Annotated in this window: 32 protein-coding genes (1 of these 32 only partly in view); 22 read left to right on the forward strand and 10 right to left on the reverse strand. The window is 68.0% G+C overall.

Annotated elements, in window-relative coordinates:
* Positions 1 to 73, forward strand: partial view of a hypothetical protein gene (locus AC1DXI_RS10770; RefSeq protein ID WP_476938590.1) — the end only. Its footprint begins 812 nt before the window's first position; only the last 73 of its 885 coding nucleotides appear in the window; its start codon lies off the left edge, out of view; the stop codon is at positions 71 to 73.
* On the opposite strand, the gene AC1DXI_RS10775 is transcribed toward AC1DXI_RS10770, so the two are convergent.
* Positions 74 to 1,411: a GAF domain-containing protein gene (locus tag AC1DXI_RS10775; RefSeq protein WP_476938621.1), complete on the reverse strand. Its 1,338-nt coding sequence runs from the start codon at positions 1,409 to 1,411 to the stop codon at positions 74 to 76.
* A 205-nt stretch (positions 1,412 to 1,616) separates the two neighbouring features.
* Between AC1DXI_RS10775 and AC1DXI_RS10780 the strand changes: the two genes are divergently transcribed.
* From AC1DXI_RS10780 to AC1DXI_RS10835, 12 genes are all read left to right on the forward strand, one after another.
* On the forward strand, positions 1,617 to 3,407 hold the full coding sequence (locus AC1DXI_RS10780) for an NAD(P)-binding domain-containing protein (protein ID WP_476938591.1): 1,791 nt from the start codon (positions 1,617 to 1,619) through the stop codon (positions 3,405 to 3,407).
* 147 nt (positions 3,408 to 3,554) lie between these two features.
* Entirely contained in the window at positions 3,555 to 4,610 is a 1,056-nt protein-coding gene (locus AC1DXI_RS10785; RefSeq protein WP_476938592.1) for a 2,3-butanediol dehydrogenase, read from the forward strand.
* An 81-nt stretch (positions 4,611 to 4,691) separates the two neighbouring features.
* On the forward strand, positions 4,692 to 5,762 hold the full coding sequence (locus tag AC1DXI_RS10790; protein ID WP_476938593.1) for an alkene reductase: 1,071 nt from the start codon (positions 4,692 to 4,694) through the stop codon (positions 5,760 to 5,762).
* Between the two features lie 576 nt (positions 5,763 to 6,338).
* On the forward strand, positions 6,339 to 7,049 hold the full coding sequence (locus AC1DXI_RS10795) for a GntR family transcriptional regulator (RefSeq protein ID WP_476938594.1): 711 nt from the start codon (positions 6,339 to 6,341) through the stop codon (positions 7,047 to 7,049).
* A 149-nt stretch (positions 7,050 to 7,198) separates the two neighbouring features.
* Positions 7,199 to 8,203 (forward strand): sugar phosphate isomerase/epimerase family protein, encoded by a 1,005-nt coding sequence (locus AC1DXI_RS10800; protein ID WP_476938595.1) that lies wholly within the window; start codon positions 7,199 to 7,201, stop codon positions 8,201 to 8,203.
* Between the two features lie 163 nt (positions 8,204 to 8,366).
* Positions 8,367 to 10,139, forward strand: a complete 1,773-nt coding sequence (gene dhaL, locus AC1DXI_RS10805; protein WP_476938596.1) for a dihydroxyacetone kinase subunit DhaL — start codon at positions 8,367 to 8,369, stop codon at positions 10,137 to 10,139.
* Positions 10,136 to 10,618, forward strand: coding sequence for a ribose-5-phosphate isomerase (locus tag AC1DXI_RS10810; protein WP_018775886.1), 483 nt, complete (start codon positions 10,136 to 10,138; stop codon positions 10,616 to 10,618). Before dhaL ends, AC1DXI_RS10810 begins: the two co-directional genes overlap by 4 nt.
* 2 nt (positions 10,619 to 10,620) lie before the next feature.
* Complete coding sequence (locus AC1DXI_RS10815; protein ID WP_476938597.1) at positions 10,621 to 11,607, forward strand: 3-hydroxyacyl-CoA dehydrogenase family protein; 987 nt, start codon at positions 10,621 to 10,623, stop codon at positions 11,605 to 11,607.
* A 31-nt stretch (positions 11,608 to 11,638) separates the two neighbouring features.
* Positions 11,639 to 12,406: an SDR family NAD(P)-dependent oxidoreductase gene (locus AC1DXI_RS10820; RefSeq protein ID WP_476938598.1), complete on the forward strand. Its 768-nt coding sequence runs from the start codon at positions 11,639 to 11,641 to the stop codon at positions 12,404 to 12,406.
* A gap of 12 nt (positions 12,407 to 12,418) precedes the next feature.
* Positions 12,419 to 12,544: a hypothetical protein gene (locus tag AC1DXI_RS10825; protein WP_018775883.1), complete on the forward strand. Its 126-nt coding sequence runs from the start codon at positions 12,419 to 12,421 to the stop codon at positions 12,542 to 12,544.
* A 175-nt stretch (positions 12,545 to 12,719) separates the two neighbouring features.
* A complete protein-coding gene (locus tag AC1DXI_RS10830; protein ID WP_476938599.1) occupies positions 12,720 to 14,069 on the forward strand; it encodes an MFS transporter in 1,350 nt (449 codons plus the stop codon).
* Positions 14,070 to 14,138: 69 nt separating this feature from the next.
* Positions 14,139 to 14,966 (forward strand): triose-phosphate isomerase, encoded by an 828-nt coding sequence (locus tag AC1DXI_RS10835; RefSeq protein ID WP_476938600.1) that lies wholly within the window; start codon positions 14,139 to 14,141, stop codon positions 14,964 to 14,966.
* Positions 14,967 to 15,322: 356 nt separating this feature from the next.
* Here AC1DXI_RS10835 and AC1DXI_RS10840 read toward each other — a convergent pair whose 3' ends face one another.
* Positions 15,323 to 18,970, reverse strand: coding sequence for a TM0106 family RecB-like putative nuclease (locus tag AC1DXI_RS10840; protein WP_476938601.1), 3,648 nt, complete (start codon positions 18,968 to 18,970; stop codon positions 15,323 to 15,325).
* Between the two features lie 163 nt (positions 18,971 to 19,133).
* On the opposite strand from AC1DXI_RS10840, the gene AC1DXI_RS10845 reads away from it, so the two are divergent.
* The 5 genes from AC1DXI_RS10845 (at position 19,134) to AC1DXI_RS10865 (ending at position 25,970) form a co-directional block, all read left to right on the forward strand.
* The gene (locus AC1DXI_RS10845; protein WP_476938602.1) at positions 19,134 to 19,739 is read left to right on the forward strand and encodes an SOUL family heme-binding protein; all 606 of its coding nucleotides are present in this window, start codon (positions 19,134 to 19,136) and stop codon (positions 19,737 to 19,739) included.
* 23 nt (positions 19,740 to 19,762) lie between these two features.
* Positions 19,763 to 22,366, forward strand: coding sequence for a Tex family protein (locus AC1DXI_RS10850; RefSeq protein WP_476938603.1), 2,604 nt, complete (start codon positions 19,763 to 19,765; stop codon positions 22,364 to 22,366).
* A 209-nt stretch (positions 22,367 to 22,575) separates the two neighbouring features.
* Positions 22,576 to 23,970: an OFA family MFS transporter gene (locus AC1DXI_RS10855; protein ID WP_476938604.1), complete on the forward strand. Its 1,395-nt coding sequence runs from the start codon at positions 22,576 to 22,578 to the stop codon at positions 23,968 to 23,970.
* A gap of 1 nt (position 23,971) precedes the next feature.
* Positions 23,972 to 24,100 (forward strand): MFS transporter small subunit, encoded by a 129-nt coding sequence (locus AC1DXI_RS10860; protein WP_269210556.1) that lies wholly within the window; start codon positions 23,972 to 23,974, stop codon positions 24,098 to 24,100.
* Positions 24,101 to 24,116: 16 nt separating this feature from the next.
* Positions 24,117 to 25,970: a gamma-glutamyltransferase family protein gene (locus AC1DXI_RS10865; RefSeq protein ID WP_476938622.1), complete on the forward strand. Its 1,854-nt coding sequence runs from the start codon at positions 24,117 to 24,119 to the stop codon at positions 25,968 to 25,970.
* Between the two features lie 73 nt (positions 25,971 to 26,043).
* On the opposite strand, the gene AC1DXI_RS10870 is transcribed toward AC1DXI_RS10865, so the two are convergent.
* The 7 genes from AC1DXI_RS10870 to AC1DXI_RS10900 all read right to left on the reverse strand — a co-directional run bounded on the left by AC1DXI_RS10870 (position 26,044) and on the right by AC1DXI_RS10900 (position 37,049).
* Positions 26,044 to 27,096 carry an alpha/beta hydrolase gene (locus tag AC1DXI_RS10870; RefSeq protein WP_476938605.1) on the reverse strand — a complete coding sequence of 351 codons (1,053 nt, stop codon included), beginning with the start codon at positions 27,094 to 27,096 and terminating at the stop codon, positions 26,044 to 26,046.
* Positions 27,097 to 27,169: 73 nt separating this feature from the next.
* Positions 27,170 to 28,882, reverse strand: a complete 1,713-nt coding sequence (locus AC1DXI_RS10875) for an ABC1 kinase family protein (protein ID WP_476938606.1) — start codon at positions 28,880 to 28,882, stop codon at positions 27,170 to 27,172.
* 5 nt (positions 28,883 to 28,887) lie between these two features.
* Complete coding sequence (locus AC1DXI_RS10880; protein WP_476938623.1) at positions 28,888 to 29,430, reverse strand: PadR family transcriptional regulator; 543 nt, start codon at positions 29,428 to 29,430, stop codon at positions 28,888 to 28,890.
* 178 nt (positions 29,431 to 29,608) lie between these two features.
* On the reverse strand, positions 29,609 to 29,875 hold the full coding sequence (locus AC1DXI_RS10885; RefSeq protein ID WP_476938607.1) for a hypothetical protein: 267 nt from the start codon (positions 29,873 to 29,875) through the stop codon (positions 29,609 to 29,611).
* Between the two features lie 609 nt (positions 29,876 to 30,484).
* Complete coding sequence (locus AC1DXI_RS10890) at positions 30,485 to 30,898, reverse strand: hypothetical protein (protein ID WP_476938608.1); 414 nt, start codon at positions 30,896 to 30,898, stop codon at positions 30,485 to 30,487.
* Positions 30,899 to 30,906: 8 nt separating this feature from the next.
* Positions 30,907 to 36,639 carry a DUF6531 domain-containing protein gene (locus tag AC1DXI_RS10895; protein WP_476938609.1) on the reverse strand — a complete coding sequence of 1,911 codons (5,733 nt, stop codon included), beginning with the start codon at positions 36,637 to 36,639 and terminating at the stop codon, positions 30,907 to 30,909.
* Positions 36,640 to 36,767: 128 nt separating this feature from the next.
* Positions 36,768 to 37,049 carry a hypothetical protein gene (locus tag AC1DXI_RS10900; protein ID WP_018775865.1) on the reverse strand — a complete coding sequence of 94 codons (282 nt, stop codon included), beginning with the start codon at positions 37,047 to 37,049 and terminating at the stop codon, positions 36,768 to 36,770.
* A 230-nt stretch (positions 37,050 to 37,279) separates the two neighbouring features.
* On the opposite strand from AC1DXI_RS10900, the gene AC1DXI_RS10905 reads away from it, so the two are divergent.
* The 4 genes from AC1DXI_RS10905 to AC1DXI_RS10920 all read left to right on the forward strand — a co-directional run bounded on the left by AC1DXI_RS10905 (position 37,280) and on the right by AC1DXI_RS10920 (position 47,930).
* Positions 37,280 to 40,138, forward strand: coding sequence for a hypothetical protein (locus AC1DXI_RS10905; RefSeq protein ID WP_476938610.1), 2,859 nt, complete (start codon positions 37,280 to 37,282; stop codon positions 40,136 to 40,138).
* The gene (locus AC1DXI_RS10910) at positions 40,135 to 41,481 is read left to right on the forward strand and encodes a type 1 periplasmic-binding domain-containing protein (RefSeq protein ID WP_476938611.1); all 1,347 of its coding nucleotides are present in this window, start codon (positions 40,135 to 40,137) and stop codon (positions 41,479 to 41,481) included. Before AC1DXI_RS10905 ends, AC1DXI_RS10910 begins: the two co-directional genes overlap by 4 nt.
* A 60-nt stretch (positions 41,482 to 41,541) precedes the next feature.
* Entirely contained in the window at positions 41,542 to 45,861 is a 4,320-nt protein-coding gene (locus AC1DXI_RS10915; protein ID WP_476938612.1) for an FtsK/SpoIIIE domain-containing protein, read from the forward strand.
* 92 nt (positions 45,862 to 45,953) lie between these two features.
* Positions 45,954 to 47,930, forward strand: coding sequence for a serine/threonine-protein kinase (locus tag AC1DXI_RS10920; RefSeq protein WP_476938613.1), 1,977 nt, complete (start codon positions 45,954 to 45,956; stop codon positions 47,928 to 47,930).
* 221 nt (positions 47,931 to 48,151) lie between these two features.
* Here the strand turns inward: AC1DXI_RS10920 and AC1DXI_RS10925 are convergent.
* The coding region (locus AC1DXI_RS10925; RefSeq protein ID WP_476938614.1) for an HNH endonuclease at positions 48,152 to 49,830 on the reverse strand (1,679 nt) is incomplete at its 5' end.

A 49,830-nucleotide genomic window follows, 5' to 3' on the forward strand; every position in this document is an offset into this window, starting at 1 on the left:
CTACGCAGACACGTGCCTGCAGGATCCCCAAGGCCAAGGCTGCCCCGGCGTCGCCCCACCTCCTAGCCCGTAGCTAGGCTCGCAGCTCCCGGTCCACCCGTTCCATCCGGGCATTCACGAGCTGGCAACGCGGGTCGTCCGGCCCCATCAGCGCAGCCACGGCAGCCGCAGTCGCCGTATCGAAGGACCCCATGTCGCTCGTGCACCACTGCAGCATCAGCCGGGCATCACCGCTTGACCGTACGGACGCTCCCACGGCTGTGTTGAGCTCGTCGCGCATGAACCCGATCGCCAGATTGACCGAACGGGGGAGCAGTTTTGCCGGGTACGCCGCGAACGCCTCGGCAACCCGACCGTCCCGCAGATGACGCGCCACGACGGAAGCGTCCGTCACGACGTTGACGGTTGACGAGAACCGGTAGGGGTTCGCTTCCAGGACATCGCCCAGAATGGCGCGGATCCGGTGTATCTCGGTCCGGATCGCCGCGCCGGTGCCCGCATCGCCATGGATCTCATACGCCAATTCTTCGGCACTCCAGCCCTGGTCACGCGAGGCCAGCAGGGCCAGGATCTCGGCGCGGCGCACCGTCAGCGGACGGCTGATGCCGCCGTCGACCGCCGCGGATGGCGCGTCCCCCAAGAGCCGCAGCATGAGCTGTGACCGGGCGCCGCCGTCGCGCGCCGTCCGCTCGCCACCCCGTGCCCGCTGCCCCGAGCGCCCGGCGCCGCCGTCGGGAAACGGGGCCGATTTCAGAAGTTCCTCTGCGAGCCGCACTCCGCAACGCACCAGCCGCAGGCTGTCCGGCGTGACCGATTCGAACGGGCCGGAGACGTCCAGGACGCCGACGACGTCGCCGGTCAGAGGGTCCCGAATGGGGGATGCGGTGCAAGCCCAGTCATGGTGGGTCCGCACGAGGTGCTCGGCCGAGAAGAGTTGCGCCGGGCCGCCGGTCACCAAGGCCTCGCTGATGGCGTTGGTGCCCACCCCTGATTCGGACCAGTCGGCGCCCTCCACGAACTCCAGCGAGTCCGCGAGCCGCAAGGCCTGCTTGCTGCCGACGCGCCACAGCACTTCGCCCTCGTGGTCGGTCACGATCAGCAGATGGCGCCCGGTCACGGTCTCATCGGCCAGAAGCTGTGACAGCGCAGGCATCACCGCAGCCAGCCGATGGCCGGCGCTGAGGGATCGGGCCTCGGAGACTTCATGCCGGTGCAGCGGCCGGTGCTGGTCCGGATTGATGCCCAGCGCCAGGGAACGCTGCCAGGACTTGATAAGCGACGGCGAGAGGTGCGGATCCGGAGTGCCCGAAATGGTGGTCTCGTGCGCCGCCCGGAGGATTCGGGCATACTCCGCCGGCGCGGAAAACCTGAGGTCCGAGGGATGCGTGATGGGACCGTTGCCCTGCCGCATGCTCATTCTCTCAACTCGCCCTCGAATCGTCGCACCAGGCTGGGTCCCTGCCGCCGCCGGCCAACCTTCGCGCCCGCCGACAGCTTGAGAGCTCCGTGTAACCCGATTGTAACCCCCTGCGATTTTTACTTGTGATGCGGGTCACTGCATGGTCTACGCGCCACGCACCGGGAGCGGCCCACTGTCAGCAATGGAAAGAGGAATCATGCCTGAGACACCAAACGGCGTCGTCGGGGCGTGGTTGGCGCAGTTCGATGAGGCACTGCGCAGCCACAACACGGACGCCGCACTGGAACTTTTCGACGACGATTCGTACTGGCGCGACTTCGTCTCCTTCACCTGGAACCTCAAGACGCTGGAGGGCAAAGAGGACATCCGGCGCCTGCTCGAGGCGACCCTGAACGACGTGCAGCCCAGCAACTGGACCCTCGCCGAGGACGCCACCGGGGACGCCGCCAACGCCGAGGCCTGGGTGAACTTCGAGACCGCCCAGGCCCGGGGCTACGCCCATCTGCGCCTCCGGAATGGCAAATGCTGGACCCTTCTCACCACCATGCAGGAACTGAAGGGCTTTGAGGAAAGGAAGGGCTCCAACCGGGACAAGGGGGTCGCCCACGAGATCACCAAGGGCCGCAAATCCTGGCTGGAACTGAAGGAGGAGCAGGAGGCGCGGCTCGGCTACGAAGACCAGCCCTACACGGTCATCATCGGCGGCGGCCAGGGTGGGATCGGGTTGGGCGCGCGGCTGCGCAGGCTCGGAGTGCCCACCATCATCATCGAAAAGAACGAGCGCGCGGGTGACTCCTGGCGCAACCGCTACAAGTCCCTCCACCTGCACGATCCGGTCTGGTACGACCACCTGCCCTACATGAAGTTCCCCGACGACTGGCCGGTTTTCGCGGCCAAGGACAAGATCGGCGACTGGCTGGAAAACTACACACGGATCATGGAACTGAACTACTGGTCCAAGACCGAGTGCACCAGCGCCCGCTTCGACGAATCGTCCCAGGAGTGGGTGGTGGAGGTGATGCGCGACGGCGAACCTGTCACCCTGCGCCCGAGGCAGCTCGTCTTCGCCTTGGGTGTGTCGGGGTACCCGAGCGTCCCCACGTTCGACGGCGCCGAGTCCTTCCTGGGGGAGCAGTACCACTCGTCCAAGCACCCGGGCGGCGGCGACTGGACCGGCAAGAAGGCCGTGGTCATCGGCTCCAACAACTCGGCCCACGATATCTGCGCCGACCTCTGGGAACACGGGGCCGATGTCACCATGGTCCAGCGGTCCTCGACGCATATTGCCCGCAGTGAATCCCTCATGGACCTGGCCCTCGGCGGTCTGTACTCCGAAGAGGCCCTGGCCAACGGCGTCACCACGGAGAAGGCCGACCTGCTGTTCGCCTCGCTGCCGTACCGGATTCTGCCCGAAGCCCAGATCCCGGTCTATGCGGAGATGGCCCGCCGGGACGCGGACTTCTACTCCCAGCTCGAGGCTGCCGGCTTTGACCTGGACTTCGGCGTTGACGGGTCCGGCCTGTTCCTGAAATACCTGAGGCGCGGCTCCGGCTACTACATCGATGTCGGCGCTTCGCAGCTGATCATCGACGGCCGGGTCAAGCTGGCCAACGGCCAGGTCGGCAAGATCACCGGCAACTCCGTCGTGATGGCCAACGGAACGGAGCTGGATGCCGACGTCATTATTTACGCCACCGGCTATGGGTCGATGAACGGCTGGCTGGCTGATCTGGTCTCGCCCGAGGTGGCGGACGCCGTCGGCAAGTGCTGGGGGTTCGGATCGGAGACGCCCAAGGATCCGGGGCCGTGGGAGGGGGAACTGCGCAACATGTGGAAGCCCACCAACGTGGAGAACCTGTGGATCCATGGCGGCAACCTGCACCAGAGCCGGCACTATTCGAACTATCTTGCCCTGCAGCTCAAGGCAAGGATGGAAGGACTGCCGACGCCGGTCTTCGAGCTGCAGCCCACGCATCACGCACGCTAACCGCACGCGCTGACTCGCGCGGGTCGTGACAATCTCTGGCACGGCCACCAGACTGGGGCTACGGCCCCCTGTGAAAATCCAACTTTTATTCCGTGGATGCGCCTGACCGGGCGCATCCACGGTCCTGGACTGCGAAGGTGAAACACCATGAAAGCAGCACGATTCCACGCCCGCGAGGATCTCCGGATCGAAGACATTCAAGAGCCGGAGCTGCGGCCGGGAACGGTGAAGATCGCCGTGGCCTGGTGCGGTATCTGCGGCACCGACCTCCATGAATTCCTGGAAGGACCCATCTTCACCCCGCCGCCGGGCCACCCCMACGGGCTCACCCACGAGGCCGCCCCGGTCACCCTCGGCCACGAATTCTCCGGCACCGTCGAAGAACTGGGGGAAGGCGTCAGCGGTCTGGCCGTCGGAGACAACGTCGTGGTGGAGCCGTACTACGTCTGCAATGAATGCGGTCCCTGCCTCAGCGGCCACTACAACCTGTGCACCAAGTTGGGCTTCATCGGCCTGGCGGGCGGCGGTGGCGGCTTGAGCGAGAAGATCGTCGTCGACACCCGGTGGGTGCACCCCGTCGGCGACATCCCCCTGGACGAGGCCGCACTCATCGAACCCCTTGCGGTTGCCTATCACGCCGTCGGCCGGAGCGGCGTCAAAGCCGGGGACGTCGCCGTCGTCGGGGGTGCCGGGCCCATCGGCCTGCTCACCGCCGCGGTCCTCAAAGGCATCGGCGTCACCACGATCGTTACCGAGCTGTCGGCCGCCCGCAAAGACAAGGCGGCTTCCTCCGGGGTCGCGGATCACGTGCTCGACCCGAGTGCCGACGACGTCAAGGCGCGCGTGCTGGAACTGACCAGCGGTGCGGGGGCCAACGCGGCGTTTGAATGTGCCGGTGTGAATGCGGTGCTGGACACCATGCTCGACGTCGTGAGGCCCGCCGGCGTCGTCGTCAACGTCTCGATCTGGGGGCACCCGGCCACTGTCGACATGCAGAAAGTGGTGCTGAAGGAAATCGACCTGCGCGGCACCATCGCCTACTGCGGCGACCACGAAGCCGCCATCAGGCTCGTCCAGGAAGGAAAAGTCGACCTGAAACCCTTCATCACGGGGCGGATCGCCTTGGACGACTTGGTGGACAAGGGGTTCGACACACTGATCAACCACAACGACACCGCGGTGAAGATCATCGTCCACCCGTAGTGATCCGAGTCTCACCAGGGAATAGTTGCAGACGCCTCGCAGTTACCGCAGTGAACCCATTCACTGCGAAAGGAAATGCGCATGCTGTTTTCCCCGATGACCCTCGGCGAGCTGGAACTGCCCAACCGGCTCGTCATGGCGCCGCTGACCCGTCTCCGTTCCGGCCAGGAAGGGATCCCGGGGCCCTTGGTTGCTGAGCACTACCGCCAGCGCGCCTCGCTCGGCCTGATCGTCAGCGAGGGCACCTACCCGAGCCCGGCCGGGCGCTCGTACCCGGGCCAGCCAGGCCTGGTGACCCCGGACCAGATTGCCGGCTGGAAGAAGGTCACGGAAGCCGTTCACGCCGAAGGCGGCCGGATCTTCGCGCAGATCATGCATGGTGGCCGGGTTTCGCACGAGGACATCACCGGCGGCCACCAAGTGGTTGCGCCGAGCGCCATCGCCGTCGAGGCAGAGACCCGCACGTCCAAGGGCAAGCAGGCGCACCCCGTGCCGCACGCCCTGACCACCGACGAACTGCCCGGCATCCTCCAGGAATTTGTCCAGGGATCGCTAAACGCGATCGAGGCAGGGTTCGACGGCGTGGAGCTGCACTCCGCCAACGGTTACCTGCTGCACGAATTCCTGGCGCCGTCATCGAACCAGCGTGACGACCTCTACGGCGGCTCCCCGGAGAACCGGGCGCGCTTCGTGATCGAGGTTGTGAAGGCTGTGGTTGAGGCCGTGGGCGCCGATCGCGTCGGCATCCGGATCTCACCGGAGCACAACGTCCAGGGCGCTCTTGAGTTGGATGCGGCCGATGCCCAGGAGACGTACGGCCGGCTGGTCGATGGCCTGGCTCCCCTCAACCTGGCCTACCTCAGCATCCTTCACAAGGAGCCCACGAGTTCGCTGGTCCAGGACCTCCGCGCGCGCTTCGGCGGAACCTTCCTCGTCAACACCGGCTTTGGCGTCATCACGACTCGAGATGAGGCAGTGGCGCTCGTGGCAGACGGTCACGCCGATGCCGTTGTCGTCGGGCGCCCGGCCATCGCGAACCCGGACCTCGCCCGCCGATGGCGCGAAGGCCTGCCCGTCAACGAGCCCGACCCCTCGACGTTCTACGCCGACGGCGCCACGGGCTACACGGACTACCCGGCCTACCAGAACTAGGGCAGACTGCGGGCGCGGCGCCGAGTCGCAGCGCCGCCGCGCAGCGCACGCTCGGCTGGACATGCTCAGCCGCAGTCACGATCAGTGGGCAGAATGCCATTCTGCCCACTGATCGCATTTAACAATGAGCATGTCCCTCGCAGTGCAGGTCCGAGACGGAACATGCTCCGCGGTGACATGTGTGGCTGGGCATGTCCCATTCCGCGTTCCCAGACCACCGGACATGTCCGGTCGCAGCCACGGGACATGTCCGGTCGCAGCCACGGCCAGTGGGCAGAATGCCATTCTGCCCACTGATCGCGCTCAACAATGAGCATGTCGCTCGCTGGTTTGGCCGAAGGCTGGACATGTCCCTCGCTGGAGTGTGCGGGTGGGCATGTCCCGTCCTGCATAGCGGGGCCACCGGACAGGTTCTCTGGAAGAATTGGCCACTGGACATGTCCCGTGGCTGGCGCCGGGATTGGGCATGTCCCCCTGGGCCCATGACGCGCAGCGAGGGGCATGCCCAATGGTGGGGCGGCAAATGGGCATGTCCCGGAGGGGATCTCGCCACGCCCGGTCCTATAGGATCTGAAGATGCAATTAGCTTCCACCGGCAGCCACTCTGAGGGGCGCCCCGCCGGCCGCGCCGTCAGCCGGCAGGTCCTGGCGGACCACGTCTATGAAGAACTCCTGGCGTCGCTGATGGATGGCCGGCTGGAACCCGGAACCGCGGTCAGCATCGACGGGACCGCCCGGGAACTCGACGTCTCGCCAACGCCCGTGCGGGAGGCGCTCGCCAGGCTGGAACACACCGGAATGGTGCGCCGCGTGGCTCTCAAGGGCTACCGGGTTGCTCCGGTGTTCACCCGGGAAGACTTCGCCGAGCTCATGGAAGCCCGGCTCGCGATCGAGCCCGTCAACGCCCGGCTGGCGTGTGCACGGCTCACGTCTGGCCACCTGGCCGAACTGGAGCGGGCTGTCGCCGATCTCAGGGGCGCCCCGCGCGGGCCGTCCTTTGCCGAATTCCGCGGCTACCTCGAGGCCGACGAACGGTTCCACCGGTTGATCGCGGAGCAGACGGGCAACCAGTTCATGGTGGCCGCCTACGCCGCCCTCGGCGGACAGATTCAGCGCTTCCGCCTGTTCGGGGGAGTGGGCATCACCGACGCCGACCACGCCATCGCCGAGCATCAGGCGGTCCTGGATGCCCTCGCGACGGGCGACCCGGAGAAGGCCGCAGCCGCCATGGCCGACCATGTGCGCAAGGTCCGCGGCCGGGCCATCGCCGACGCCCCGGCAGACTGACCGCCAAGCACTTTCACAGCCCTCTTCACACACGAAACCATCCCCTATAGGATCTTCGATTGTTGCGAGTGATCCCCGATGTGACCTTGACAACATCCTTTCGATAGTAAATCCTATAGGAAACAGGATTCCACGAAGGAGTGAACCCCATGGCCTATACAGCCGAAAACTGGCCCATCACAGCAGCGCTCCTGCAGTTCCCGGGAACCGATGCGCAGGGCAACCACATCAACGACGCCGACGCCTCCGCCTGGGCCGAGGTCCTCACCGAGGTCAAGGACGCCGGCTTTACCAATGCTGACCTCACGGACAGCTGGGTCCGCCCCGGCGACCTGAGCTCCGCCCGGCTTGCCGAGTTCAAGCAGACCGCGGACAACGTCGGCATCGGTATCCCCGTCATCTCGGCCATCCGCCGCAGTGTCATCGAGGAAGGAAACTGGGAAGCCAACCTGGCGTACAGCCACCGCACCATCGACGCCGCCGCCGAGCTGGGCTGCGAGGTTGTCTCGTTCGGACTGCACCAGGCCATCACCGCCGAGCAGCAGAAGCAGCTCTGGTTCTGGACCGTCGAAGGGTACAAGGACCCGGTGGGGGATAAGGCAACCTGGGGCAAGGCCGTAGGCCGCCTGCGCGAACTTGGCCGGCACGCGGCCGAGGTCGGCGTCCTGCTCTCGCTCGAAATGTACGAGGACACGTACCTGGGCACCGCGGATTCCTCGGTCCAGCTGGTCCAGGACATCGGTCTGGCCAACGTCGGCATCAACCCGGACATCGGCAACCTCATCCGGCTGCACCGCCCGATCGAGGACTGGCGCGAAATGGTCGCCAAGACCCTCCCGTACTCCAACTACTGGCACATGAAGAACTACATCCGCGACGAGGACGTCGCCCGGGACACTTACGTCGCGATGCCGGCCCCGATGGAAAGCGGCCTCATCAACTACCGCGAGGCGTTCAAGTCCGCACTCTCCGTCGGCTTCCAGGGCATCCTCTGCACCGAGCACTACGGCGGCGACGGCCTCAGCGTCACGGCCAGCAACCAGGACTACCTCCGCCGCCAGGTCCTGCCGAAGACCGACGGCTACGCCCTCGGCACCAGCCAGGTGGCCCAGGGCCGGCAACTGCCGGCAGCCACGGCACTCGCCAGCGTCTGAGTTCAGCGTCTGAAACCAGCCTCTGAAACCAGCGCCTGACCCGGCGCTGACCCGCGCTGGCACCGGCGCCCGGTGCGGCCGTCAAACCATTTGGGGGGCGGCCGCACCACCCCAGCTCTTTACCCACAGCATTAGTTCTCTAACACGGATTCAATGAGGAACCATGACCCAGATCTTCGACAATCCCGCTGATTTCGCGGATGAGGCACTGGACGGCTTCGTTGCGGCCAACCGCGGCTACGTGGCCCGGGTTGACGGCGGCGTCGTCCGCTCCACCGCAGTCCCGGCCGGTCAGGTGGCCCTGGTGGTCGGCGGCGGCTCCGGGCACTACCCGGCATTCGCCGGGCTCGTCGGGCCGGGACTGGCCACCGCCTCGGCCTGCGGCAACATGTTCGCCTCGCCCGCGGCCGGCCAGGTCTACCGCGTGGCCAAGGCGGCCAACGCCGGCGGTGGCGTGCTGCTGAGCTACGGCAACTACGCCGGCGACGTCCTGCACTTCGGCCAGGCCCAGCTGCGCCTCAACGCCGAAGGCATCGAAACCCGCACCGTCCTGGTCACCGACGACATCGCCAGCGCCCCGCTGGACCAGATCGAGAAGCGCCGCGGCATCGCCGGGGACCTGACAGTCTTCAAGATCGCCGGCGCCGCCGCGGAGGCGGGACTGAGCCTGGACGACGTCGAACGGCTGGCCATCCGGACCAACTACCGCACCCGCTCCCTCGGCGTGGCCTTCGACGGCTGCACCCTGCCCGGCGCGGAGGCGCCGCTGTTCTCGGTCCCCGCGGGGCACATGTCCTTGGGCCTGGGCATCCACGGCGAACCGGGGATCTCGGACCACCCCATGCCCACCGCCTCCGAGCTGGCCGAACTCCTGGTCACCCGGCTCCTGGCCGACAAACCGGACGACGCCGGCACCCGCGTGGTCGCAATCGTGAACGGCCTCGGCACGGTCAAGTACGACGAACTCTTCCTGCTGTTCGGCAAGATCGAAAAGCTCCTCACCGCCGCCGGGCTCACCGTCGTCGAACCCGAATGCGGCGAGCTCGTCACCAGCCTGGACATGTCCGGGCTGTCCCTGACCCTGCTGTGGCTGGACGAGGAACTCGAGCAGTACTGGGCCGCCCCGGCCGACACCCCGGCGTTCCGCAAGGGAAACCTGGCGCCCCGCGCCCGCCGCGAACTCGCCGGTCCGGACGCCGAGGAGACCGCCGACGTCGAACGGCCCACCGCTGCGGCGGCAGCCCTCGGCCACCTGGCCGCCGACTTGCTCGGCCAGGTGCGGGACGTGGTGATCGAGCATGAGGAAGAACTGGGCCGGCTCGATGCCATCGCCGGCGACGGCGACCACGGGATCGGCATGCGTCGCGGCGTGGACGCGGCAGTCACCGCGGCCGGACAGGCTGTCGCGAACGACGGCGGCGCCTCGCCGTCGCGGGTCCTGACCGCTGCGGGGGAGGCCTGGAGCGAACGCGCCGGCGGCACCTCGGGCGCGCTCTGGGGCTCGGCGATCATCGCCGCCGGACACGCCCTGGGCAACCAGGACAGCTACAGCGGCGAGGACGCGGCCGCGGCGGTCACGGCCTTCGTGGACGCCATCACCGCGCTCGGCAAGGCCGAGCCGGGGGACAAGACCATGGTGGACGCCCTCCTGCCGTTCCAGGACGCGTTCCTCTCCGCGTTCGACGCCGGCACACCGGTGGCCGTTTCCCTCGCCGCGGCGGCGTCCGCCGCCACAGCGGCCGCAGAGCGGACCGCCGGGCTGCGTCCGCTCAAAGGCCGGGCCCGCCCGCTCGCCGAGAAGAGCCTCGGCCACCCCGACCCCGGCGCGGTGTCCTTCGCCCTCATCGCCACCCGGATATCCACCCACACCGACACCGCAGACACAGCATCCCGGCCCGGCAACCCCGAGCCGGCGGAACAAGGAGCACAAGCATGAGCACAGCAACAGGCTGGCGCGTGGTCATCGGCAACGATGAGGCCGGCGTCGAATACAAGAACGCGCTGAAGGCGCTCCTCGAAGCCGACCCCCGCGTGGCGTCCGTACAGGACGTGGGCGTCGGCGCCAACGACTCCACCGCCTATCCGCACGTGGCCGTCGACGCCGCCCGCAAAATCGCCGACGGCGACGCCGACCGGGCGCTGCTGATCTGCGGCACCGGCCTGGGCGTGGCGATCGCGGCCAACAAGGTCCCCGGCATCCGCGCCGTCACGGCCCACGACAGCTACTCGGTGGAGCGGTCCGTCCTGAGCAACAACGCCCAGGTGCTCACGCTGGGGCAGCGCGTCATCGGGCTGGAACTGGCCAAGAAGCTCGTGGGCGAATGGCTGAGCCACCGCTTCGACGAAAACTCCTCCTCCGCCGCGAAGGTGGACGCCATCTGCTCGTACGAACCCGAATACACGAAGGCAGTCTGAACATGACCGAATCAACAGCAACCGCAGCCGCCATCAACGCCGCCCGCAAGATCGCCGTCGTCGGCTCCGGCTACATGGGCGGCGGGATCGCGCAGGTCCTGGCGCTCGGCGGCGCCCGGGTGGCGCTCGCGGATGTGTCCGCGGAAGTGGCCCAGAAGAACTACGAGCGGCTCCTGGCAGAATCCGACGAATTCGTTGCCGCCGGTCTCTTCCCGGAAGGCGCCACCGCCATCCTGAAGGAAAACCTCTGGGCCGCCAAGGACATCGAGGAGGCCGTGGCGGACGCCGACTTCATCGAAGAAGCCGTCCCCGAGGTCATCGAGATCAAGCACCAGACCCTCGCCCGCATCAGCGCGGCCGCCCGCCCGGACGCGATCATCGGGTCCAACACGTCCACGATCTCCATCGCCGACCTGTCCGAGCCGGTCACCAACCCGGAACGCTTCCTGGGCGTGCACTTCTCCAACCCGTCCCCGTTCATCCCCGGTGTGGAAATCATCCCCCACGCCGGCACCTCGGCCGCCACGGTCGGCGCCGTCCGCGACCTCGTGCACGCGGCCAACAAGCAGACCGCCGTCGTCAAGGACGTCACCGGATTCGTGCTCAACCGGCTCCAGTACGCGCTGTTCCACGAGGCCGCCCAGCTGGTGGAGCAGGAGATCGCGACCGCGGAGGACGTCGACACCCTGGTCCGCACGACCTTCGGCTTCCGGCTGCCGTTCTTCGGGCCGTTCGCGATCGCGGACATGGCCGGGCTGGACGTCTACAACTTCTGCTACAAGTCCCTCCAGACCGATTTGCCGGAACGGTTCGCCACCCCGAAGATCCTCACCGAACTGGTGGAGGCCGGAAAGCTGGGCACCAAGACCGGTGCGGGCTTCCTGAACGTCCCGTCGGAGCGCACACCGGAACTGATCGCCTACCGGAACAAGGCGTACGTGGCCATGCAGAAGCTCATCGACGAGCTCGGCCCCGCCCCCATCAGCTAATTCCCGTTCCCGTCTTCATCAAGGAGTACCCATGAGCATTTTCCCCACAGAACGCACCGCCATCATCACCGGCGCCGTGTCCGAGCGCGGCATCGGCCGCGCCACCGCCAACTACCTGGCGGCCCAGGGCTGGAACATCGGCATCATCGACCTCGATGACGCACTCTGCAAGGCGGCGGCCAAGGAACTGGCAGCCGAGCACGGCGTCAAGGCCTTCGGCGCCGGCGCCAATGTTTCCGACGAAGGCTCGGTCCGTGCGGCAATCGACGCCATCGAGGCGGAACTGCCGCAGATCGTCGCGCTCGCCAACGTGGCCGGCGTCAGCTCTCCGGTGCCGTACCTGGAACTCGACGCCGCGGAATGGGACCGGGTGCTGAACATCAACCTCAACGGCGTCCACTACGCCACCCGCCGCGTCGCGGAATCCATGGTGAAGAACAGGATCGGGCGCATCGTGAACATCTCCTCGGTCTCCGCGCAGCGTGGCGGCGGCACGTTCTCCAAGACGCCGTACTCCGTGGCGAAGGCCGGCGTGATCGGCCTGACCCGGGCCACGGCCCGTGAACTGGGCGAATACGACATCACGGTCAACGCCATCTCCCCGGGCCCCATCGACACCGACATCATGGGCGGCACCCTCAGCGAGGAACGCAAGGACGAACTCACCAAAGACCTCGTGGTCAACCGCGTTGGCTCCACCCGGGACATCGCAGCAGCTATCGCCTTCCTCATCAGCGAGGACGCCGGCTACATCTCCGGCCAGACGCTGAATGTCGATGGCGGACTCTACATGCACTAAGGAAGAAGCCTCGTGGCACAACACAGCCAAACCCCCGCATCCGGATTCGCCGCCTGGAGCAAGGGACGGAAGATCTACCTGGCCGTCGGGATCCTGGCCTGCGTGGCAGGCGTACTGATGATGGTTTTTTCGCGCTAGTTTTCTCCGATCGGATCCGGCCTGGCCTGCTTTGGCCGGCCGGATCCGGCGTGGCTGGCTCTGGCTGGTTCTGGCCTGATCCGGCCGCTCTCCACGCCACTGATTCACCCCACTGACTTACCCCACTGACTTACCCCACTGAGTTACACCGCTGATTGCTCGACGAGGAGTTTTTATGTCCGTAACAACAACGTCCACCCGGGACCTCCTGGAGACGCCGGTCCTTAAATCGGCCATCTCCAAGGCCTCCCGCCGGCTCATGCCCATGCTGGTGATCCTCTATGTGGTTGCCTTCCTGGACCGCACCAACGTGGGCTTCGCCGAGGCTGCCCTGGGCGTGGACAAAGGCATCACCGCCGGCGCCTACGCGCTGGGCGCGGGGATCTTCTTCATCGGGTACGCCCTGTTCGAAATCCCGAGCAACCTGCTCCTGACCAAGTTCGGGGCCAAGGTGTGGCTGGCCCGCATCGCCATCACGTGGGGCATCGTCTCGGCCTGCTTCGCGTTCGTCCAGGGCGAGACGTCCTTCATCATCCTGCGGTTCCTGCTGGGTGTCACCGAGGCCGGGCTGTTCCCCGGCGTCATCATGTTCCTGGCCGCATGGTTCCCCAACAAGGTCCGCGTCAAGATGTTCGCCATCTTCTACCTGGCCCAGCCGTTCTCCCAGATGCTGGGCGCCCCGCTGTCCGGCTGGCTGATCAACATCGGCGACCAAGTGCCCGGCGTCCAGGGCTGGCAGGTCATGTTCTTCGTCGAAGGCATGCTGGCGGTCATCGCCGGTATCGCCGCCTACTTCTTCCTGATCAACAGCCCGCAGGACGCCAAGTTCCTGAACAAGGACGAGAAGAACGCGCTCCTGGAAGTCATGGCCCTGGAGGACACCGTCAAGGAAGAGTCCGGCCCGCACGGCGTCCTGGCCGCCATGAAGAACGGCAAGGTCTGGTACTTCACCCTCATCTACTTCTGCCTGCAGATCGCCGTCTACGGCGTCACCTTCTACCTGCCGCAGCAGGTGGCCCAGCTGACCGGCCAGAAGGTGGGCATCGCCGTCGGCCTGATGGCAGCCATCCCGTGGTTCTTCGGCATCTTCGCCTGCTACTTCATCGGCAAGGCCGCGAACACCGTGATCCGCCGCCGGGTCTGGGGCACCGGGCTGTTCATCTCTACCGGACTCTGCATCTTCGGTTCCGCGTGGGCCGGCGCAAACCACATTCCGGCGCTCGGCATCATCTTCATCACCCTCGCCGTGTGCTCGTTCCTCTCCATCGGCCCCATCGCGTGGTCCTACCCGACGGCGTTCCTCACCGGGACGGCCGCGGCCGCGGGGATCGGCCTGATCAACTCGCTCGGCAACCTCGGCGGCTTCGTCGCGCCGATCCTGCGCACCTCGGTCAACCAGATCACCGCCTCGGAGACCGGGACCATGGGCGTCTATGCCCTCGGTGTGCTCCCGTTCCTGGCAGCGGCCATGATGTTCGCGACCCGCCGCTTCAAGAACAAGGCCGACGAGCTGCTGGAGCAGTAAAGGCCCCCGGCCTCTCTTCCAGCGCGACGTCCGGCGCCCATCCACTGGATCCAGCAGAAAGCACCAACAATGCAGCAGAGCCCCGGCAGCCAGACCTCCAGCACCCGCATCCTGGTGGGGGTCAGCACCAAGATGTACCTCGGCTACCGGGACAGCCTGGACTGGCTGGAACGGCTGCAGCACGAAGTGGACACCCGCCCGGCCCTCGCGGCCGGGCGGGTTGTCCCGTTTGTCATTCCGTCCTTCCCCGTCCTGCCCGCGGCGGCTCGGCTCCTGGCGGGTGCCCCACTGCTGCTCGGCGCGCAGAACTGCGGCTGGGCGGACGGGCCCTGGACCGGGGAAGTGGCCCCGTCCATGCTCGCGGAACTCGGCGTCCGGCTCGTGGAGATCGGCCATGCCGAACGCCGGCGGCACTTCAACGAGGACGATGCCATGGTGGCCCGCAAGGTCCGGGCGGCGGACGAGGCCGGGCTCACCCCGCTGCTGTGCGTGGGGGAGCACGGCGGCGGGCAGCCGGCGGCCGCGGCGGATTTTGTGTACCGCCAGATCGAGTCGGCCGTCGACGGCGACTGGGACCTCGCCGGGCGCCTGGTGGTGGCGTACGAACCGGTCTGGGCCATCGGCGCGGCCGAGCCCGCCGCCGCCGCGTACGTGTCCGACGTCGTCCAGCGGCTCCGGGACCAGCTCACCACCGCCGGCGTGCCGGGGCTGCCGGTCATCTACGGCGGATCGGCCAAACCCGGACTGCTGCCAACCCTTGAGGGCGTCTCCGGCCTGTTCCTGGGCCGGTTCGCGCACGACCCGGTGAATTTCGGCACGGTGCTGGATGAGGCGCTCCTGCTGGCTGGAGGCTTCCCCGCGACGGACCCCGCCACCGCGGGACATGTCCAGCCTTGACCGCGGGCAATGGGCATGAGGCCTTGATGTCCGTGTCTCGAGGCCAAGTATGAGCCTGTCCCCTGGGGTGGGCCGGCGAAGGATGGGCATGTTCCGTGGGGTGGCTGGCGAAGAGTGGACATGTCCAGCCTTGGCCGTGACAAGTGGGCAGGATGCCATTGTGCCCACGGTTGGCTCCTAAGAATGGGCATGTCCCGCGGGTGGGCAGACGTGGCTCAGAACGCACCACGGGACATGTCCAGCGTTGGCCGCCAGCGATGGGCACGATGCCTTGATGTCCGTCGCCGGAGGCCAAGAATGAGCATGTGCCTCGTCGGAGGGTGCGGGACACCGAAGAATGAGCATGTCCCCTCGGGTTAGGGGCGGACTGACCTTTGGCACAGGCCGATGAAGCCGCCGAGCTGCTCCAGGCCCTCCGGATGCGTGGGCAGGTAGTTGGTCAGTTCGGGTGCGCGGACGATCACGGCACGCCATTGGCCGCGGGACACCGCCACATTGATCCGGTTCCGCGAGAGCAGGAACTCCATGCCCCGCGGGGCCTCGGCTACCGCAGAACATGCCATGGACACAATCACGACCGCGGCCTCCTGGCCCTGGAACTTATCCACGGTCCCCACCCGCACGCCGGAGAGATTCGCGGCGTCCAGGGCATCGCGGATGACGTTGACCTGGGCGTTGTAGGCGGCCACCACCAGAATGTCGGATGCCTCCAATGGCCGGGCTCCATCTGCGGTGTGCCAGGAAAGGCCCAAATGGCGGCGCACCTGCCCGACGACCTCGGCAGCCTCCTCGGTCGACGACGTCGTGTTCCCGCTGTGCGGCACCATCACCGTCTCAATCCCCGCGGGCACACCCTCCAGACGGCGCAGATCCGCGGACGGGGCGGAACGCAACCGGCCTTCGTAGGACAATTCCGAGACGGCCAGGCACAGCTCGGAGTTCATCCGCCATGAGTCGGCCAAGAAGTAGCCAAGCTCGGGCGGCAGCGTGGCGTGGCCTGCGGAAATCCAGCCCAGCGCCGACTCGTCGACCGGCTCGGGGTGCCTGCCCTGGCTGACCTGCGGCAGCTGCTGCGGGTCGCCGAGCAAGAGCAGCCGGCTGCTGGCCTGCGCCACGGCGAGAGTGTTGGCCAGCGAGAACTGGCCGGCCTCGTCGATCACCAGGAGATCCAGGGAGCCGGCCGGGACGGTGGCGCCGGTCATCGTCCACGCCGTCCCGCCGACGAGGGCGCCTCCAGGCGCACCCAGCAGCTCCGCAACGTCCTTGCCGGTGCGGCGGGCCCACGGCAGGGCGTCGTTGTGCTTCACGTCTTTGGCCACCAGCACCGGGTCGACTCCGGCCTTGGTGACAGCCGTCTTCAGCAGGTTCTCCACCACCGCGTGGGACTGGCCGACGACACCGACCTTCCAGCCGCGGGCCACGAGCCGGGCGATGACGTGGGACCCCACATGGGTCTTGCCCGTTCCGGGTGGACCCTGCACTGCCAGGTAGGAGTGGTCAAGGGCCAGCACCGCCGCCGTGATGGCTTCAATGAAGCGGCCCGGTCCGCCACCAGGCTGCGGCAGTGAAGCTCCGGCGGCCAGCCTTGGCGGCTGACGCCGGACCAGGTCAAGCGCAGGATGGCGGGGGAGGGATCCGGACCCCAGGCCGGCGACCACCGTGTCAGCGAGGGCTGCCAGTGCTTGCTCGAGGCTCTTGGTGGCGAGGGGTTGGTCTTCCGTCAGCGCAATGGGGAGGTCATTGTGGGGCGGTATCTTCCGGTGCAGCCGGTCCCGGATGATGACGGTGTCCTTGCCGTCCTCATGCCCCAGCTCCAGGACCTCCGTGCCGAACCATCCGCTCCGTCCGGTTCCGTTCTTGCCTGTACCCTCCAGCCCGGCGGGAAGAGGCAGCTCATACATGCGGAACCACTTGCTGCCCTCGCGGAGGTCCGATCCGGGACTCACGGAGCCGGACAGCTTGACCCGCCGCTCCGGAAGCTTGGTCCCCGTCTGTTGCCAGTCGTCGAGGATTTCCGCGGAATCGACGAGGAAGACGTTCCGGTCGCGTTCGTGCGTGTCCGGACCGTGCTCGCACCGGTCGAAGTGCGCCCACCAGAACGACTTGCGCTCCCGGCGGTGGTAGCTCACGGCCGCGGCCAGCATGGCGACGGCCTTACGGTCGTCCTCGGACAAGCCGCTGCCCGGCTCAGCGAATTGCAAAAGTGCCAGCTCAGCCGGGTCAAGCACGGCATCGGCTCCTGCCGAGCCGCCGCCGTCGGGGCCCGCCTCCGCTACTTCCTCCGCGCCGGACGCGGCGCCAGTCCGGACGGGGCCGGACCCGGCGGGGCCCGCCTCCGCGGCGTCCGGCTCCAGCCGGCGTTCCTTGGCCAGCCCGAGCAGCCAGTTCCGGAGCTCCAGCGTGGAGAGGCAGTCGTATTCGTTGTAGTCCGAGATCCCGGCGAGGATTGTGGCCGCTTCGTCGGGCCGCTCATTGTCCCTCGCGTCGCAGAACCGTGCGTAGGCAATCACGGAGGCGCCGGCGTCCTTCACGTCGCCGGTTCGAAGGTTCGTCCCCATGTAGAGCGGCTCGAGCTTCTTGATGCTGTACGAGTTCTCGGAGATCCTGATGCTGTTCCGGACCGTTTGGTACAGGTCCACCAGCAGGCCTTCGCGGAGCCACTCGTCCACGATGTCCTCCCCGGCAACATGCATCACCGAGAGTTTTCGAAGCGCCGTCTTTTCATACGGTGCGTAGTGGTAGACGTGCATGTCCGGGTGCTCCCGGCGGCGTTTCTCGACATAGTCAAGGAAATCGAGGAACGCCTGCTTCTCCGCCTTCCGGCTGTGGGCCCAGAATGGCCGGAAAATCCCCGGACTGCCCGGCTCGGTGGGCGCCTCGATCACGCCGAACAGGTACTCGAGCCCCCACACCGCCGTGGCGCGATCCTGCCACAGCGGATCGCCCTCGAAGTCGAAGAAGATATCGCCTGGGCTCGGTGGGGGCAGCTCGGCCAGGGTGTTCCCGGGCAGGACGCCGTAGCGGATGGTGTGCTCTTCGCCGTCCTTGAGGTAGCAGACTGCTCCGTCGGCAGGGCCAACGCCGCTCTGCATCCGTGCCTGTTCCTGCAGGCGCAGGAGCGTAGGGGTGGGCTTGGCCAGCGTCGCTTGCGCCAGGTCAGTGACTGTCCAAATCCCACGTTCGTGGAGGTTCTTGCGCTGCACGGAGTTCATCCGGGCCACGAGGAGGAGATCGTCGGTGGCTTTGACTTGCTCCTGGCAGTAATCGCAGCGTCCGCAGGCGGTGAGCCCGGGCGCGCCCCAGCCCACTGTTCCCGGCTGTGCGATGTGCGCGGCGGTCAGCGCGAGGAAACGATCGCGCCGCTCACGGAAAACCGGCAGGATCTCGGAGAGTTTGTGGTGGCTTCGCACGTAGTCGAATCCGCCATAGGCCAGCTGCACCGTCGAGCCAAGAACGAGTGTCACCGCCGGATCCACCGGGACTCCGGCCTTCAGCAGCTGCTCGCCGTAGGCGGCCAGCTGCAGCAAGGCGGTCACCTTCGCGTGGCGGGCCAGTTTGGTGTCAAACACGGCATAGCAACCGTCGTCCTGCCGCACGAGGAAGTCGGAGCGGCCGTGGAACTGGCCATCGAAGAAGGCGGCCTGGAAGACGACGTCGGCCCCCGCGCGCAGCGCTCCGATGGATTCGGCGTGCTTGGCCGCCAGCGTGGCGCGGTCCATCGTGGAGGCAGTGGCGACGTCGTACACGCCGTGCCCGGTGGCCGGATCCCAGGGACCGAACTCCGCAACGAAATCGTTAAGGACTTTGCGCTCGTGGAGGTCACCCAACACCGCTGCATGCTTGAGCATCTCGTCGTCTTCGAACGTAGCCCTGGGGCAGCGGCCCAGCTTCTCGTCGAGTTTCCGCAGCAGCTGATACTCGCAACTCGCGGCCACCACGAGGTCGCTCGCGGAGTAGACCAGGTCCGGTGACGAGCCCGGTACCTCAGGTTCAAGAAAAAACACTGTGCCCCCGTTGTTGGTGCCCCCGTTGTTGTTGACCTCCGCTATTCAAGCTATCAAAGCCCTCTGACAATCAAGCACCAGCCAGGAAGCGGGTACCAGGCATCTGTAAAGAGGCTAGGTACCGCTGGTTCCTGTCGTAGGACCGGCGTAGGGTCTGAGGACTATGACCGAACAGCAACCCTATGAGCTGGTCCAGCGCTACGCGCACTTCGAGCTGCGCCGCTATCCTCCGTACGCTGTGGCGGAAATAGAGGTCAGCGCGACGTTCGACCGCGCCGGGAATGCCGCCTTCCGGCACCTGTTCAACTACATCAGCGGCAGCAACACGGCGCAACGGAAGCTGGCGATGACGGCTCCGGTGATCCAGGGGCCCGGGCCTTCGCAAAAGCTGGCGATGACCGCCCCGGTACTGCAAAGCGGCCCGCTGCCGGGAAGCGCAGAGCCCGCTGATTTCATTGTTGCCTTTGTGCTCCCCGCTGGGGTGACGGCGGAGACGGCGCCGGTCCCGGCGAACCCCGACGTCAGAGTCCGGGCCTTGCCAGGATCCCTGGCGGCCGCCCTTCGGTTCTCGGGCAGCGGGTCGGAGGCGGCCTTTCGACGGCGAAACGACGGCCTCCAGGAGGCACTGAAGCTAGCCGGGCTGAAGGCCGTAGGGCCGCCACGGTTCGCCCGCTTTGATCCGCCGTTCAAGCCGTGGTTCCTGCGCCGCAACGAGGTTGTTCAGGACGTGCAGGAGCCCCTTTCTCCTCCGGGCGAGCCCGGCCGCTGACCTAGGTAAGGCAAAATGACAGGGTGACCCAACTCCCGCAGCGCCCCGCCTCACCTGTCTCGCCCGCCTCCGGACCGTCCCCAAAGACCGGCTCACCAAAGACCGGCTCACCAAAGTTCGGCTCACCACAGACCGGCACGCCGCACGCCCAGGAGTCCGGCATCGCCGCCCAGATCGCCGGCGAGCTCGGCGTCCTGCCCTGGCAGGTCAGGGCCGCCGTGGACCTGCTCGACGCCGGGTCCACCGTGCCCTTCATCGCCCGCTACCGCAAGGAAGCCACCGGGACGCTGGACGATACCCAGCTCCGCGAGCTGGAGGAGCGGCTGCGCTATTTGCGCGAGCTTGAGGACCGCCGCCGGACTATCCTCGAAGCGATTGCCGCCCAGGGTGCGCTGACCCCGGAACTGCAGGCCGCCGTCGTCGGCGCCGACACGAAATCGCGGCTGGAGGACATCTACCTCCCGTTCAAAACCAAGCGGCGCACCAAGGCGCAGATCGCCCGTGAAGCCGGGCTGGAACCGCTCGCCGACGCCCTGCTCAAGCGCCCGGAACTGGACCCGGACCGCGAAGCCGCCAAATTCCTCAACGCCGAACACTCGATCGGGGACGCGGCCGCAGCGCTCGCCGGCGCCCGCTCCATCCTGGTGGAACGCGTCGCCCAGGATGCCGACCTGGCCGCCACGCTCCGGGAACGGCTGTGGACCCAGGGCCGGATGGTGTCCCGCGTGAAGAAAGGCAAAGAAGCCGAGGGCCAGAAATTCAAGGACTACTTCGAGTTCTCCCAGCAGCCGGCCGGAATGCCCTCGCACCGCGTCCTGGCGCTGCTGCGCGGCGAAAAGGACGGAGCCCTGGAGCTGGATCTCGCCGAGGCTGATCCGAACGACGACGCCGCCCTCACGGCCGCGCGCGGCCGCTACGAAGCCGCCGTGGCCAGGTTCCTTGGGGTTGCCGACCGCGGCCGGCCCGCCGACGCCTGGCTGCTGCAGACCGCACAGCTGGCCTGGCGCTCGCGGGTCCTGGCGCGGCTGAGGGCGGATCTGCGGAGCCGGATGTTCGCCGCCGCCGAGGACGAGGCCGTGCGCGTGTTCGCCGCGAACCTGCGCGATGTGCTGCTGGCCGCGCCGGCCGGGAACCGCGCCACCCTGGGCCTGGACCCGGGACTGCGCACCGGCGTCAAGGTCGCCGTGGTGGACGGCACCGGCAAGGTGGTCGCGACGGACACCGTCTACCCGCACGCCCCTGCCCGGAAATGGGACGAGGCGCTGCGGACCCTCGTGGGCCTGGCGACGAAGCACGGCGTGGAACTCGTCGCGATCGGCAACGGCACCGCGTCGAGGGAGACGGACAAGCTCGCCGCCGAACTGCTCAAGCAGCTCTCCTCCGGGTCAGAAAACAAGCCGCAGAAAATTGTGGTGTCCGAGGCCGGGGCGTCGGTGTATTCGGCGTCGGCGCTCGCCGCGGCGGAGCTGCCCGGCATGGACGTGTCCCTGCGCGGGGCCGTCTCGATCGCCCGGCGGCTGCAGGACCCGCTCGCGGAGCTGGTGAAAATTGAGCCGAAATCGATCGGCGTCGGGCAGTACCAGCACGACGTCACGGCCGCGAAGCTGGACCGCAGCCTGGACGCGGTGGTGGAGGACTGCGTGAACGCGGTTGGCGTGGACGTCAACACCGCCTCGCCCGCACTGCTGAGCCGGGTGGCCGGGGTCGGGCCGCTGCTGAGCGAGAACATTGTGGCGTACCGGAACGAGCACGGGCCCTTCACCAAGCGCAGCGAGCTGAAGAAGGTCCCGCGGCTGGGCGCCAAGGCGTTTGAACAGTGCGCCGGCTTCCTGCGGATCACCGGGGGAGCGGAGCCGCTGGACGCCTCCAGCGTGCACCCGGAGGCCTACCCCGTGGCCCGGAAAATCAAGGCCGCCGCGGGCAAAGCGCCGGCCGCGGGAAGCTATGCGGCGCTGAACCCGCAGGACTTCGTGGACGGCTCCTTCGGCCTGCCCACCGTGCAGGACATCATCGCCGAGCTCGAGAAGCCGGGCCGCGACCCGCGTCCCGCCTTCGCGGCGGCCGCGTTCTCGGAAGGCATCGAGAAGATCTCGGACCTCAGGCCCGGCATGGTGCTGGAAGGAACGGTGACCAACGTGGCGGCTTTCGGCGCGTTCGTCGACGTCGGGGTGCACCAGGACGGGCTCGTGCACGTGTCGGCCCTGGCGTCCCGCTTTGTCTCCGACCCCCGTGAGGTGGTGAAATCCGGGCAGGTGGTCCGGGTCAAGGTGCTCGAGGCGGATCCGGAGCGCAAGCGCATCTCGCTCACCCTCAGGCTCGACGACGAACCGGCCTCCGGTGATCGTGCGGCGGGCGGGCGTGCGGCGGGCGGCCGCACTGCCGGAGATCGCCCGGCTGGCGGTCGCGCGGACTCGCGGCCGGAACGTCCGCGGCAGCCGGCGTCGCAGGCGGCGTCGAAACAGCCGTCGAATCAGCCGTCGAAACAGCCGGCCGGAAAGCAGCCATCCGGGAAACCGGCACCCGACCGGCGGACGCCGGCCAGGCAACCGCAGAAGCCGACCCCCACGCCGTCGCCGGTCAACACGGCGATGGCCGAGGCGCTCCGGAAGGCCGGCCTGGGCAAGTAGCGCTCCACGGGGCGCGGCTGCCGCACCGCGCCTGCCGTTCGTCGCGGATTCCCTACCGCTCGGCGCATAACTAGTACGTTTGCTGACGATTTGCACCATGATTGCCGGAGGCAACGGCCCTCTGCCGGAAGCTCGGTCAGAGGCCCTGGCAGGGGGCCGTTTCCGCAATGTGCTGGACACCGATGTCGTTGACGAGCAGGGGAGTACTTATGGGTTGGCTGGACCGCGAACGAACCATCGCCCCGCCCGGATTTAACCGGTGGCTCGTACCCCCGGCAGCCCTCGCGGTGCACCTGTGCATCGGCCAGGCCTACGCGACGAGCGTCTACAAGACCGCGCTGGTGAAGCACTTCGGCGCTAGCCTGACCGAGATCGGCGTGATCTTCTCAGTTGCGATCGTGATGCTGGGCCTCTCGGCCGCCATCATGGGCACCTGGGTGGACAGGAACGGGCCCCGCAAGGCGATGTTCACCTCCGCCGCGTTCTGGGCCGGCGGCTTCCTGATCGGCTCCCTGGGCATCTTCAGCCACCAGCTCTGGCTCGTCTACCTCGGCTACGGCGTCGTCGGCGGCATCGGCCTGGGGATCGGTTACATCTCCCCGGTGTCCACCCTGATCAAATGGTTCCCGGACCGGCCCGGACTGGCCACAGGCATGGCGATCATGGGGTTCGGCGGTGGCGCGCTGATCGCCAGCCCGGTCTCCACGGCCCTGCTGAAGATGTACGATCCCAACTCCGGGGCCAAGGGCTGGGTGGCCAGTGGCGAGTCGGTGGGCAAGCTCTTCCTGACCCTCGCCGTCGTCTATCTGGCCTACATGATGTTCGGCGCGTTCACCATCAAAGTCCCGGCCGAGGGATGGAAACCGGCAGGTTTCGACCCCGCAAAGGTCAAGGCCGCCTCGCTGGTCACCACGGAGAACGTCTCGGCCCGGAACGCGGTCAAGACCAGGCAGTTCTGGCTCGTCTGGATCGCCCTGTTCTGCAATGTCACGGCGGGGATCGGCATCCTTGAACAGGCCGCCCCGATGATCCAGGACTTCTTCCGCCAGCCCGACGGCACGTCCCTGGCCAGCGCCGCGGTGGCCGCCGGCTTCGTGGGGTTGCTCTCGATCGGCAACATGTCGGGCCGCTTTGCCTGGTCCGCCACCTCCGATGTCACCGGCCGCAAGCGCATCTACATGGTCTACCTCGGCGTCGGTGCGCTGCTCTACACCGTGCTGGCGCTGACCGGCTCGACGTCGACTGTCCTCTATGTGGCCCTCGCGTTCGTCATCATCTCCTTCTACGGCGGCGGGTTCGCCACGGCCCCCGCCTACCTGCGCGACCTCTTCGGCACTTTCCAGGTCGGCGCCATCCACGGCCGGCTCCTGACGGCCTGGTCCGCGGCGGGCGTCGCCGGGCCGCTGATCGTCAACGCTTTCCTGGACGCGCAGGGCAAGCCCGGAGCGCTCAACGCCGCGTCCTACCAGCCCGCCTTGCTGACCATGGTGGGGCTGCTGGTGATCGGCTTCGTGGCGAACCTATTGGTCTCGCCGGTGGACGCACGATTCCACGAACCACGTCCTGGCCGCGTCCGGTCCGAAGAACCTGCCTTGGAGGGCTGAAATGAGTAGTGCACAGACACCGGTGACACCGTCCACCGGGAAGTTGGTCATCGCCTGGGCGCTTGTCGGCGTGCCGCTCGCCTATGGCGTCTATGAGACCCTCACCCGCGTGGCGGCCCTGTTTGGCTGACACCGTGGTGACAGAAATGTTCGGTGGTCGTCCTAACGCAGTGAGTGTGCCGTTCACACGCCCGGAGGCGTTCACCACCCGCCCCACGCTGCAAGGCACCTTCGGGATGAGCGCGTCCACGCACTGGCTGTCGACGGCGGCGGCCCAGGCCGTGTTGGAGCGCGGCGGGAACGCCTTCGACGCCGCGGTGGCGGGAGCGTTCGTGCTCCATGTGGTGGAGCCGCACCTCAACGGGCCCGGCGGAGACATGACCGGGATCTTCGTCACCGCGGACCGGCCGGAGCAGCCCATAGTCCTAATGGGGCAGGGCCCGGCGCCGGCCGGGGCCACGGTGGAGCACTACGTTGCAGAAGGCCTGGACCTCGTTCCAGGCTCGGGTGCCTTGGCCGCCGCGGTGCCTGCCGCCGTCGACGCCTGGCTCCTGCTGCTGCGTGACCACGGGACGTGGGAGCTGGACGCGGTGCTGGACTTCGCGATCGGCTACGCCCGGGACGGGCACCCGATGCTCGGCCGGGTCGGAACCACCATCGCGGCCGTGTCCGCGCTGTTCCAGGCGCATTGGCCCACGTCGGCTGAGCTGTGGATGCCGGGTGGCCGAATCCCGGTTGAGGGTGAGCTGGTGTGGAACCCGGCCTATGCCCGCACCCTGGAACGGCTCGTGCAGGCCGGAGTTAAGGAATCCACCCGCGAGGCGGGAATTGATGCGGCCCGCCGCGAGTGGCGGGAGGGGTTCGTGGCCCGCGCCATGGCGGATTCGGTTCAGTCCCCGCACCGGCATTCCTCGGGCACGGACCACCGCGGAGTGCTCGCCCTGGACGATCTGGCCGGATTCGAAGCCGGGTATGAGCCCGCCGCCACCGTCGAGTTCCGGGGCCACGCGATCGCCAAGACCGGGCCGTGGGGCCAGGGGCCGGCGCTGCTGCAGACCCTGGCCATCCTGTCCGGGTTCGAGGACCGGTTCCTTGATCCGTCCACCGAGCTAGGGGCGCACACCATCCTGGAGGCGCAGAAGCTCGCGCTCGCGGACCGTGAGGCGTACTACGGCGACACGGACGTGCCGCTGGACTACCTCTTGTCGGAGGACTATTGCGCCGGCCGCCGGGCCTTGATCACGGAGCGGGCGTCCCACGAGTTCCGGCCCGGCACTGTGCCCGGGCGGGAGCCGTTCCGGCCACCACTGCGTACCGACTACACGCCGCCGGCGCTCGCAGGGGATGCGTCCGCGGCCTCCGCGGCCGGCCTCGGCGTCGGCGAGCCCACCGTGGCGCCGACGGGGGAGACCCGCGGCGATACGTGCCATATCGACGTCGTGGACCGCTGGGGCAACATGGTCTCCGCGACTCCGTCCGGCGGCTGGCTGCAATCCTCCCCGGCGATCCCGGAGCTGGGCTTCTGCCTGGGGACGCGGCTGCAGATGACCTGGCTGGAGCCCGGGACGCCGTCCACGCTGACGCCCGGCAAACGCCCGCGCACCACGCTGACGCCGACTCTCGTGCTGCGGGACGGCCACGCCGTGGCCGCGCTGGGTTCGCCCGGCGGCGACCAGCAGGACCAGTGGCAGCTGCCGTACCTGTTGCGGACCATCGTGGGCGGGTACTCGCCGCAGCAGGCCATCGACGCGCCGACCTTCCATACGACGTCGATGCCCGGGTCCTTCTGGCCGCGCACCTGGGAGCCCGGCGGCGCCGTCGTCGAGGACCGGCTTGGGGAGGACGTCATCGAAGGTCTGGAGCGGCGCGGGCATGTGGTCAGCCGGGCCGGTGACTGGGCGCTGGGGCGATTGTCCGCCGTCGTGCGGGATCCTGAGACCGGGGTCCTGCAGGCTGCCGCGAATCCGCGTGGTGCGCAGGGGTACGCGGCGGGCCGGTAGCAGTTGCGGCGCTCACCTGGCGGGTGGGGTGAATGCGTGCGGCTTCGGAGGGGCCGTGGTTTTGCTTCTTCTGTCAGCCGGAAGCCTTGAGCCGGTCCATGAAGCGGAGCGACTCGGCGACGATCTGCTGCTGCGCCTCGTTGCGGCTGATGCCCGCGTCGCCGTCCCCGGGCTGCTCACCGTAGTCACCGAAGAACGCGTGCACGCCGCCCACAACCGTTGCGTAGGTGGTGGTTGGCGGGAGCAGGGACCTCGACGCCGCGATCTTGTCCGGGGTGCTCAGGCCGTCGTTTGAGCCGGAGATGGAGAGCACCGAGAGGCCCTGCGCGTCCGTCATGGTCCCTGCGGGGTACGAAGCAAAGAGCAGCAGCCCGACGACGTCATGATTCGACGCCGCGAAGGATGATGCACTCACGCCGCCCAATGAATGACCACCGACGGCCCAGGAAGCGACTTCGGGATGCCGGTCCATGGCTGCGCGGGCCTGGTTGGTGTCCAAGAGGGAGACGCCAAGGGGTACTTTCAGGATGACGACTAGATGACCCGCGGCCGCGAGCGGCTGCAACAGGTCCTGATAGGCGTGCGCGTCTACCTTGGCGCCGGGGTAGAAGACGAGACCCGTGGTGGCTGTACCCGCCGGGGCAAGGGTGATCGAAGTGGCGTCTTCTGCAACCCTTGACCCGGCTGGCGCCGTCGCGCTGGATCCATTGGCCGGGACCGTCTTCTCGCGGTCGGGTTGGTGGGGGAACGGGCTGAGCCACATCAGCGCCGCCACCAAACCGAGGACCGTGAGCCTGCCTGCGATCCCGCGGACCAACTGCCAGGTGGAAATATCACCGCTTCGCTCCTGTTTGCCGCCGAACAACCAGCGTCTGACCAGAAGCGGCGCCCAAAAGATCCCCAATGCGACGGCGGCCACCAGGAGAGCCGGCAGGGCGGGGTGGCCGCCGAGGACGGCCGGGTTGGTGAGCAGCATCCAGAGGGGGACCACTATCAGGGCGGCCGCCGCGAGAGCGCCGCTCCAGTTCAGGATCGAGGACTTCCAGGAAGTGGGGTTGGGCCCTGTGGGGACGGGGCCGGGGGTTTCGGTGGGGTTCGCAGGACGAAAAGGCGGGCCTTCCTTCACGGCTTGATGATACCCCCCCAGGCAGCGGAACCCTGTGGTGTCCGGGCGCGGGAAAACCCCGTCACCGGCTCGATCAGAGGCCGCTGCGCCCCACCCACAGCCCCTGCAGCAGCGGAAGCACCGACGCGATCATCAGGACATTGCTGAGCACCATGTCATCTGCGCGGACCACGGAGCCGGAAACCAGCAGGGCGCCGAAGATCAGCGCCGATGCCGATCGCTGCGCCGTGCGGTCAAGCCGTCCCAGCTGCCGCTCGAGGCGCGGATTTGCCACCGACAGTGAACCGTCCTCAAGCCGGGTTAGCAGCCCGTCCAGACGTTTCGGCAGACCCAGCGCCATCCCGGCGGCATCGAGCGCCTGCTGGGCAACATCCTGCACGATGTTGCCGCGCTCGTCGCGCAGCAGCTGCGCCGCATAGGGTTCGACCGAGTCCCACAGATTGAACCGGGCGTCCAGCGAGCTGCACACACCCGACGTAAGTGACATTGCCCGGATAATGAGCAGGAAGTTCTCCGGCATCTGGAACGGCAACGAGCGGACCACGTCACCGAACTCCACCGCGAAATCACGGAATTCCCGGGGGTCGACCTCGCGAAGCTCGGCGAAGCCCATTCCGCCAAAGCGGGCAAAGAGGTGTGTCATCGCCCGCTCAAGCTCTACCGTGTCGGCCGAGGGCACCAACACCCCCACGTCGCTGATCGCGGTCATCAACCCCTTGCCGTCACGCGAAGCGGCAGCGATGAGCAGCTTCCGCAGACCGCTGCGTGTGCTCGCCGGAACTTCGCCCATCATGCCGAAGTCGATGAATGTCAGCTTCCATGGGCGCTCCGTGGATGGATCAGTATCCGGCGTGACAAAGATGTTCCCCGGGTGCGGATCGGCATGAAAAAAGCCGCTCGTAAAAATCTGGTCGAACATGACCGAGGCAAATACAGGGGCGACCTGGGCCGGATCGATGCCCGCCGCCAGCAGTGCCTCCGAGTCCGTGATCTTGATCGCCGTGACGTCTTCGAGGGTGAGCACGCGGCGGGTGCTCCGTTCCCAGACGACGTCGGGCACCTCCACCCGGCCGTCGTCGGCGAAATCGGCAGCGAACCGCCCCGAATTCGCCGCCTCATTCAGGTAGTCGATCTCCTCAAGACTGGTCTGCGCAAACTCCTCGACCAGGGCGGGCATGTCGGCACGATCGGACACCAGGCGCACGTGGCTGAGCCAGCCGCCCACTTTGCGCAGTGCCGCCAGGTCGACGTCGACAATGGCCTCGATGCCCGGCCGCTGTACCTTCAGCACCACGCGGTCGAGCCCGGTGTCGGCGGCGTCGGCCGGACCAAGCCTCGCCCGGTGCGCCTGCCCGAGGGATGCTGCTGCGATCGGTGTCTCCTCGACCGAGGCGAACAACTGCTCCAGTGGCGCGCCCAGCTCAGCTTCGGCGAGGGCTCGGATCGCGGAGAACGAAACCGGAGGCACCTCGTCCTGCAGCCCCTCAAGTTCCTTGGTGATCTCGGGCGGCAGCACGTCGAGCCTGGAGGACAGGAACTGTCCGACTTTGATCATGAGGCCGCCGAGGTCCACCGCCAGTGCATGGAAGCGCTGTGCGAAGCGCCGCATCCTCTTCGCCCTGGTGCGTTCGGCAATCCTTACCAGCCCGATGCGGGGGAGGAACAGCTCGAACCACCAGGTAACCGCGAGATGCCATGCGGCGAAGCGCAGGATTCGGCGGTAACGGGCCCGGTAGCCCCGGGCGCCGGGAACCGGAGCTGCCCGGTCCTGGCGAACCGACGTCACCCCGGTCAGCCCTGGGCGAGGATCGCGTATATCCGGCGGCGCGCGTCATCAAGCACCGCCACGGCTTCGTGCACCTGCTCCGGCGTCCCGGTGCGTCCCACTTGGGAGGCGGCTTGCGCGAGTTCGACGCCCGCCTTGGGCAGCGCCGCGAACCCCGAGCCCGACGCCGGACCAGTCGATTCCCAGGGCGCTGACGTACCGGCACCCGCCATCTCCTCGCGGCCCGCGTCCGTCAGGGAATAAATCTTGCGGCCGTTGGATTCCTCAGCACGGATAAGGCCCTCGTCGGCCAGCAGCTGGAGGGTTGGATAGACGGAGCCAGCGCTGGGCTTCCAGGTGCCGCCGCTGCGCTCCTCGATTTCACGAATAATCTGATAGCCGTGCATCGGCCGCTCGGCGAGCAGTGCCAGCACAGCCGAGCGCACCTCGCCACGCCCCGCCCGGGAACCCGAGCGCTTCTCGAACCTCGAACGCAACTCCTCTACGGCCTGCCACATGCCGTCGACATTGTTGCCGCGAAATCCGCCTGCCGGGTAAGAACTGCGCATCATGCTCTCCTCTGGACGATCGTGAACGATATACAACGATAGTCAACGATACACGCGTAAATTTGCGAAACCAAGAGGGACAGTGATCCGCTCAAGGGCCTAAAACAGGCCCTTGCAGCTAGGGAGGGTTGGCTTTGGGGTCCGGTATGCCGAGGCATCACCGATCCTCGACCCATCTTCAGGCACGAAGCGGCCGCCCATACGGATAGTCCACCCACTCGCCCGGGGCCCCATCGCCGGCCACTGCTTGCGCACCTTCTTTTACCGGATGGAAATCAGCTGGGTAACGGGCGCCTTGTAGTACCGCATCGAGATTCACGTCCCGTTGAACTTTGCCATCCCGGAATCGGACGTCGTAAGAGAAATATGTCTTACCAAATATCAGGGAATGATGCTTTCTGGTGACCTTTGTTGCCCTGACGTGAATCGGCAAAGTCTTGGTCATATGCTTTTCCTACTTCAGAATTGGTTGCCAAGGTCGATCTGGAGATTTTGCTACGTGCAAATCACCAGCGTTGAGTGCGGCGGCCGGCGTTTTGTCCTCGGAGCATCACTCAGCCTTCCCCAGCGACTCACCCGGCACGACGACTGCCGTTGAGTACTCAACCCAATCCTCGTTCCTACCCTCCCTGAAGAGGCGATCCGCAGTCCGCTGACACTCCTGCAAGTCGTTCCAGGGGCCGTGGGGGTCCAAGCCGATAGCCTCTGCCAATTGCTGCGCTGGTACGACGCGGGATGCACCCGGAGTTGTCATCACTTCGTACATGTGGTCTCCCCGAACGAACAGCCCCTTGCGAACTGGAACTCCGACAATTTATGTCTGTCCAGTCTTCGCTCCTCTCCGAGGGCATCGATCAGCGTGAGGTCATTTGAGGCTCCAGGAATCAGTGACTTTCACGTGGGATAGGTCAATGGCAGTCGCGTATCAATACGGCTCCGGTCGGAACTGGGCATCAAGGATTCAATCCGCTCCCATTGGGCATCGGTCAGGGCGGCAGTACACGACATGCTTCCAGCGTGCCAAAGCAGACGAGAACCAATTGGGAGGCACGCCCTAGCCGGGAAGATACCCGCCAGAAACCAGAATTGATTGCCCCATGGCCCACTGCCCCAGAATCCCGCCCAGAACGATGGCTGTTCCGAGAGTATATGACACCGCACGAGATGCTTTGTTCATTTCGTGTGAATCAGCTTTTCGCGCCGACCGCCATAGACCTATAATTACAATTGCAATAGGAAGCATGGCAATCTGCATGGGAATCCCTGTGCCAGCTCTATTGTATTTTCCGTCGTAAGGCATCCGGGTGTCCCATGGAACATTTGCGAAAACGAATAGAGCAATGCCGATACAAGCTGCAATGCCAACCGCACAAAGAACATTTATATACTTGGCGGCTTTTCTGCCCAAGAGGAGGTCTTCGGCGCTGAGTGCAACCTGCGGCTCATCTTTGCCAGTGCCGGAACTCATTCCATTACTCACCACGGCTTAGCTCCAGTTCCTTGATTTATAAGTTCTCCGCTTACACTTTTCACGCTTTCAACAATAGCTCCAACGTGGGCGCCACCGTAGGCAGCGAACGAATGGGTCATCCAGCCAGGGTTCGGGTTCAGGTCGGAAGCCCCCGGAAAGCGTGAAGTAAGCGAACCCGCAGAGGCATCGAATACCATTTCGGTGAATTGATAGGAATCCCCACTGATCAAACTATCAACAGAGCCGCCAGCCAGAGATCCTCCTCCGCCTACGACGACTTGGACTGCTTTCGACGCTGAACTCGTCAGAGAACCGGTGAGATGACCGCCTTGGGACCCCAAGGCCCCGCTGACGACGCCGTTGGCAAGTGCACCGATGGCACCCCTTGCTGACCAGTCTTTCTGGGGATTCGTCACAAAGTACATTCCGGTGTTGCCTGCACCCCCGGATATTCCATTGGTGACTGCAGACCTGACCATCTGCTGGCCCGGCAACCCCGACACATAGCTCCCGGCCCCCGAACTGACGCGGGAAATTCCCGAGGTCACGGAGGATCCGATTCTTGAACTGGCGCTCGACACTGCGGTACCGACCCTACTGGCACCAAATGCGGTCGCCACCCTACCGACCGGCGCCGACGCAGTTAGTGCCTTAGCCGCGAGGGCCGCACCGCCGCCAACAGCACCAGCCGCGCCACCAATAAGGGCATCGCGGCCGACGTGTCCCCAGTCCACTGTTCCAGTCGTGGCCTTCTGCATCCCAATTGACGCACCTGCACTGACCAATGCCCCGGATGCTGCACCGAGGAGGACGAGCCCCACCGGGCCACCCACCCCGGTGCACATCAGCGCAACGCCGGCGGCGACTAATACGGCGGCCGCGATATATTCCTTGTTTTCGTTGATCCAGTTCCCTGCCGCGGCGAACGCTCCTCGGGTGGAGCCGTCGTAGGCCTTCAGCTCGTCATCGGTGAGCGGGCGCAGTCCGGTGGGGTCGGTGGTGTTCAGGGGATTGTTGCCTGCGTAGGCGTAGGGGTTGCCGTCCCATCCCGCACCGAGGACGGGGGAGAGGGGATCGGTGGAGAGGAAGCCGCGGGTGGCCGGGTCGTACGCCCTGGCACCAAGCCATTCCAGACCCGCAACATCCACGCCACCGTTACCCGTCAGGGTGATCCCCGCAGGCAGCACACCGGCAAGCCCGGACACCGAACCCGGCCCGGACACCGAACTCAGACCCGCGACGCCGGGTTCCGGTGTGGCGGCCACCGGCGCGCCGATGACGGCCCAGGGATCGGTCTGGTCGGTGGGCCGGGCGGCGCGCCAGCCCGGCGTTATCCAGGCGTCCGCGATACCGGTGACACCACCTGGCAACGAAAGGACCTGTTCACCGCCGATGCCGGCGAGGGTGGGGATCGGGTTGGCGGTGTCCCACCACAGCTCCGAACCATCGATGGCAGCCAGCTCGCCCAGGGCGTCCACCCACAGCTCATGCCGGGAGGTTTCCATGCCGTCGGAAGTGCGGTCGGCAACGTTCTTCAGCTGGCCGCTCTGACCCCACGCATACTCGGTCCAGGACCCATCCGGGCGGATCAGCCGGGTGCGGCGGCCCAGGCCGTCGTGGACGTACTCCGTCCTAGTGCCGTCAGCATCCGTGACGGCAAGGAGCTGCCCCGCGGCGTCGTACTCATAGGTCCGGGACCCGCCCGGTGCGGATTCCCGGATAAGGCGCCCGCCGGCGTCGTACACCCACTCCGAAACCAAAGCCGGCACCGCAGCCGGAGCGGAAGCCTCCGCGTCTCCATTCCGGGTAGTGGCGGCCGAGACCATCTGCCCGGCCCCGTCATACCCGTACCGGGTCACGGCACCGGCGCGGGTCAGGGCCGTGATCCGGCCGTCCCCGTCCCGCCCGATCAGTGTGGCATCGGCCGAGAGAGGATCGGCGCGGTCCGTGCGGCTGTGCTCGGACAGGTTCCCGTAGCGGTAGGCCCATTCCTGGACCAGATCCCCGGCGGTGGCGGAGGTGATACGGCCCGAGGCGTCGCGGGTGAACACGGCCTCCCCGAGCCGGGGGTTGCTGACGGCGGTCACCCGGCCCGCGGCGTCCCGGACGTACGTGGTGGTGGTTCCGTGCACGTCGGTGAATCCGGTGCGGTTCCCGTCGGCGTCGTACTCCCAGGACATTCCCCGGCTGCCACGGGTGCGGGAGGTCAGCTGCCCGCGCCGGTCAAACGCCAGCTCGTGCTCCACCACCAGGCCGTCCGCGCCCGTGTAATCGGTAATAATCACGCGGCGGCGGATCAAGTCACGCTCGACGGCGGCCAGCAGCTTTCCGTCGACCGAGGTGGAGGATTCCCGGCCGGCCGAATCGTAGGTCCAGGTGGTGGTGTGCCCGTCCGGATCGGTCTGGGACAGTTGCCGCCCGGCGGGATCGTAGGAGGCAGTGGTCACTCGCCCAAGCGCGTCGGTGACGGAATCGACCAAGTCCGTGGCCGTGTAGGTGTGGGTGGTCACCCCTCCCAGGGGATCGGTGACGCGGACCAGGCGCCCGCGGACGTCGTACTCGAACAGGGTCCGTCCGCCGACGCCGTTGACGGTCTCGGTCAGCTCCCCGGCGGTGTTGTATTTGAACCGGCGGGTGCCATACCAGGAGTCCTGGGAGAAGGTCAGCCGCCCGGCCTTATCGTAGCCGTACCGGGACACGCCCTGGCCGGGGGAGCGGCGGGACAGGAGCCGCCCGCACGGGTCGTACCCGAACGTCTCCACCTCACCCGTGGGCAGCGTCCGGGCGATGACCCGCTGGTCCGCGTCGTAGGCCAGTTCCGTGACCGCGCCGAGGGGGTCCGTGGTTTTCCAGGGCCGCCCGCACACGTCGTACTCGTACCGGGTGACCGCGCCGGTAGGGGAGGTGATCGAGGTGATCTTGCCGGCCACGTCCCGACCCAGGACCGTCAGGCCGCCTTCGCCGTCGACGAGCTCCACCGGATTGCCCGCGGCGTCATAGGAGACCAGCTCCGCGGAGCCGTCCCCAGCCTCAACCCTGATGGGGCGCCCGTACTCATCGAAGCTGAACGTTGAGGACGCGAACGCATCCGTCAGGGTCGCCGTCCCGGCCTTGCGGTCCGCGATCGCGTCTGCGCGGACCCCGGTGGGGTCGACGACGGCGGTCAGGGCGCCGATCTTGTCGTACTCCCGCACCCAATCGTGACCAGCGGGGTCCGTGATCCCGACCAGCCGGGACAGCGTGTCATGGACAAAGCCCCAGCGGGCGCCGTCGGGCAGTACCGCGCCGGTGACGTTGCCCAGCTCATCGAACACCCGCTCAATGGCCCGGCCCAATGGATCGATTGTCCGGACCAATTCACCGTTGGCGGCGTATTCGAGTTCGGTCCGCCCGCCGTCCGGGGCGACGAACGCCGTCGTCCGCCCCGCGTGGTCGTGCTCGAAGGTCCAGACCGCGCCGTCCGGGTCTTCACGCCGCACCAGAACGCCCGCAGCGTCATAGCTGAACTGGGTCTCCGCCCCGGACGGGCTGAGCGCCGCAACCGGGCGGCCTGCATGGTCACGGACGATCCGAGCGACGTCCCCTACAGCATTCCGGGTCGCGACCAGGTCCCCGAACTCGTCGTACTCAAAGTCGACCGCCACCCCGGCCGGGTCCACCACCCGGGCCAGCTGCCCGTTCTGCCACTCTAGCTCGGTGCGCCCGCCCAGCGGGTCCAGGATCACCGAGGGGTCCCGCGACACCTCGTCGGCATACTCATACGAGACGACAGACCCGGACTCCGTCACCAGGGTGGTGATGCGGTCCTGCTCATCCCAGCCGTAGGTGAGGTCCGCGCCTTCCGGGGTAACGGTCCGGATCTTCCGGCCCCGCCCGTCGTAGGCGTGCACGGTGACGGTCCCGTCGCGCTCCGTGAAGGAGACCAGGTTTCCGTGGCCGTCGTAGGCCATGGACTGCCGCTGGTCGTGGGAATCGAGCACGCCGACAAGGCGGCCCTTCGCGTCGGCGATCCACGAGTTTGACCGGGTACCGTCCTCATCCGAAACGACCGTGACCCGGCCCGGCAGATACGCAAACCTGGTCCGGCGCCCATGCTGCGTGACCTGCAGGACCACCCTGCCGTGTTCGTCGTAGGTGTTCTCCGCCTCGAGAACACCCGCGGCCGAGACCACGGCATCGATCAGGCCCTGCTCATTCCACCGGTATGTGCGCGCCCCCAGTTCGGTAGCGACACGCGTCAGCCTGCCAGCGGCGTCGTACGCGTACTCGACCCGGCGCCCGTCCGAGGCCCTCACTACGGCAACGAGCCCGTCCGCGTAGTCGACGTCGAGGAACCGGCCGCGCACATGCGCCAGCCGGGTCACCAGTCCGGCACTGCCGGCGTCTGCGCCGTCGACCGGCCTTTCCCGGAGGGCGGACACCGTCTGGCCGGGACCGGACCCGGCGCCGAGCCACAGGCCGGCGAGGCTGTAAGCCCACCAGGCACCCTGGTTGTCCCGGACCACCAGGGCCTCGGACGTGCCCTCCGGAAGGGTGCCCAGCTCCGCCAAGTCAGCTGCTGTTGCGGGCTCGCGGGTGAGCCAGTAATTCTCGCCCACGCCGCGACCCCAGCCGGCTCCCTCGCGGGGGAAATCGACCGCCCGGCCGTCGGCCATCACCCACCGGCAGCCCTCATCCGAGACCGCGAGGTACTGATCCAGAACTGAGGCCCACCCCGGACCGAACACCCCGGGCATCTCCAAACCCGACGCCAGCGAGTTGTACATCCGGGATAAGAACAGATTCGAGGAAACCCCGGCGAACCCTAGATCCGACTCTGGCTCGATGAAGTTTCCCGTCGCGGTGTTCACAGGATCATTCGCGTACCCGCTGGTGGGCATCGCGCCCGCCGCCGTCGGCGGATCGATCACCAGCCCGGACCGGTTCGCGCTCACGCCTGCCGCTGCCAACGCCTCATTCAGGGCCGCGTCCGAGAGAGTTGAGATGTTTCCCTCGCCCCCGGCGGCCGCAAACGCGTCCGCGACCGTTACCGCCCACTTCGCGTCGTTCTCGTTGGCCCTCAAATACTCCCGGTAAGCAGCGAGCACCCCTGAAGCATCAAGCGATCCCCAGTAGCAACTGGACCCGAACGAGGCAATGTGATCTTCCAGGGTGCCGGGAGCCGACGACAATCCGTCATCCAGGCCGCGGGAGTTCGCCGCGAAGGACCGCAGAAGAGCCGGACGCGCCGAGGACGTCCCGCCCCCGTACCCGCCGCCGGGTGCCGGGGTATTCCGCGATCCCGTCCTGGCATCGGCCGGGGCGAATGTCGGAGCGGTCCCCGGTGCCGCGTTCGGCCGTTCTTCCTCACCGAACAAAAAATCACCGGCCTGCTCGAGCAGATTCCGGTCATTGTGCCGCCGGACCCACTCGTTGTTCCTCTCGCGCCGGGCGTCCTCCTCATGCCCGGCGTCGATCATTTGCCCTACGTAGCCGGCCACCGTCCGCAACGCCGACACCAACGCGTTCGCATCATTCCTCGCCGTGGCAGCGTTGGCCTCGAAAACCTCCGAGAAGTGCCCCTTGAAGTCTTCCTTCGCCGAGGCGACGTGCGATGCCCGCGAGCCCGACTGCTCCTCAAGCCTTGACGCCGCCGACTCGAACGCCGACATCACCGACCCGGCCACGGCGTAACTGAACCGCCCACCATCAGAAGCATCCGAAGCCGGCAACAGCGGCATCTCAACGAACTCGGTCACAACCAAAGCCCCCCACAGAACAAGAACCGGAACAGAAAGACAAACCACCAAACCGTGCATCGGCCGGGTGACCGCACCACTCACCAGAGCGGCGCGGTCACCCGGCCTTCACGCAAGCAAATACAGACTCAGGCGCCGCCGCCGGCGGAGAAGATGTCCTGCGAGATCTTCTGCAACTGCCCCCGCAACTGCTCCAGCTCCTCCCGGGCCTTATCCAAAGCAGCCTTCGTCTCCGGCCAGGTCGAACCACGGAACTGCGCAGCCAAAGGACCATCCCAAACGTTCGGATCCGACAAAACCCTTCCCTGCGCATCCAGCGCCGAGATCTGATCCGTGAAACCACCGTTAATGATCGACTGCACCTGCCCAATGGCAGCCTTGGCTTGCTCAGTAGACAACACACGCGACATAGAAATTCCTCCCAAGAGACAACCGCTTCTCCGCCGGACACAGCACCGCCGGCGACCGGACGGTGCCGACGCTACCAACACCAGCCAATAAATCCAACAAAAAGAAAAACTAGGGGGGCGGACATGACAACCCAGGTCACACGCATGACACGTGCAAGCCGCGATTAGTCCATTCGTGAGCCAAACCCCGTATCATGCTGAAGGCACCATGAACGGAAGAGGGGACGATCATGCCCAGACGGACTAACACGCACCAGCACACGCCGGGGCGCCGCATCGCGCCGGGCCGGGCGCTGGGCGTATTCCTTGCGGCCCTGGGGCTGATCGCGACGACGTCGTGCGGCCCGGCCCCCGCGCCGGAGTCGGTGCCCAATCCGGTCAAGCTCCTGCAGAGCGTGCGCGTGGGCATGTCCCCGGCCGCCGGGGTGGAGACGATCGAAGGCACCACCATCTCCGTGTCCGCGGCCGGCGACTCCTCCGCAGCGGACACGAAGTACGACGCCGCGCAGGCCGTGGGCGAACTGCCGGTGCGAGTGAGCCTGCAGTACCGGGCTGGCGAGAAGTCCGGCTCGGACCTCACCGAGCTTCAAGGCCACACCGGGCCGGTCGAGATCGACCTGACACTGGAGAACCTCACGGTCAAGCCGCGGGTCATCGAGTACGATGCCGCGGGCCAAACCCGCTCCGACACCGCCCTGGTAGGCGCCCCGCTGACTATCGCCGCCTCAACGAAGCTCACCGGGGTACGGGCCGACGACGTCACCGCCGGCTCAGCGGACGGCGGAACCGGCACCAACGGTGTCCTGAGCAGCACCGAGGACGGAGCCACCGTGGTGCAGTGGGCCACCGTGCTTGCCCCGCCGCGTTCCGGGGCGAGCACCACGCTGCGCCTCGTTGCCGATGTCAGGGACTTTCAGGTCCCTGCTTTCGACGTGGCGGTCCAGCCTGGCCTCAACACCGACCTCAGCGCGGACGGCGTGCTCGCCGGCGCGTTCTCCTCCGGCACGGGCTCCGAGATGGGGCTGCAACGCCGCACCATCTCGCTGGTCTCGGACGTCAACACCGTGTTGACCAAGGCCGGATCCACCATCACCGAGGTTCGGCGGAACCTGCAGGTGACCTCGCAGACCCTGGGCGCGAAGACCGCGGGCGAGCTGCGCGATAACTCCCAGGCCCTGGCCGCGACCATGGTGGACCTGAAGGAACAGTTGAAGACTCTCGGCGCCGACCTGGAGACCGCGACGAAGTCAACGCAGTCCACGACTGCGTCCCAGCTGAAGGTAACCGTCGCCGCCGTGGACGCGATGCTGGGCGACACTTCGGCCGTGCCCGCGACGGCTCCCATCAACGGTGACGGCTGCACCGCGGAGGTGCCCAAATCGGGGAAGGCGGCCACGGTCTACTCCAGCATCCAGACCATGGCCTCGCAGCTCGACGCCTACGCGAAGGTGAGCGCGGGCTGCCGGGATATCGTGGCGGGTGCCATCAAGGCCACCATGGGCCCCGAGGACCCTACCGCGGAGGAATGCGCGGAGCAGGGCTCGATGACATGCTCCCTCTACGGCTCTGCCGTGACCGTCACCGGCGCGTTGCTGGGCCTGGTGAAGAAGGGCGACGAGCTCGTGGCGGACCTGCAGCCGCAGATGGTCGAGGGCGCGATCAAGGATCAGGAGGCCGCCGCCGTCACGCTGGAGAAGGTGCGCGCCGATTTCGCTGCGGTCCTCGACGGCGCCGAGACCACCGAAGACTACAAGACTGCCCTTGCAAACGTGGATGAGGCGATCAAGTCCGCCCGGGCCTCCGTCGCCGCGACCCGGGACGCGGCCGCTGCGGTCCGCGGCAGCATCGACGGCCTGCGGCAGAAGCTGGGCGACATCAAGAAGACTGCACAGGACGCCCGGGGCGAGGTGGGTGACCGCTCGCTGCTAAAAGGATCAATGACGCAGCAAACCCAGCGGCTCGCCGACGAGCTGTGCAAGATGGCCGACGGCGGCTTGCCCCGCGAGGGCCGGTTGTCCGCCGAACAAGCGGAGCGGCTGCGTTCCTACTTGACGTCCGCACCGTGCGAGCCCACGGATGAAAACGGAAACCCGGCGCAGGACCTGCGCCCGCCGCTGGGGTTCAAGGACCCGCTGGACGATCGGATGGAGGCCCAGGCGGCCGCCTGGGACGCGGTCCTGGCGGCCACCGACACCACCGCCCCGGACGAGGAGATCGGCCAGGCGTTCACCACTTTGGCGACGACGATCGACGACATCGACGCCAAGCTGGACGCGATCAACAAAGCCACGAAGGCCCTCGACGGCGCCGCCACGGGAGACATCAACAGCAACAAGCGCGAACTTGTTGCCCTGGACGCCGCGCTCGGCGAGGCGATCGACTCCTCCGGCCGGGTCGGCTCGACGCTCGCGAAGCTGAAGGAGCAACAGGACGGGCTCGGCGACAAGATCAAGCAGTCCCTCCGCGAGGTCTCGGCCGAGACCGCCGCCGAGGTCTACAAGACCGTGGACGAGCAAGTGCGCCAGGTTGCCGAGATCGGCGACGCGGGCTCCGAAGCTGTAACCACGGCGTTCAACCGCTCCATCTCTGGCTTGAAGTCCACGTCGGACGAGGTGGTGAACGACGCCGAGGGCACGGTGAACAAGCAGCGGGATGAACTGCTGGATCAGAGCGACGCACTGGCCGCGTCCCTGGACAAGAGCACGCAGTCCTCGCTCGCGAACATCGCCTCCAGCACATCCGGCTCAACCCGCGACGTTGAGGGCGCCAGCGCCCTCCTGTCCTCAAGCCTGAACAAGGTGATGCTCGACCTGGGTGACCGCTCGGTGAACGGATCCGGCCTGCTCGGCTCCATGGCCACAAGCGCCGCCAAGGCCGACACCGCTGACTATCAGCTGGCACTGGCATCACAGAACGCTGAGGGCTATGCCAACATCCGATCCAGGGACGTGGCGGGGCTGCTGCTGCGCCAGGCACAGTTCAAGGCCTCACTCACCGCGGTCGACGAACTGCCACCGTTCCACCTCGAGGTGCCGGCCGGCGCCACGTCGCAGACCCTGTACACACTGAAGATCGGCGGCGCCGCATGAGCTCCCAGACCAGGCTCACGACCCTGATCGTCGCCGGCATCACTGTCGTCCTGGCGGCTGCGATCGCCCTGACGACCCTGGCGCTGAGCCGTCCCAAGGAGGCTTCACGGCCCGATCCGGTAGCCGCGACGGTTCCCGTTGCGCTGAAAGCCGAGGGCCTGCCGAAGGACTTCTCCATCGGCGTCGTCCTCACGCTGGGCCAGTCCGGCGAGCCCGGCTCCGAGTACAACCGCGCAGCACAGGGCGCAATCGTCGCCGCACAGCGCTTCGCCCAGGGCGGCGCCGCCGTCGCCCTCTCGGCCCAAAACGACCGCGGCACGGAGGACGGCGCGCGCGCCGCCGTCCGCGCGCTCGCCGAGCAGGGGGCGTCGGGTGTCATCGTGGCGACCGCGGGGGCGCAGGCCCGGGCCGCGGCCAAGACCGCCGAGGAGCTCGGCCTCCCGGTGATTCTGCCCTACGCCGAACCGTCGGACCCCGCGCAGGCTACCTGGACCACGGGGCCATCGGGCGCATCCGTCGCGGCCGGGCTTCGCACCGCGCTGAACGGCAAGAACAGGGTGCTGCTCGTCGGGGACGGCGGCGAGGTCCCTGCCTCGGTCGGGATCTCGCAGACGCTGAACCTCGACGGCTTCGACGACGTGACGGGCCTGGCACAGGAGGCCGCCATCCAAACAGGCGCCCAGCTGCGCCCGCCTGCCGAAGACGCCCCCGCAGGCGCCGAGTCCACGAGGGTCGCCGAGCCCGCGGACGCCGTGGTCGTCTCGGCCGCCACCCCGCAGCGGCTGGCCCGGTTGGTTCAGGCCCTACAGTCCCGCGACGTGTCCGTCCCCGTCGTCATACCGGACGGCGCCACCGCCCCGGCCTTCGCCTCCACGCTCGCCGAACTCGACGGCGCCGCCTCCGGGCAGCTGGTCAGCGTTGCCCCGGCCGGAGGTGATGCCACAGCGCTCCAGCAGGACGCCCAGGGGCGCGGGATGTCCGCATTCCTGTCCGCCGTGCGCCTGGCGTCCGGCGACCCGAAGGTCAGGAACCTGACGGGCGATGCCGCGTTTTCCGCTGACGCATGGGCGGCGGACGCACGCAGCCACGACGCCGTCGTCGCTCTCGTACGGGCGGCCGCGTCGGCTGGAAGCGGCGAGCCGTCCAAAGTCGGCGCGGCGTTGCGCGCCATGTCGTTCGGCCCTGGTGACGGCCTCGCCGGGCCGGAGCTGGATTTCTCGCGCTCCGCGGCGCTGACCGCGGAGGCAATCCCGGTCTACGCTTCCCCTCAGGACCTGGGCCTGCGCCCGCCGGACGAGGCCGCTCCGCGGCTCGTCTGGGTGCCGGCGCCGGCAAACCCCTGACCACCCCCCCGGCTCGCCCCTGAGCGGGCGGGCACCATCCACCACTGAAGGAGCGCCCCGGTGCGTGTGCTGATCGACTTGGACGAGCGTCGCTTTGAGTGCGACGTGGCTCACGCTGCGCCCGCCACGACGCTGACAGACCTCGTGGAGGCCGCCGGTGGCCCGCGCCTGGCAGCCGATGAGGCGGTGTTCGTGAACGAGGCCGAGGTGCATGGTTCCACCCCTGTCTCAGAGCTGATCTTCCTGGAGGGCAGCCGCATCTCGCGGGCGCCGTGGCAGATTCCGCAGCGCGTGCGCGGCTGGAGCGTGACGCTCGCCGGCGGCCAGCGCACCGGCGGCGTGGTTGATGTTCCGCAAGGGCGAGAGATGCTCATCGGCCGGTCCCCTCACGCCGATCTGAGCCTTCCCACCGAAAGCGCGTCATGGGACCACTGCCGTCTGCGCCGGGAGGAGGACGGGCTGCGGGTACTCGATGGGGGATCCACGAACGGCACCCTCGTCAATGGCGAGCCGGTGGGGGAGGACGGGGTCCTGGTCACCGAAACCGCCACGATCACGGCGGGCGGCACGGTGCTCCTCCTGCGCCGGTCCCTGGACGAGACACCCGCCCCGGCACCCGGCAGCCTGCACAACCTCACGCCGGCGGCGACAGCGCCCTTCAACCGGCCTCCCCGCCCCGGGCAGGCCCCGGCGGGCGAGCCCCTGGTCCCGCCGAGCCGCAAGGACGTGCCGCCAGCCAGCAAGTTCAGCTACATCACGGTGCTCGCGCCCCTCGTGATGGCGGCGGCGATGGTCTTGATCCTGCGGGATTTGCGCTTCGCGATGTTCGCCATGCTCAGCCCGGTCATGGCCGTGGGCATGTGGTTCGAACAAAAGCGCCGTCACGCCCGGGGCCTCAAGGAAGAGGACGAGCGTTTCGCCGGCGCGCTCCAGGGATTCGAGCAGCAGGTCCGCGCAGCCGCAGCGACGGAGACCGCACGACGCCATCGGATGATCCCCGATCCCGCGACCGTGGTCCGGCGCCCCGCACTCCCCGCCACGTCCTTGTGGCAGCGCCGCGCAGACGCGGACGACTTCCTGGCCCTGCACGCCGGCACAGGTGACGTCCCCTGGAAGCCCGAGGTGGACCGCACATCCGGATCGCGGCTGGATGAGAAGGTGAAGGACTCCCTCTCGGCCGCGCGCCTGCAGGCCGCGCCCGTGCTCGTGGACCTGACCGACGCCGGCGTCGTGGGTATCGTCGGGCCGCGGGAGGGGACTCTGGCGCTCGCGCGATCCCTCCTGGCCCAGGCCGCGGTGCACGTCGGTCCAGCCGACCTGACCATCGGCGTCTTCTGCGACGCCGGGCGAGCTGACGAGTGGGAGTGGGCCTCGTGGCTGCCGCACACGCGCCAGGCCGGCAGCAGCACGGGCGAGCGGTGGATGTCCGCGCACCGCGAGACGAGCCTGGCCATGCTGCGCACGCTCAAGGACACGGTGCAGGAGCTGCCTACACCAGCGATGCTGGTGGTCCTGGACTCCGAGGTGCTCACGGAGGGCAGGGACGCGCCGGCACGCGCGCTGCTCGGCACGGGCCGCTCCGTACCCGGGGCCCATGTGAACCCGCAGCAGCGCCCGTCACGGGTGGCGGGCATCGTCATCGCGACGTCGGAGGAGCAGTTGCCGGCCTCCTGCACCACCATCATCAGGGTCGGGGCGGACGCCGCGGCCACTGTGGACCAGCCGGAGGACCTGACCCGCGTGGAGGACGTCATCCTGGCGGGCCTGGACCAGGAGGAGGCCCTGCGCTGCGCAATGCGCGTGGCGCACTTCGACGATCCGGAGCTGAGCGTCCCCGGGGCCTCGCTGCCCCCGCTCGTGCGGCTGCCCGGGCTCCTCGGCTACGACCGCCCGGACTCGACCACGATCCGTCGCTTGTGGCAGGCTCCCACCGGAGTGTCCACGCCGATCGGCACAGGGGAGAACGGCACCCTGACCCTGGACCTGGTCAAAGACGGCCCGCACGGCCTGGTCGGCGGCACCACCGGTTCCGGCAAATCCGAGTTCCTCCGCTCGCTCGTGGCCGGGCTCGCGGCACGCAACGATCCGACCCGCCTGAACTTTATCCTCGTCGACTTCAAAGGCGGGGCCGCCTTCAAGGCATGCGAACGCCTTCCGCACACCATCGGCACAATCTCCAATCTGGACGAGCAGCTCGCCGACCGGGCCCTCCGCGCCCTGGAGGCGGAGATGGAACGCCGCCAGCGGGTCTTCGCCGAGGCCGGCGAGGGCATCGACAACCTGAACGCCTATCTGGCCACGAACCCGGCCGAGCCCATGCCCCGGCTGCTGCTCGTGATCGACGAGTTCGCCATGCTGGCCAAGGACTTCCCGGACGTGCTCAAAGCGCTCGTCAGCGTGGGTGCTGTGGGCCGCACCCTGGGTGTGCACATGATCCTGGCGACGCAGCGCCCCGCGGGCGTCGTCAGCGATGACATCCTCGCGAACACCAACCTTCGGGTGGCCCTGCGCGTGCAGAGCCGCGACGACTCCAACAACGTCATCGGTGTGCCCGCCGCCTCGGCGATCGGCCGGGCCCAGATGGGCCGCGCATTTGTGAAACTGGGTCAGGACGACATCACGCCCGTGCAGACAGCCCTCGTGACCGGACGGGCGCAGCTCGGTGGCGGCCCCGCCGTGGACGTGCGCGAGATCCGCCAGTTCGGCGTCCCCGTGCCCGCGGCGGCGCCGCCACGGTCTGCGGCCGTGGACGAGAACGACCTCGAACTCCTCATCGACGCGGTTGTCGAAGCCAACGCCGAGGCAGGGTACGCCCAGCCGCGGCAGGTCTGGCCGGAGGCCCTGGGCGAGCGCGTGGAGCTGGAGGGGTATCTTCCCCAGGCGGACGGCGGCCGTCCCGCGGCAGCGTCAGACTCTTCCACCGATACGGCACCCCGGCTTCTGCCGATGGTGGGCGCCGTCCGAGGTTCCACCGTCCAGGTGGCCATCGTGGACGAGCCGGAGCTGCAGCGCCAGTCCGCGGCGGGATGGGACATGTCCGTGGGGAACCTGATGCTCATGGGCGTGGCCGGCTCCGGCACGAGCACCACACTGGCCTCGATCGCGCTGACACTGGCGAAGGACGCCGATCCGGCCGAGCTGGACCTGATGATCCTCGACATGGGCTCCCGTGAACTCGAAGCCCTGGAACGCCTGCCGCACACCGTGGCGTATGTGGGAACCGGTGCCGGCGCCAAGGAGCAGCAGGCCCGTTTCCTGCGGCATCTGCACACGGAGCTCGAGAGCCGCCGCGCCGAGCCTGGCAGGCACCGCCGCGCCGTGGTGCTGCTGGACGGCCTGGCCTCGCTGCGGGACGAGTTCCAGGACTTCGAAGGGCAGCAGCTGCTGGCGTTGCTGTATCGGGCGTACGCGGACGGCCCGGCGCTGGGACTGTCCTTCGCGGTTTCCACCACACGCGCCAAGGCGGTGCCCTCGGCCATGAACGAGGTGACGCTGCAGAAGTGGCTCTTCCGGCTGGCGGACGCCTACGACTACTCCTCGCTCGGAGTCCGGGGCAAGGAAATCCCCGCTGCGCTTCCTGGGCGCTGCGTGGATCCCCGCACCTCGCTCCAGATGCATGTGGCCACCCCCGGCATCGGGATCGAGGCGGCGGTGGATCGCGTGCGGCAAAGCTGGGCGCAGGCGGCCGCGAAGACCCCGGCGATAAGGCGTCTGCCCTCCAGCGTCACGATGCTGGAGCTAGGCGTGGAACCCCGGCTGGAGGCCGAACCTTGGCTCATCCCGGTGGGAATACAGGAGGCGGACCTCTCACCTGCGTTCCTGGAGATTTACGAGGGCGAGCACGCGCTCGTCGCCGGGCCCGCCCGTTCGGGCAAGTCCACGCTGCTGTTGGCCCTGGCCGCGGCCCTGCGCGGCGCGGCCACCTCCCGCGGGCCGGCTCAGGTGTGGGGCATCTGCGATCGCCGCTCGCCCCTTGCCCTCGCCGATCTGGATCGCGTGGCCGTCGGCACGGATGATGTGCCGGCCCTGCTCGCCTCCCTGCGCCTCGAGCGCGGCCCGGTGTTCCTGCTGATCGACGACGCAGAGCGCTTCGAGGACGCCGATCAATCCATCGCGGGGGCCGTGACCTCCGGGCAGCCGGGGTTGTGCGTCATCGCGGCCGGACGGGCCGGGGATCTCCGCGGGCTGTACAGTCACTGGACCAAGACGCTCCGCAAATCCCGTCTGGGCGTGCTGCTGCAACCGGATGTAGATTACGACGGCGAACTGCTGGGCGCCGCACTCCCGCGCAGGGCGCCCGTGGCGCTGACCGCCGGGCGTGGATACATCGGCGTCGGCGGGCAATTGGCACTGATCCAGTCGATGAGCGCTGAGGGCTGAGCCCGGCTACGAGCGCCTACGAGCGCCTACGAGGAACGAGTGGACGGCGGGGCGCCTTGAGGAATCAGATCGATAGCGTTGGAGAGTACGGTATGCAATTCGCACAGACGGGTCAGGCTCTGGGAGCGTCCTACCGCTTCGGCGAACGGGTGGGCTCCGGCGCCGTCGGCGAGGTCTGGACCGTGACCTCGGCCGACGGCCGGACGTTTGCCGCCAAAGTCCTGCGCCCGGAGCACGCCGACGATCCCTCGCTTGTGGAGCGGTTCGTCCGCGAGCGATCCGTCCTGCTTGGCCTGCAGGACTCGCACATCGTCACCGTGCGCGACATGGTGGTGGAGGGCGCGCGGTTGGCCATCGTCATGGACTACGTCGCGGGCGGCTCGCTGCGTGACGCGGTGAAGGAGGCCGGCCCGCTGCGTCCCCTGGACGCGTTCAACGTCGTCGCCGAAGTGTTCGACGCACTGGCTTTCGCGCACTCGCGAGGCGTGACGCATCGCGACATCAAGCCGGACAATGTGCTCCTCGCCCGCCCCTGGCCCGAGTGTGGCGCGGGCGACGTACGGGTCTCCGACTTCGGCATCTCCGACGTCGTGGGCGAGAAGATTCGCCAGACGACCGGTCTCATCGGCACCCCGCATTACATGCCTCCCGAGCTCATCAGCCAGGGCCGGTCCGGCCCTCCGGGCGATGTGTACTCAACGGGTGTCCTGCTCTACGAGCTCCTTGCCGGGCGCACTCCTTTCGCCGGGCCGGGAACGGACTTCAGCGTCGCGTACCGTCATGTTTCCTCGCGTCCGCCACGGATTCCCGTGGACGACGCGGTATGGAACGTACTCGACCGGCTGCTGTCCAAGGACCCCGCCCAACGCCCGACGGCGAGTGAGGCCGCATCGACGCTCCGGCGTCTCGCACCCCGCCTTGCCGGCAGCAGCCCCATCACGCGTACCGAAGCCCCGGAGGACTTCGACGCCGTCGAACGCTCGGCCACCGTCGTCCGGGGCGCCTTCACGGACGAGGACCTCACGGCCTTCGCGTCAGGCTCGCCAGTTGACCACGCCGGGAAGGCTCCCGAGCTCGGGGAGGCGGACAGCGCCACCATCGCCCGTCCAATCCCGCGTCGTGAAGTGCGGCCCCGGGCGGGGGCCCGGCTCGAGGAACAGGTCGCCACCCCGTTCTGGCGCACCCGCAAAGCGCTACTGCTCGCCGGCGCCGCAGCCCTGCTCGTCGTCGCGATGGTCGTGGGGTTCGTTGTCCTCGCCCCTGCAGGTCAGCAACTGCCGCCCACCGCGGAAGGCGGCCAGATGTCCAAGCAACAGCAGGACGCGGCGCTTCCAACCGGCCTGACAATCTCGCGGGAGGCCTCCTATGAGCCGTCCTCCGGTCAGATCCGCTTGACTGTGGCGTACTCGGCGCAGAAGGCGCCGTTATCCGGTGAATTCCTTGAGGTGATCCCGGGCCTGGCCGATGGGGAAGCGTGCCCGGCGGTCACGTGGGACGGGGCTTCGGTGAGCAGGAATCAGGCCTCGATCACCGGCCTTGATGTCGAATGCGGCTGGAAGGTCTCGGGGTTGGAGGTCCCGGCGGGAGGGGCAGTCCAGGTCACCGCCAAGGTGTCAGTGTCGCCCGCGGACCAGGATGCCCTCGATGCCTGGCTGCGGGCCGGGTCCGAGGCGACGACGGCCGCGACGCAGGACCCTGCCGTCAAGGGCACGGCCTATCCCGTCCAGCGCCTGAAGGGCGTGGAGGTGCGCACCCCGGCGCGCGTCGTGACGCCCAGCCCGCTGAAGATCACCCTGGTGCCAGTGTGGGCCGGCGGCGCCGACGAGCTGAACCCGCTCTATGTCAGTCCAGCGTCGGGCAAGCCCTCGCAGATGCTCGCCGCGGTGAGCGGCGGGGAGAAGGGGATACGGTTCTCCGACGGCTGCGGCGGGGCGCTCGCGGTGGACAGCGCGGGGCTCACCGTGACGGCCCTGCAGATCACGCCCCAGTGCACTTTGCGCGCTAGCGTCGGGAACTTCACCGAGCTGCAGTCTCCAAGCTTCGGGATCACGTCCCGGGAGAACTCGTAAGACTGAGGGCTCGTAGGGCTAAGGGATCTTAGGGCTGAGGGCCTCGGGGGTTGCCCCGCGGGGCCATGACGTTGGCGTGGCCGTGCGAGCCGCACGGCCCGCACGGCCGCCGCGGCTGTCACGGGGCGGCCAGCCCGCCCGGCCGTACGGGCCGCTGCCGTCCGAGCCGCGCGGCTGTCCGGGCCGCTGTCATCCGGCCCGCACGGTCGTCCGGGCCGCTGTCACGCGGCGGCCACGGGATCTGTGGGCCGGAAGTATCTGTTCCGGCGGGGTGTTCGGGCGGGGTCGAGGTGGGGTGGCGGGATGAACCAGGGGATGCCGGTCTGCATCTGGATGTTCCAGTGTTCCTTGTGGATCACGTGGTGGTGATGGGAACAGAGCAGGGTTCCGTTCTCGGTTCCGGTGGTTCCGCCGCGGGACCAGTAGGTGATGTGGTGGGCCTCGCACCAGGGTGCGGGAATGGTGCAGCCGGGGAAGGCGCAGCCGCGGTCCCGGGCGGTGATGGCCTTGCGGATATGGGGCGGGAAGACCCGGGAGGCGCGGCCGATGTCCAGGACCTGGCCCTTCCCGCCGAGGACGACCGGGATGATGTCGGCGTCGCAGGCGATTTTGCGGATGGTGCCGGCGGTGACGGGGCCGGTGAACAGCAGCGAGCCGGTCTGCTGCAGCGCCCCTGTGCTGTGCGGGGACCGGGGTCCGGGGCGCGGGGCGCCTGCTGTGGCGCCGCTGGAGTCCTGGAGCCGGGTGAGGAGGTCGCGGTAGTCGATGGTGGCCATGACCTGGGGCCGGAGCCCGCCGGCGGCGGGCAGCCCGCCGCTCGCCAGTGCCGCCTTGCACGCGCCGACCAGCCCGTCGAGCAGCCGTTGCGGCCGGGAACGGAGGTCCAGGGACGGCAGCGAGGGGTCCTCATCAGCCGGGCTTGGCGCATCCGCCGGGCCGGGCGCATCCTCGCCGGCCCCGCCCTCGCCGGTGGCGGTGCCCTCGCCGGTGCGGGGGTTGGTGGCGGTGTTCATCACGGTGATCAGGTGTTCGAACTGGTCCGCGGTGGCGAAGATTTCCAGGTGCTGCAGGCCGTGGCGGGGTTTGCGGAGGAAGGCGCCCTGGAGCTGGCGGAGCAGTTCCTCGGAAGGTTCGGCGCCGTCCTGGTCCAGCGCCTCGGCCCAGCTGCGGCTGACGCGGGCGAGGAAGTCGGCGTCGTTCTCGGCCGCGGTGCGGGTCAGGGCGTGCTCCATCGCCGCCGCGGCCTCGGGGAGGCAGCTGTGCCGGACCCGGTCCAGGGCGAGCGTGATGACCGTCGCGGCCCGGGACGCGACCTCGCCGGCCGCGACGGCGGCTCCGAGCTCCCGGTGCACGGGCGGCATGGGCCGGCCGGCGAGTCCCTGCCGGGGCAGCAGGGTGTCGGCGAGGCAGAGCCGGCGCTTGGCCTCCGCGGCGCCGATCCGCAGCCGCGCCCGCAGGAACTCCACCGTGTTCCGGTACCCGTCATCCAGCACCGATTCCGGCACCGCCGGCACGGAACTGGTTGCGCTGGCAGGCTCCGCCGCAACAGACGTGCCCGAGGGAGCCGCCCCAACCGACGTGCCCGAGGGAGCCGCCCCAACCGACGTGCCGGAGGGAGCCGAGGACAAACAGGTGCCGGCGGGCCCCGCGGCCAGGGAGGTACCGGGTGCGCCGGTCTGCCATCCGCCGTCGCTCTCGCGCCAGCCGGTGGTCCACGCGGTGACCGCCCCCGCCGCAACCCCAGCGGCCGCGGCGGCGGACTGCTTCCTGGTCCGGTCCACGGCGGCGGCCGCGACGAGCTGCAGATACTCCACCGTGCGGGAGAGTTCCTCCACGCTGCCGGCGAAGTCCGCCGCGGCCCGGAAGCCCCACGAGCCCGCATCCTCCACCGCCGTCGAAC

The organism is Arthrobacter sp. P1_H7, from assembly GCF_056405215.1.

Coding starts and splice junctions, on each gene's coding strand:
- AC1DXI_RS10860 (WP_269210556.1), top strand. CDS start 23,972: ATGAGTAGTGCACAGACACCGGTGACACCGTCCACCGGGAAGTTGGTC.
- AC1DXI_RS10800 (WP_476938595.1), top strand. CDS start 7,199: ATGGCCTATACAGCCGAAAACTGGCCCATCACAGCAGCGCTCCTGCAG.
- dhaL (WP_476938596.1), top strand. CDS start 8,367: ATGACCCAGATCTTCGACAATCCCGCTGATTTCGCGGATGAGGCACTG.
- AC1DXI_RS10780 (WP_476938591.1), top strand. CDS start 1,617: ATGCCTGAGACACCAAACGGCGTCGTCGGGGCGTGGTTGGCGCAGTTC.
- AC1DXI_RS10775 (WP_476938621.1), bottom strand. CDS start 1,411: ATGCGGCAGGGCAACGGTCCCATCACGCATCCCTCGGACCTCAGGTTT.
- AC1DXI_RS10920 (WP_476938613.1), top strand. CDS start 45,954: ATGCAATTCGCACAGACGGGTCAGGCTCTGGGAGCGTCCTACCGCTTC.
- AC1DXI_RS10880 (WP_476938623.1), bottom strand. CDS start 29,430: ATGCGCAGTTCTTACCCGGCAGGCGGATTTCGCGGCAACAATGTCGAC.
- AC1DXI_RS10820 (WP_476938598.1), top strand. CDS start 11,639: ATGAGCATTTTCCCCACAGAACGCACCGCCATCATCACCGGCGCCGTG.
- AC1DXI_RS10855 (WP_476938604.1), top strand. CDS start 22,576: ATGGGTTGGCTGGACCGCGAACGAACCATCGCCCCGCCCGGATTTAAC.
- AC1DXI_RS10815 (WP_476938597.1), top strand. CDS start 10,621: ATGACCGAATCAACAGCAACCGCAGCCGCCATCAACGCCGCCCGCAAG.
- AC1DXI_RS10835 (WP_476938600.1), top strand. CDS start 14,139: ATGCAGCAGAGCCCCGGCAGCCAGACCTCCAGCACCCGCATCCTGGTG.
- AC1DXI_RS10910 (WP_476938611.1), top strand. CDS start 40,135: ATGAGCTCCCAGACCAGGCTCACGACCCTGATCGTCGCCGGCATCACT.
- AC1DXI_RS10830 (WP_476938599.1), top strand. CDS start 12,720: ATGTCCGTAACAACAACGTCCACCCGGGACCTCCTGGAGACGCCGGTC.
- AC1DXI_RS10790 (WP_476938593.1), top strand. CDS start 4,692: ATGCTGTTTTCCCCGATGACCCTCGGCGAGCTGGAACTGCCCAACCGG.
- AC1DXI_RS10845 (WP_476938602.1), top strand. CDS start 19,134: ATGACCGAACAGCAACCCTATGAGCTGGTCCAGCGCTACGCGCACTTC.
- AC1DXI_RS10905 (WP_476938610.1), top strand. CDS start 37,280: ATGCCCAGACGGACTAACACGCACCAGCACACGCCGGGGCGCCGCATC.
- AC1DXI_RS10890 (WP_476938608.1), bottom strand. CDS start 30,898: ATGAGTTCCGGCACTGGCAAAGATGAGCCGCAGGTTGCACTCAGCGCC.
- AC1DXI_RS10795 (WP_476938594.1), top strand. CDS start 6,339: ATGCAATTAGCTTCCACCGGCAGCCACTCTGAGGGGCGCCCCGCCGGC.
- AC1DXI_RS10900 (WP_018775865.1), bottom strand. CDS start 37,049: ATGTCGCGTGTGTTGTCTACTGAGCAAGCCAAGGCTGCCATTGGGCAG.
- AC1DXI_RS10865 (WP_476938622.1), top strand. CDS start 24,117: ATGTTCGGTGGTCGTCCTAACGCAGTGAGTGTGCCGTTCACACGCCCG.
- AC1DXI_RS10810 (WP_018775886.1), top strand. CDS start 10,136: ATGAGCACAGCAACAGGCTGGCGCGTGGTCATCGGCAACGATGAGGCC.
- AC1DXI_RS10885 (WP_476938607.1), bottom strand. CDS start 29,875: ATGACCAAGACTTTGCCGATTCACGTCAGGGCAACAAAGGTCACCAGA.